Origin of the sequence: Pseudarcicella hirudinis (assembly GCF_900115665.1) — a bacterium.
Taxonomy (GTDB): Bacteria; Bacteroidota; Bacteroidia; order Cytophagales; family Spirosomataceae; genus Pseudarcicella; species Pseudarcicella hirudinis.
In genome coordinates, this window is the sequence record NZ_FOXH01000002.1 from 261,341 (window position 1) to 319,011 (window position 57,671).

The 57,671-nt window shown below is 37.8% G+C and carries 54 protein-coding genes (2 of these 54 running past the window's edge); 19 read left to right on the forward strand and 35 right to left on the reverse strand.

Going from position 1 to position 57,671, the window contains the following annotated elements; genetic code table 11:
* Positions 1 to 38, forward strand: the final stretch of a protein-coding gene (locus BM179_RS04180) for a hypothetical protein (protein ID WP_092012670.1). 3,157 nt of this gene lie to the left of the window's left edge; only the last 38 of its 3,195 coding nucleotides appear in the window; the start codon falls outside the window, past its left edge; the stop codon is at positions 36 to 38.
* 74 nt (positions 39 to 112) lie between these two features.
* Here BM179_RS04180 and BM179_RS04185 read toward each other — a convergent pair whose 3' ends face one another.
* On the reverse strand, positions 113 to 535 hold the full coding sequence (locus tag BM179_RS04185) for a (4Fe-4S)-binding protein (protein ID WP_092012673.1): 423 nt from the start codon (positions 533 to 535) through the stop codon (positions 113 to 115).
* Positions 536 to 799: 264 nt separating this feature from the next.
* On the opposite strand from BM179_RS04185, the gene BM179_RS04190 reads away from it, so the two are divergent.
* Both BM179_RS04190 and upp read left to right on the forward strand, forming a co-directional pair.
* Positions 800 to 2,050 carry a glutamate-5-semialdehyde dehydrogenase gene (locus tag BM179_RS04190; protein ID WP_374754569.1) on the forward strand — a complete coding sequence of 417 codons (1,251 nt, stop codon included), beginning with the start codon at positions 800 to 802 and terminating at the stop codon, positions 2,048 to 2,050.
* 173 nt (positions 2,051 to 2,223) lie between these two features.
* Entirely contained in the window at positions 2,224 to 2,868 is a 645-nt protein-coding gene (upp, locus tag BM179_RS04195) for a uracil phosphoribosyltransferase (RefSeq protein WP_092012676.1), read from the forward strand.
* Between the two features lie 53 nt (positions 2,869 to 2,921).
* On the opposite strand, the gene BM179_RS04200 is transcribed toward upp, so the two are convergent.
* Together BM179_RS04200 and BM179_RS04205 are read right to left on the reverse strand one after the other, a co-directional pair.
* Complete coding sequence (locus tag BM179_RS04200) at positions 2,922 to 4,640, reverse strand: DNA polymerase III subunit gamma/tau (RefSeq protein WP_092012678.1); 1,719 nt, start codon at positions 4,638 to 4,640, stop codon at positions 2,922 to 2,924.
* A 156-nt stretch (positions 4,641 to 4,796) separates the two neighbouring features.
* On the reverse strand, positions 4,797 to 5,336 hold the full coding sequence (locus BM179_RS04205) for an outer membrane beta-barrel protein (protein ID WP_092012681.1): 540 nt from the start codon (positions 5,334 to 5,336) through the stop codon (positions 4,797 to 4,799).
* Between the two features lie 376 nt (positions 5,337 to 5,712).
* Here BM179_RS04205 and BM179_RS04210 point away from each other — a divergent pair, with 376 nt between their 5' ends.
* Complete coding sequence (locus tag BM179_RS04210; RefSeq protein WP_092012684.1) at positions 5,713 to 7,977, forward strand: OmpA family protein; 2,265 nt, start codon at positions 5,713 to 5,715, stop codon at positions 7,975 to 7,977.
* A gap of 115 nt (positions 7,978 to 8,092) precedes the next feature.
* On the opposite strand, the gene coaE is transcribed toward BM179_RS04210, so the two are convergent.
* The 6 genes from coaE to nusB form a co-directional block, all read right to left on the reverse strand.
* The gene (gene coaE, locus BM179_RS04215; RefSeq protein WP_092012687.1) at positions 8,093 to 8,707 is read right to left on the reverse strand and encodes a dephospho-CoA kinase; all 615 of its coding nucleotides are present in this window, start codon (positions 8,705 to 8,707) and stop codon (positions 8,093 to 8,095) included.
* A 36-nt stretch (positions 8,708 to 8,743) separates the two neighbouring features.
* On the reverse strand, positions 8,744 to 9,421 hold the full coding sequence (locus BM179_RS04220; protein WP_092012690.1) for a YbbR-like domain-containing protein: 678 nt from the start codon (positions 9,419 to 9,421) through the stop codon (positions 8,744 to 8,746).
* Positions 9,422 to 9,547: 126 nt separating this feature from the next.
* Positions 9,548 to 9,862 (reverse strand): preprotein translocase subunit YajC, encoded by a 315-nt coding sequence (gene yajC / locus BM179_RS04225; RefSeq protein ID WP_092012692.1) that lies wholly within the window; start codon positions 9,860 to 9,862, stop codon positions 9,548 to 9,550.
* Positions 9,863 to 9,936: 74 nt separating this feature from the next.
* Positions 9,937 to 10,383, reverse strand: coding sequence for a DUF1573 domain-containing protein (locus tag BM179_RS04230; RefSeq protein ID WP_092012695.1), 447 nt, complete (start codon positions 10,381 to 10,383; stop codon positions 9,937 to 9,939).
* Between the two features lie 129 nt (positions 10,384 to 10,512).
* Positions 10,513 to 10,812, reverse strand: a complete 300-nt coding sequence (locus tag BM179_RS04235; RefSeq protein ID WP_092012698.1) for a YtxH domain-containing protein — start codon at positions 10,810 to 10,812, stop codon at positions 10,513 to 10,515.
* Between the two features lie 59 nt (positions 10,813 to 10,871).
* Entirely contained in the window at positions 10,872 to 11,948 is a 1,077-nt protein-coding gene (nusB, locus tag BM179_RS04240; protein WP_218159159.1) for a transcription antitermination factor NusB, read from the reverse strand.
* 387 nt (positions 11,949 to 12,335) lie between these two features.
* Between nusB and BM179_RS04245 the strand changes: the two genes are divergently transcribed.
* The gene (locus tag BM179_RS04245; RefSeq protein ID WP_092012704.1) at positions 12,336 to 14,117 is read left to right on the forward strand and encodes an ABC transporter ATP-binding protein; all 1,782 of its coding nucleotides are present in this window, start codon (positions 12,336 to 12,338) and stop codon (positions 14,115 to 14,117) included.
* Positions 14,118 to 14,159: 42 nt separating this feature from the next.
* On the opposite strand, the gene BM179_RS04250 is transcribed toward BM179_RS04245, so the two are convergent.
* The 4 genes from BM179_RS04250 to BM179_RS04265 form a co-directional block, all read right to left on the reverse strand.
* The gene (locus tag BM179_RS04250) at positions 14,160 to 14,561 is read right to left on the reverse strand and encodes a hypothetical protein (protein WP_092012707.1); all 402 of its coding nucleotides are present in this window, start codon (positions 14,559 to 14,561) and stop codon (positions 14,160 to 14,162) included.
* 126 nt (positions 14,562 to 14,687) lie between these two features.
* Positions 14,688 to 15,905: an alanine dehydrogenase gene (locus BM179_RS04255; protein ID WP_092012710.1), complete on the reverse strand. Its 1,218-nt coding sequence runs from the start codon at positions 15,903 to 15,905 to the stop codon at positions 14,688 to 14,690.
* 25 nt (positions 15,906 to 15,930) lie between these two features.
* Entirely contained in the window at positions 15,931 to 16,359 is a 429-nt protein-coding gene (tsaE, locus tag BM179_RS04260) for a tRNA (adenosine(37)-N6)-threonylcarbamoyltransferase complex ATPase subunit type 1 TsaE (RefSeq protein WP_092012713.1), read from the reverse strand.
* Positions 16,360 to 16,399: 40 nt separating this feature from the next.
* Positions 16,400 to 17,098, reverse strand: coding sequence for an SDR family NAD(P)-dependent oxidoreductase (locus BM179_RS04265; protein WP_092012716.1), 699 nt, complete (start codon positions 17,096 to 17,098; stop codon positions 16,400 to 16,402).
* 234 nt (positions 17,099 to 17,332) lie between these two features.
* Between BM179_RS04265 and BM179_RS04270 the strand changes: the two genes are divergently transcribed.
* On the forward strand, positions 17,333 to 18,067 hold the full coding sequence (locus tag BM179_RS04270; protein WP_092012719.1) for an MlaE family ABC transporter permease: 735 nt from the start codon (positions 17,333 to 17,335) through the stop codon (positions 18,065 to 18,067).
* Positions 18,068 to 18,133: 66 nt separating this feature from the next.
* Here the strand turns inward: BM179_RS04270 and BM179_RS04275 are convergent, their stop codons facing one another.
* From BM179_RS04275 to BM179_RS04300, 6 genes are all read right to left on the reverse strand, one after another.
* On the reverse strand, positions 18,134 to 18,988 hold the full coding sequence (locus BM179_RS04275) for a transglutaminase family protein (protein ID WP_092012722.1): 855 nt from the start codon (positions 18,986 to 18,988) through the stop codon (positions 18,134 to 18,136).
* Positions 18,989 to 19,057: 69 nt separating this feature from the next.
* Entirely contained in the window at positions 19,058 to 19,795 is a 738-nt protein-coding gene (locus BM179_RS04280) for a proteasome-type protease (protein WP_092012725.1), read from the reverse strand.
* Between the two features lie 127 nt (positions 19,796 to 19,922).
* Positions 19,923 to 20,894 (reverse strand): alpha-E domain-containing protein, encoded by a 972-nt coding sequence (locus BM179_RS04285; protein ID WP_092012728.1) that lies wholly within the window; start codon positions 20,892 to 20,894, stop codon positions 19,923 to 19,925.
* Between the two features lie 251 nt (positions 20,895 to 21,145).
* A complete protein-coding gene (locus BM179_RS04290) occupies positions 21,146 to 21,631 on the reverse strand; it encodes a YdcF family protein (RefSeq protein WP_092012731.1) in 486 nt (161 codons plus the stop codon).
* A complete protein-coding gene (locus tag BM179_RS04295; protein WP_092012734.1) occupies positions 21,628 to 22,800 on the reverse strand; it encodes an alpha/beta hydrolase family protein in 1,173 nt (390 codons plus the stop codon). Before BM179_RS04295 ends, BM179_RS04290 begins: the two co-directional genes overlap by 4 nt.
* 180 nt (positions 22,801 to 22,980) lie before the next feature.
* Positions 22,981 to 23,589, reverse strand: a complete 609-nt coding sequence (locus BM179_RS04300; protein ID WP_092012737.1) for a hypothetical protein — start codon at positions 23,587 to 23,589, stop codon at positions 22,981 to 22,983.
* A 646-nt stretch (positions 23,590 to 24,235) separates the two neighbouring features.
* Here BM179_RS04300 and BM179_RS04305 point away from each other — a divergent pair.
* The 3 genes from BM179_RS04305 to lolA1 all read left to right on the forward strand — a co-directional run bounded on the left by BM179_RS04305 (position 24,236) and on the right by lolA1 (position 28,711).
* Entirely contained in the window at positions 24,236 to 25,267 is a 1,032-nt protein-coding gene (locus BM179_RS04305) for a quinone-dependent dihydroorotate dehydrogenase (protein WP_092012740.1), read from the forward strand.
* Positions 25,268 to 25,446: 179 nt separating this feature from the next.
* Positions 25,447 to 27,972: an FtsK/SpoIIIE family DNA translocase gene (locus tag BM179_RS04310; RefSeq protein WP_092012743.1), complete on the forward strand. Its 2,526-nt coding sequence runs from the start codon at positions 25,447 to 25,449 to the stop codon at positions 27,970 to 27,972.
* Positions 27,973 to 28,081: 109 nt separating this feature from the next.
* Positions 28,082 to 28,711, forward strand: coding sequence for an outer membrane lipoprotein periplasmic chaperone LolA1 (lolA1, locus tag BM179_RS04315; RefSeq protein WP_092012746.1), 630 nt, complete (start codon positions 28,082 to 28,084; stop codon positions 28,709 to 28,711).
* Between the two features lie 298 nt (positions 28,712 to 29,009).
* Here lolA1 and purQ read toward each other — a convergent pair whose 3' ends face one another.
* From purQ to BM179_RS04345, 5 genes are all read right to left on the reverse strand, one after another.
* Positions 29,010 to 29,702: a phosphoribosylformylglycinamidine synthase I gene (purQ, locus tag BM179_RS04320; protein WP_092012749.1), complete on the reverse strand. Its 693-nt coding sequence runs from the start codon at positions 29,700 to 29,702 to the stop codon at positions 29,010 to 29,012.
* 256 nt (positions 29,703 to 29,958) lie between these two features.
* Entirely contained in the window at positions 29,959 to 31,620 is a 1,662-nt protein-coding gene (locus BM179_RS04325) for a M1 family metallopeptidase (RefSeq protein ID WP_092012752.1), read from the reverse strand.
* A 159-nt stretch (positions 31,621 to 31,779) separates the two neighbouring features.
* Positions 31,780 to 32,427: a response regulator transcription factor gene (locus BM179_RS04330; protein ID WP_092012755.1), complete on the reverse strand. Its 648-nt coding sequence runs from the start codon at positions 32,425 to 32,427 to the stop codon at positions 31,780 to 31,782.
* Positions 32,428 to 32,495: 68 nt separating this feature from the next.
* Positions 32,496 to 33,329, reverse strand: a complete 834-nt coding sequence (locus BM179_RS04335; RefSeq protein ID WP_092012758.1) for a sensor histidine kinase — start codon at positions 33,327 to 33,329, stop codon at positions 32,496 to 32,498.
* A gap of 623 nt (positions 33,330 to 33,952) precedes the next feature.
* Complete coding sequence (locus tag BM179_RS04345) at positions 33,953 to 34,531, reverse strand: hypothetical protein (protein ID WP_092012764.1); 579 nt, start codon at positions 34,529 to 34,531, stop codon at positions 33,953 to 33,955.
* 306 nt (positions 34,532 to 34,837) lie between these two features.
* Here BM179_RS04345 and BM179_RS04350 point away from each other — a divergent pair, with 306 nt between their 5' ends.
* The 4 genes from BM179_RS04350 to BM179_RS04365 are packed head-to-tail and all read left to right on the forward strand — an operon-like array spanning position 34,838 to position 37,478.
* The gene (locus BM179_RS04350) at positions 34,838 to 35,191 is read left to right on the forward strand and encodes a LytR/AlgR family response regulator transcription factor (protein ID WP_092012767.1); all 354 of its coding nucleotides are present in this window, start codon (positions 34,838 to 34,840) and stop codon (positions 35,189 to 35,191) included.
* Positions 35,192 to 35,233: 42 nt separating this feature from the next.
* Positions 35,234 to 35,617 carry a hypothetical protein gene (locus BM179_RS04355; protein WP_092012771.1) on the forward strand — a complete coding sequence of 128 codons (384 nt, stop codon included), beginning with the start codon at positions 35,234 to 35,236 and terminating at the stop codon, positions 35,615 to 35,617.
* Positions 35,618 to 35,674: 57 nt separating this feature from the next.
* Entirely contained in the window at positions 35,675 to 37,264 is a 1,590-nt protein-coding gene (locus tag BM179_RS04360; RefSeq protein ID WP_092012774.1) for a hypothetical protein, read from the forward strand.
* A gap of 13 nt (positions 37,265 to 37,277) precedes the next feature.
* Positions 37,278 to 37,478, forward strand: coding sequence for a hypothetical protein (locus BM179_RS04365; RefSeq protein WP_092012777.1), 201 nt, complete (start codon positions 37,278 to 37,280; stop codon positions 37,476 to 37,478).
* A 70-nt stretch (positions 37,479 to 37,548) separates the two neighbouring features.
* Here the strand turns inward: BM179_RS04365 and ahcY are convergent, their stop codons facing one another.
* Positions 37,549 to 38,865, reverse strand: a complete 1,317-nt coding sequence (gene ahcY / locus BM179_RS04370; protein ID WP_092013648.1) for an adenosylhomocysteinase — start codon at positions 38,863 to 38,865, stop codon at positions 37,549 to 37,551.
* Positions 38,866 to 39,274: 409 nt separating this feature from the next.
* On the opposite strand from ahcY, the gene BM179_RS04375 reads away from it, so the two are divergent.
* Together BM179_RS04375 and BM179_RS04380 are read left to right on the forward strand one after the other, a co-directional pair.
* Positions 39,275 to 40,600, forward strand: a complete 1,326-nt coding sequence (locus BM179_RS04375; RefSeq protein WP_092012780.1) for an NCS2 family permease — start codon at positions 39,275 to 39,277, stop codon at positions 40,598 to 40,600.
* A 239-nt stretch (positions 40,601 to 40,839) separates the two neighbouring features.
* The gene (locus BM179_RS04380) at positions 40,840 to 41,649 is read left to right on the forward strand and encodes a 5'-methylthioadenosine/adenosylhomocysteine nucleosidase (RefSeq protein ID WP_092012783.1); all 810 of its coding nucleotides are present in this window, start codon (positions 40,840 to 40,842) and stop codon (positions 41,647 to 41,649) included.
* Between the two features lie 60 nt (positions 41,650 to 41,709).
* Here BM179_RS04380 and treF read toward each other — a convergent pair whose 3' ends face one another.
* Positions 41,710 to 43,230 carry an alpha,alpha-trehalase TreF gene (gene treF, locus BM179_RS04385; RefSeq protein WP_092012785.1) on the reverse strand — a complete coding sequence of 507 codons (1,521 nt, stop codon included), beginning with the start codon at positions 43,228 to 43,230 and terminating at the stop codon, positions 41,710 to 41,712.
* A 206-nt stretch (positions 43,231 to 43,436) separates the two neighbouring features.
* A complete protein-coding gene (locus tag BM179_RS04390; protein WP_092012788.1) occupies positions 43,437 to 44,702 on the reverse strand; it encodes an MFS transporter in 1,266 nt (421 codons plus the stop codon).
* A gap of 456 nt (positions 44,703 to 45,158) precedes the next feature.
* Between BM179_RS04390 and BM179_RS04395 the strand changes: the two genes are divergently transcribed.
* Positions 45,159 to 46,034 carry an AraC family transcriptional regulator gene (locus BM179_RS04395; RefSeq protein WP_092012791.1) on the forward strand — a complete coding sequence of 292 codons (876 nt, stop codon included), beginning with the start codon at positions 45,159 to 45,161 and terminating at the stop codon, positions 46,032 to 46,034.
* A 36-nt stretch (positions 46,035 to 46,070) separates the two neighbouring features.
* On the opposite strand, the gene BM179_RS04400 is transcribed toward BM179_RS04395, so the two are convergent.
* The gene (locus tag BM179_RS04400) at positions 46,071 to 47,384 is read right to left on the reverse strand and encodes a UDP-N-acetylmuramoyl-tripeptide--D-alanyl-D-alanine ligase (protein ID WP_092012795.1); all 1,314 of its coding nucleotides are present in this window, start codon (positions 47,382 to 47,384) and stop codon (positions 46,071 to 46,073) included.
* 159 nt (positions 47,385 to 47,543) lie between these two features.
* Here BM179_RS04400 and BM179_RS04405 point away from each other — a divergent pair, with 159 nt between their 5' ends.
* Positions 47,544 to 49,793 (forward strand): T9SS type A sorting domain-containing protein, encoded by a 2,250-nt coding sequence (locus BM179_RS04405; RefSeq protein WP_092012798.1) that lies wholly within the window; start codon positions 47,544 to 47,546, stop codon positions 49,791 to 49,793.
* Positions 49,794 to 49,826: 33 nt separating this feature from the next.
* Here BM179_RS04405 and BM179_RS04410 read toward each other — a convergent pair whose 3' ends face one another.
* Both BM179_RS04410 and BM179_RS04415 read right to left on the reverse strand, forming a co-directional pair.
* Positions 49,827 to 50,525 carry a DUF1349 domain-containing protein gene (locus BM179_RS04410; protein ID WP_092012801.1) on the reverse strand — a complete coding sequence of 233 codons (699 nt, stop codon included), beginning with the start codon at positions 50,523 to 50,525 and terminating at the stop codon, positions 49,827 to 49,829.
* Positions 50,526 to 50,601: 76 nt separating this feature from the next.
* A complete protein-coding gene (locus tag BM179_RS04415) occupies positions 50,602 to 51,690 on the reverse strand; it encodes a glycoside hydrolase family 130 protein (RefSeq protein WP_092012804.1) in 1,089 nt (362 codons plus the stop codon).
* Between BM179_RS04415 and BM179_RS04420 the strand changes: the two genes are divergently transcribed.
* Positions 51,677 to 51,898 carry a hypothetical protein gene (locus BM179_RS04420; protein WP_092012807.1) on the forward strand — a complete coding sequence of 74 codons (222 nt, stop codon included), beginning with the start codon at positions 51,677 to 51,679 and terminating at the stop codon, positions 51,896 to 51,898. The two genes, BM179_RS04415 and BM179_RS04420, sit on opposite strands and share 14 nt — an antisense overlap.
* On the opposite strand, the gene BM179_RS04425 is transcribed toward BM179_RS04420, so the two are convergent.
* From BM179_RS04425 to BM179_RS04435, 3 genes are all read right to left on the reverse strand, one after another.
* Positions 51,875 to 52,465 carry a GNAT family N-acetyltransferase gene (locus BM179_RS04425; RefSeq protein ID WP_218159160.1) on the reverse strand — a complete coding sequence of 197 codons (591 nt, stop codon included), beginning with the start codon at positions 52,463 to 52,465 and terminating at the stop codon, positions 51,875 to 51,877. The genes BM179_RS04420 and BM179_RS04425 overlap by 24 nt on opposite strands.
* Positions 52,466 to 52,512: 47 nt before the next feature.
* Positions 52,513 to 52,872, reverse strand: coding sequence for a DUF7674 family protein (locus BM179_RS04430; protein WP_092012813.1), 360 nt, complete (start codon positions 52,870 to 52,872; stop codon positions 52,513 to 52,515).
* A gap of 218 nt (positions 52,873 to 53,090) precedes the next feature.
* Positions 53,091 to 55,004: an AAA domain-containing protein gene (locus BM179_RS04435; RefSeq protein ID WP_092012816.1), complete on the reverse strand. Its 1,914-nt coding sequence runs from the start codon at positions 55,002 to 55,004 to the stop codon at positions 53,091 to 53,093.
* A 253-nt stretch (positions 55,005 to 55,257) separates the two neighbouring features.
* On the opposite strand from BM179_RS04435, the gene BM179_RS04440 reads away from it, so the two are divergent.
* Entirely contained in the window at positions 55,258 to 55,671 is a 414-nt protein-coding gene (locus BM179_RS04440; protein ID WP_092012819.1) for a hypothetical protein, read from the forward strand.
* Positions 55,672 to 55,723: 52 nt separating this feature from the next.
* Here the strand turns inward: BM179_RS04440 and BM179_RS04445 are convergent, their stop codons facing one another.
* Positions 55,724 to 56,881: a hypothetical protein gene (locus tag BM179_RS04445; RefSeq protein WP_092012822.1), complete on the reverse strand. Its 1,158-nt coding sequence runs from the start codon at positions 56,879 to 56,881 to the stop codon at positions 55,724 to 55,726.
* Positions 56,868 to 57,671, reverse strand: the 3' end of a protein-coding gene (locus tag BM179_RS04450) for an AAA family ATPase (RefSeq protein ID WP_177219300.1). It continues 1,023 nt past the right edge of the window; 804 of the gene's 1,827 nt are visible here — the last part of the coding sequence; its start codon lies off the right edge, out of view — the gene reads right to left on this strand; it ends in the stop codon at positions 56,868 to 56,870. Before BM179_RS04450 ends, BM179_RS04445 begins: the two co-directional genes overlap by 14 nt.

Here is a 57,671-nt window from a genome sequence, read left to right on the forward strand (position 1 = left end):
CACCGATCAGTTACCTGACGCTTGGTTATGATTTCTAAAATCCAATGCTAAATTTTAGTGTTGTTGTAAAAAGGGTCATTTGAGTTCCAACTCAGATGACCCTTTTCCTTTGCTAACCTTCAAAAGCAATGCTGACATGAGTGCCATCACAATAAGGCTTATTTTCTGAATGCCCGCAGCGACAAAAAGCAGTAGTCTGGCTTTTTAATGTTTCATTTCCTTCTTTGTCTTTTACTTTCAGGTTTCCATAAACCAGCAAGGGGCCATTCGGCAGAACCTCAACTACCGTATTTATGGAAGTCATGCTCTCCGGATTATTTTCATCATTCATCTTATAGGCCAGCGCGCCTGATGGACAGGCCTTTATTTGCTGAATGATTTTCTCTGTAGAATCACCTTCAATGGTAACCCAGGGACGTTTTCTGGGGTCAAAAACAGTAGGTAATCCTTTAAAGCAGATGGCAGAGTGAATACATTTTTGAGGTTCCCAAAGAACGGTGACTTCACCATTTGTATATTTTTTCTTAATATCCATGTCAGATAATCAGCTTGTTAACGGGGTTAAAAGAGAAATCAGTTATTATCAGTTATACCCCCTGATCAATTTTCAGAGGATGACAGTGCTTTCGAACAATTTCAGTGGAAGAAATTTAAAAATCAATTGAATTTAAGGATTTTTCCCAAAACAGCATGCTGTTCCAAAGATTCTTTCCTTACTTTGTATGGATTTTTATATAGAGAATCATTTAATTAAACAGTAATCGGGAACATGGAATTAGAAACACAGGAGCTGGAAACAATCACTACGATTGTACCTATGCTGGCTAAAACACATGCTGCCTCTGCGGAAGTCAGGAGACTGACGGATGCGCGAAAAAAAGCTATTTTGGATCGCCTGGCGGAAGTTTTGTTGGAAAATAAAGCCCAGATCATTCTGGAAAATCAGAAAGATCTGTCCAGAATGTCCCCCGAAGACCCCAAGTATGATCGCCTGACACTTACTGAAAAACGAATTGCCGATCTTGCGTCGAGTTTAAATGATGTTGCTGATTTACCGGATCCGACCGGACAGATTTTACTGGAAAAATCGCTGGAAAACGGGTTGTCAATCAGAAAAATAGCGGTTCCTTTAGGAGTTGTGGGTGTCATTTATGAGTCTCGTCCTAATGTAACTATTGATGTGACATCTCTTTGTATCAGATCGGGAAATGCCGTTGTTCTGAGAGGAGGAAGCGATGCATATGAGACGAATATATGTCTTATTGGTTTGATTCATAAGGTTTTGAAGGAGTTTGATATTAACACTGACGCAATTACCTTACTTCCTGTAAACAGAGAATTTGTAAAAGAACTGCTTACTGCAACCAGATATGTGGATGTAATTATTCCAAGAGGTTCGGAGTCTTTGATAGAATTTGTGCGGAAAAATTCTCTGGTTCCAACCATTGAAACCGGAGCCGGTGTGTGTCATACTTATGTAGAAACAACTGCGAATCTTGAAAATGCCCGTAATATTGTTGTAAATGCTAAAGTTTCACGTCCGTCAGTCTGTAATTCACTTGATACGGTAGTGGTTGACAGAGCAATAGCCGCTCAGTTTTTACCGATGCTGAAAGAAGATTTTCTGAAATATAACGTTGAAGTTTTTGCAGATGAAACGGCTTTTGAAATACTTTCATCGGTGAATTACCCATATTTACAACAAGCTGATGAAGCAGATTTTGGCAGAGAATTTCTGGATTTCAAATGTTCGGTTAAAATAGTAGAGGGCTTTGACGAGGCATTGAAACATATCGGAAAATATTCGTCACGTCATTCAGAAGCAATTATTTCAGAAAATACTGAATATTGTCTGATCTTTCAGCAGGAGATTGATGCGGCGGCAGTTTATGCCAATGCTTCAACCCGGTTTACAGATGGCGGAGCATTTGGTTTAGGAGCTGAAATCGGAATTTCGACACAAAAGCTTCATGCCAGAGGGCCATTTGCTTTAGAGAAACTTGTTACTGAAAAATGGATAGTTACCGGAGAAGGACAGGTTCGCTGGTAAGATTCAGTTAAGATACATTGATAAAAGGTTGGTAAATGTTGTATTTATCAGCCTTTTTTTGCGGAAAGGAGCTCTATATAGGTCAAACGATCTTATTTAGTTTCATACATTTAACGTTTTTCTTTACCAACTAATCAGAAAATTGTATTTTGCAGAAAAAACCAGAAAATTTCATGTTCATTTTACAATCAAATGCCTCAATTGCCAATCATTTTATTGCAGAGTTAAGAGATGTCAGTATTCAGCATGACTCAATGCGTTTTCGGAGAAATATGGATAGGTTAGGAGAAATTCTGGCATATGAAATTTCCAAAACATTAATTTATAAACCTGTTGAAATACAGACTCCTCTGGCCATTGCTCATACGCAAATGCTTGAAGAACAACCTGTATTAGTGGCTATCCTGAGAGCAAGTCTGCCCTTTCATCATGGTTTTTTGAATATATTTGACCGTGCAGAGAATGCATTTATAGGAGCTTATCGTGGTAAGCACAGAGCTGACGAAACTTTTGATGTACAGATGGATTACCTGGCAAGTCCTGATTTAACGGATAAAACTATCATTTTGGTAGATCCGATGCTTGCTACCGGAAAATCGCTTTACAAATCTTACCAGGCATTGCAGGCATACGGAGTTCCCCGCAGGGTGATTATTGCAGCTGCTATTGCCGCTCCGGAAGGAGTAGATTATCTGAAAACTCAGATGCCGGAAGCAGAATTCTTTTTAGGTGCTCTGGATGATCATCTGAATGAGAAATTTTATATTATTCCGGGTTTGGGAGATGCAGGTGATCTGGCTTACGGAGGGAAATTATAATTTAGGCTATCTGAATAGCTTTACACGAAGCTATTCAGATAGAAAATAGCTGTTTAATAATCATAATCCAGACCGAGCGTATTCCTCAGGTCGTGCATTGCCGGATTTTTATCAGCAAGGAATCTGAACTTTTCTGCCTGGGTATAAATCATTTTAGTTGTTTCCTGTTCAGCAACTTTTACCTCAAGGTGAATAGTGGAATTCTGTAGTTCCTTGCGCAGGAAATGCAATAACTCCGATCTAAGTGCCTGTTGCAGTAAATCAATCTGAATGTCATTGTCAACGGCTAATTTAATGGTTGTCCCGTCTAATTTAAAATCCCGGTTCAGAATAACATATTCACTGAATTTCTGCCTTTTTTGCAGGTCTTCAATGAACAGATTCCAGTAAATTTTCAGGTTTTCCAATGTAAAAGCCCTGTTCATCTGAACAATAGGTTCATTTACAACATTTTCAGTCTGATTCTTAGGAGCAACCGGCGCTGTGGCTAATGAAGTACTTTTTAGTCTGGAATGTTTGGGAATAGCTGGTATTACCGGTTGAGAAGCCTGAACTGTTACCGGAACTGCAGGAATTGCCTGTGTCTTTTCCTCCTTCGCGACAACTGAAGGCTCAGGAGCATCAGACTTTTTTCCTTCGCTGCCCTCCACCGCAGGAAGATTTGCCAAATTTAAAACCTGCGGAATATGAGCGAGTTTTAGAAGACAGATTTCAACATGTAATTTCTGATTTTTAGCAGCTTTATAATTTAAATCGCAATTACTGCCGATACTTAATCCTGACATCAGAAAGGAGTAGGGAGCATGAGCAGACTGCAATACATATTTTTGCTGAACGGAGGCAGATACCTGCAAAAGTGTTACTGTAACAGGATCTTTGCAAACCATCAGATTCCGGAAATGCTCCAAAAGACCGACAATGAACTGGTGTCCGTCAAATCCTTTTTTTAGAATTTCATCGAACATAATTAATACTTCAGACTGATTCCCTGATAAAAGGGCATCTGTCATTCTGAAGTAATAATCATAATCCAGAATGTGTAAATTTTCAAGTACATTGGCATATTTCAGCACATTGTCTTTAGAAAAAGTAACATTCAGGTCAAACATCGAAAGGGCATCTCTTAAACCCCCGTCAGCTTTTTGAGCAATTAATTCGAGCGCATCTGCTTCGGCGGAAATACCTTCATTTCGGGCAATTTCTGACAAATGCTCTGCCATATCCTGAATTTGAATTCTATTGAAATCAAAAATCTGGCAGCGGGATAAAATGGTCGGAAGAATTTTATGCTTTTCAGTAGTTGCTAAAATAAAAATCGCATAAGAAGGGGGTTCTTCCAGGGTTTTAAGAAAAGCATTGAAGGCACTTGTTGAAAGCATGTGCACCTCATCGATAATATATATTTTAAATTTTCCGGACTGAGGAGGATATCTTACCTGGTCAATCAGGTTACGAATGTCATCTACCGAGTTGTTGGAAGCGGCATCCAGTTCATGGATATTAAAAGAAGCATTATTTTGAAAACTGATGCAGGATTCACATTCTCCACAGGCTTCTGCTTCGGCAGTAAGATTCTGACAGTTAATGGTTTTGGCTAAGATTCTCGCACAAGTAGTTTTTCCTACACCCCTGGGGCCACAAAATAAAAAAGCCTGAGCCAGATGATTGGTTCGGATCGCATTTTTCAAAGTAGTTGTAATATGCGATTGCCCTACCACAGAGTCGAACAACTGAGGACGATATTTTCGGGCCGAAACAACAAAATTTTCCATATTGCAAGTTACAAAAACCTAAAGCGTTTCACAAAATCATTGGACTATCTTTAACCCGTGATTTTCTTAATGGCAGCATTGAGCTTATGGAATCAGGCATAAAAACGGAAAGGCCTGAATAATTTTTCAAGCCTTTTACTATCATTCTGAAAGCGGTTATTTTCTTCCCCCACCGAAAGTAATCCCGGCTTTAATCGTGAAGAAATTCAAGTCTTTTACCAGATTATATTCTCCAACGAGTCGGAAATGCCCGATTTGGAAACCTCCTTTAGGAGCAAAACCAAAACTGGTTCCGCCAATTGTTGCAGAAGTAGCAGAACCACCTATTACTGTTACAGAGGATTGATTGTAAAAACCAACACCGGCTCCTAAAAACGGTCTGGCCAGACTTTCAAGGAAATAATATTCACCTGTAAGTAAATAAGAGCCTACTGCGGCACCTGAATAATAATCATTCCTGGTATCAGTTACGGTTGAGAGCCATGAGGATTCGAATTTTAATCCGATTGCAACCTGGTCATTGATATTGTACTTCGGTTCAAGAGAAAGAGAGGCTCCGCCTTTCACTCCGTTTCCGGAGGGTTGTGCATAACCTAAGGCAAGATCAACTTTGAATGTATGATAATTTTCTGATTGTGCTTTTGCAGAAAATGAAATAACAAAAACAACCGCTAATGTGTAGAGAATGTGTTTCATTTTTAAGAATATTTGGGTTAAGTAATGTTTGATATTAAAGAAATTAACTGATGCGAAGTTAGGTGCTTTTTTCCTCAAAAATGAAATTATGAGAGGAGTGGTAGATTGTAAGTGGTTGATTATCAGTGGTAGCAGTTATTTAACGGTCGAAAAAGAGCAGATTTAAATGACATATGATAAGAGGGAGTAAAGCGTTATTTCAGTACCTTTACAGCATGTGAAAATTTATGATAGTTTTCCATCCGCCCGGTTATCAAAAGACAATCTTCATATTCAGGTTAATCCCGTAATCAAACTGCCCTTTTTTGGCACATAATTTGTTAACAGTAGTATTAATTAAATACAATGCTGCCGCCTCAGCTGTAAAAGAAAGCGAATGAAGAGATTTTTTCAAATATCCATTATTTTAGTGTTGGCCATTTCAGGGACATTTACCTATGGGCAAGCTAAACTGAAAGCGGCAAATCGTCAATTTGAAGATTTTAGCTATTTAAATGCTATTCCTTTGTATGAGGGGTATCTGAAAGAGAAAAATGTTGAACAGCCTGCTCGTCAGGAAGCATTGAAAAAATTAGCATATTCATATCGTCGGATTCAGGATATCAGAAATGCAGAACGGGTTTATGCTGATTTAATTCGGGATTATCCTGATACTGAAAGTGAAAATTACCTCTATTATGCACAATCTCTGGCTGGAAACGGAAAATACAGAGAATCACAGAAAATTTATTCCAAATACGGAGAAAGGCAAGCCGCAGACTTAAGGGGAAAACGATTCACTGTTTCGTACATGGATATGAGTCGTTTTTATCGTGATTCATCTACTTATAAAATCACTTACTTACCGATTAATTCACGTCAGGCTGATTTTAGTCCTATGTACTATAAAGGCGGTCTGGTTTTCTGTTCTGCCCGTGAGGAAAGTGGTGCCATCAAGAAAGTATTCAGCTGGAATCAGACACCATTTCTCGATTTATATTTTGTAGCTGATACGGCCGAATTGCGTGTACAGAGAGGGGTTCCCGGAGCGAGTGCCCTGGGTGGAATGTCGGCCAGTAATTCAGATAATGCAGTGGCCAGTATTCAGCCTCTTACCAAAGTAGAGGAATTTAGCAGAATTTTGAATACCAAATATCATGAGGGACCTATGTCCTTTTTCAAAGGAGAGCAAAAAGTAATATTTACCAGAAATAATTACAACAAAGGAAAGACAAGAGAGTCGAAAGACGGGGTTAATAAATTAAAGCTTTTTTCCGGAGATCTGGTAAACAATGCATGGTCTAACATCAAAGAGCTGCCTTTTAATTCTGATGAATATTCTGTAGGTCATCCGGCCTTAAGCCCCGATAACACCAAACTTTATTTTGTTTCTGATATGCCGGGAGGTTATGGAGGTACAGATATTTACGTTGTTGAATACAATAACGGCACCTGGGGTTCTCCGGTGAATCTTGGAAAAGAGATTAATACAGAAGGAAATGAAATGTTCCCTTTTGCAGATGAAAACGGAAATTTATATTTTGCTTCAGACGGACATGAGGGTTTGGGAGGTTTAGATATATTTTATGCTGAAATGAAGGATGAGGTGGCGTACCGGGGTGTAGTGAATCTTGGAGCTCCGATCAATTCTGAAAAAGATGATTTCGGGCTTATTACAGATGGCAACAGAAATTCAGGATTTTTCTCTTCCAACCGGAAAATGGGGGTTCATGATGACAACATTTATAGTTTTGCGAAATCCTGTCGTGAAATGGAATTGATCGTGTATGATGCAGCCAGCAAAACACCTCTTGAGAATGTCGATGTAAGAACTATTGTTAACGGAGAAAACCGTGATCTGAGAGTAACAGGAATTGAAGGCTCAACAAAAATGTGTCTTCAGTCAGAATCAGAATATGAGTTTAAAGCAATTAAGGAAGGTTATCAGACTAACAGCGTGGTGTTTTCTACCAAAAGTAATTCCGCCCAGAAAACGCAACTGGCTTTATACCTTGATAAATCTACCGGAACATTATTAAGAGGGGTTGTAAAATCTGAAGTTAATCAGCAGCCGCTTTCAGGGGTACAGGTGACTTTACAAAATGAGAAAGATAATACCAAACAGACCGTAGTAACAGGAGCTGACGGTGCCTACGAATTTGATGTTAAACCAAACGCTAACCACAAACTTACTGCACAGAAAGATAAGTACGCTACAACGAAGGAGGCTTTTGACAAGTTTAAATCAGGAAAAAGTAATAAACAGTTTCAGGCAGATCTGGCGATGTACGGAGAAGGGGATATATTCAAGCTGAATAACATTTATTATGATTATGGTAAATTCTTCATTCGTACAGATGCCGCAAAAGAATTGGATAGTCGTCTGATTCCGCTTCTGAAAAAATACCCTGAAATGAAGATTGAGATTCGTTCACATACAGATGCACGTTCATCAGATACCTATAATATGCAATTGTCTGACAACAGAGCCAGAGCAGTGGTGGATTATCTGGTGGCAAGAGGGGTTGATCCTGCCAGACTGGTATCAAAAGGTTATGGAGAAACAGAACCTATTAATGAATGTGTTGACGGGGTACAATGTACAGAATTAGACTATAAACAGAACCGCAGAACTGAATTCAGGATTTTAGCGGTAAAATAAAGAGAGATATCAGAAGTCCTTCAAAACACCGGAATTGAGTTTCATTTTCAATTTGTTTTTTAGGTTAAGCGAATACTTTTAAAAAAGTCCGGATTTGCCGGGCTTTTTTGTTGGATTAAAGTGTAAGAAGTTTTTGGTGAAGTTCAAGAACCTGATCAATTACGGGAGATTTATCATCATTTTTAATCACAAAATCCGCAAAACCCAAACGCTCTTCTTCTGAAATTTGTCTTTTTATAATGTTTAAAATCTCTTCTTCCGGACGATTATCTCTTGATTTAACCCTTTTGATTCTAAGTTCAACCGGAGCGTTCACAACAATAACTTTCTGGAAAGAATTACCATTTCCGGCTGCTTTCATCAATGCCGCTTCATATAAAATGTAAGGGATACCATGCTGAGCCTCAATCCAGTCGCTGGCATCTTTTCGCACACGCGGATGTACCAATTGATTGAGTTCCTGTAATAAAACCGGATTGTTGAATACTTTAGAGGCTACCCAGGCTCTGTTGTACTCATCTTTTTGCAGAAGGGAAGAGAAGGAATATGCTTCAGGCCCGAGAAGTCCGATAATTTGCTCTTTCAGAACCAGGTCATTATTCATCAGGAGTTTAGCTCTCAGATCGGCTTCGAAAACGGGGATTCCGAGGGTGGAAAATATTTTACATACCAGGCTTTTTCCGGAACCTATTCCTCCGGTAATACCAATCAGATGTGCTTTTTCCTGCATCAGTACTTTTATTGGTAAAAGGTTTGGACTGAATGATTAGTTATGAAGGAGCTCTGCCACTTCAAAACTCACGTTCACCTTGTCTTTGCTGGCTTTGATCTGAGCGTTTTTGGGAAGATTTAGTTTGATTTCATCATCAAAGTTATCCTGAATTCTTCTGCCAGGTATTTTCACAGAGATGACGTCTCCGAATTCTTCCAGGGTGGATTTAGGCCCTACAAGGGTGATTTTTCTTGGATTGACATTGATGAGACTTGATACCACATAGTTTTCTTTCAATGGAATACCAAGACTGTCAACCCTGATTCTGATGGTTTTTGTCAGTTTTTTGTCAAATTCCAATTCCAGATTTTCGGCGACGATATAGTTGATTCTTACATCTTTGATATAATCAGAAACGAGGTCCTGAAGAGATGAAGTATTAAGAACTTTAGATTTCAGCGGTTTTTCAATCGGGTATTTGATAGGAGTAACGTCCAGAGAGAGTGATTTTCTCAGCAGATCCCATCCATTTCCGGAAACATTTACTGCAATCTTTTTAGGCAAAGCCTGAACTGGGATATAAAGTGAATCATCGTATTGGATTCTAAGCGGAAAAGAGATTTTCTCAGAATAGCCATCTTTATTCAAAGCATTCATCAGCCAGAATACCAGGGCAGCTAACAAGCTGACAACCATTGCGATGTAATCTTTTTTTATCGAGTTGGATTTCATATCAGTCAGATACAAATACGATGATAAGAATATATAAGTTTAATCTTTTTGTCTGATTAAAAAAAATAGAAACCGGGAATCGTTAAAAAGCTCAACGCTACTCGGTTTCTATCAGAAAATTTCTATTTATTCAGCACCTAAACGTGAAGAAGCATCTTTAGAGACAGCTGTTTTTTCGAACACTACTCTTACTCCTTTGCTTGAATCAATTTCAACAACGACTGTTTTTTCACGAACAGTGATTACAGTACCATGAACACCACCGATTGTAACAATTTTATCACCGGTTTTGATTGAATCTACAAACTGTTGTTGTTCTTTTTGTTTTTTCTGTTGCGGACGAATCATGAAAAAGTAAAAAACAACGAAAATTCCACCGAAAAGGACAATCTGCATGATGCCTGAATTGGCTCCGGCCTGAAGTAAAATAGAGTTAAACATTTTTTAGTAGTTTGATTTTACAATTTATTTGATAAAAATCCCTGAAATTGAATGAATGGTTATGCCCCTCCGAGCTATTGAACAGGTTTTTTCAGGACTTCAACTTTGAAAGATACCGTATTGTCGGGAGGGAGGGTATTGGCATAAGCCGTTACAGTTTTCTGTAGTTTCCCTTCTTTGTACTTACTGTTGAATTTCACCTTGATATAACCTGATTTTCCGGGTTCAACCGGTTCGTTGGTCCACTCCGGGGTTGTACATCCGCAAGAAGCATTTACTGCACTCAGAACAAGAGGAATATTCCCGGTATTAGTGAATTTAAAGGTATGAAAAACCGTATCTCCTTCCGTAATTTTACCAAAATCAACCACAGAGCGATCGAATTTCATAACCGGAAATTTATCAGCAGTAGGTCTTAATTCTTCCGCCAGTTCGTTTTCATCCTTATGTCCTTCCTTTTGTTTATTGTCGCAAGCGAACAATACTGTGAGAGAAAGCGCGATAAAAAGAATTTTTTTCATGATCGATGTATTAGTGCCATGTTGCAGGTCAAAGAGATAATTACGAATAAAAGAGCAAGACGCAAGGCCCGGAATAACAGGCTTCAGGCCCGTTTTCTTTAAACCTTATGTCTTGCTCAAAAGCCATTATTAAGCTTTGGCTTTGATCTGGCTCATCATATTTTCCACATCTTCCAAAAGACGTTCCGCTTTTTCACGGGCTTCTGTTACCACTTTCTTACCTTCAGTTTTAGCCATCGTTTCAGGAATTTCTTTTCCATCAATCAGGTCATTAATCAACTGACGTAACTGGTCACGATATTTATTCAACTGGAAATATAGTTTGTTACGAGTATTTTCCCCTTTATCCGGCGCATATAAGATTCCTAATGCTGCTCCGGTAATTGCTCCAGCTACAAATGCCCAAAGGGTTTTAGATGATTTGCTCATGATGATAGTAGGTTACAGATTTTAAAACAGTAAATGTTAGATTGTGATTTCGGATGTTCTTATTTGTTGTCAATCAATCCACGGCCCGATTTTCTGATAATTCCGTCATTTATTAATTTCGTTGACAACACATCAAGAATACCATTAATAAATTGTCCGGATTTTGGCGTCGAATAATTTTTTGCCAGTTCTATAAATTCGTTAATCGTAACTTTTACAGGAATACTCGGAAAATTAATCATTTCTGCCAGAGCCATCTTCAAAATAATCATATCCGTTGAGGCCAGACGATCAGCTTCCCAATTGGCTGTCTGCGACATAATTATTTTTTCGTATGCCTGATCGTTATCCAGGGTCTGATTGAAAAGGTCAACATAATAAATTTTATCATCTTCCCAATTCATTGCCAAAGGTTGTAGTTCAAGCTGCTGACCTTCTGTAACTTTAAAAGTTTTGGTCGTCATACTTTTCAATACATCCTTATTTTCGCCCCAATTTAAGTCTTTTTCTTCAAAATAGTCCGCAATGAGGTGATGTTTGAGAACGAAAGTTTTCAGGAGATATTGAACCAGTTTCAAATCTTCCTCGAAAGTATGCTTTGTAGTGCGAAGATACGCCTGAAACTCAGGGTCTGGTAAGATCGCATCACGAAATAATTTTCTGATAATATTTTGTTCTTCATCATCCCAGCGGATATCTTTTCTGATGGCTTCAACTTCGAGTGCAGGGAGTGATGAGAGAGCAGCTAATACCTGGTTATTGGCTAATCTGGAAGTTTTGATGTCAGTTTCAAGTAAACGACGTTGTTCATCCCAAACGGCTGTACTATTGATTTCTTTAAGCAGGAGGATAAGCTTCAGGTAGGTATTGTAAATGTTTTCGACCTCTTCAACCATCTGTTTGATGATTTGAGAACGGTCTCTTTTTAGAACATCGTGGTAATATTTCAGCGCTTTTTTAGCAGCAAGTTTGGAATCTGCCGGAATTTCTTCTTCTGAGTCCTTATTGTTGAAAAGTTCTTCAAAATAGATTTCTGATAATTTCCGCAACCCTTCAAGTTTTGGCATTTGCTCCTCTTTAGGGATCATTAAATCTAAATTTGGTAGGAAAGAATCTGCAATAAGATCAAGTGCCATTAAATAATTTGCGCGATCCGCCTGACGGTATGCATACAAATTTTGGAAGGCCTTGATTCGGAGAAGTCGTCTGTTAACCATCGAGAATAAAAAGAACGTTTTGCTTAATATTTGATATTTATGTGAGAAATAAAGTTCCTCACAAATGCGGGTGCAAAATTAGTACTTTTTTAAGAAAAATACTGTTTATGAAACAAAAAAATGAATAAATTTTAAACCTTCATAAAATGTCCGGACTGTTTTTTTCCCGGATTACCGGAAAAGTTAAGGTGTTTTGGACAATTGAATGAATCAAAATCAGAATTTCAGGAAAAGTACGTTAAATAAACTGTATGATAAAGCATAACTTTGTCGAAACTATTACTCAGACTGTTTGGTTAAATATTTATGAAATCACTAAGTCATCTCAATAAATACTTCGTTAAGTACAAATGGTATTTAATTTTAGGAGCTGTTTTTACTTTTATTTCTAACCTTTTCGGGGTTGTTCCAGCCCAGATTGTCAGGTATTCTCTGGATTTGGTGAGAGAGACCATTGATTTATATTTTCTCTATAAGGGTTTTTCTGTGCAGTCAGGTGTATATGAAATTTTCGCCTTTTCCATCTTGTTGTATGGTCTGATTATTCTTCTTCTGGCTTTGCTGAAAGGCGTTTTTCTGTTTTTGGTAAGGCAAACCCTCATTGTAATGTCACGTCATATTGAGTATGAATTGAAAAATGAAATTTATGCCCATTATCAAACCCTACCGCTAAGTTTCTTTAATAAAAATAATACCGGAGATTTGATGACCCGGATTACAGAAGATGTCAGTAAAGTCAGGATGTATGTAGGCCCAAGCCTGATGTATGGACTTAACCTGCTTTCTATTTTTATCCTCGTGATTACTTATATGGTTTCGGTGGATAAAAAGCTTACCTTTTTTGTTCTTTTGCCATTGCCGGTTCTTTCGGTCAGCATTTATTTTGTAAATACAATCATCATTAAAAAATCGGAAGAAATACAGGCAAATCTTTCTAAAATATCCACTTTTGTACAGGAAGCTTTTTCAGGAATCAGGGTGCTAAAAGCTTTTGTACAGGAGGAACCTTCAACAGTAGCTTTTACCAGACAATCGAATATTTACCGGGAAAAATCTTTGGATCTTGTTAAAATTGACTCATTGTTTTCACCGTTAATTGCCCTGCTGGTAGGCTTTAGTACGGTGCTGGTTGTTTACGTGGGAGGTCAGGAAGTAATTTCAGGAAAATTGACTCCCGGAAATATTACTGAATTTATTCTGTATGTGTACATGCTGACATGGCCCGTAACAGCTTTAGGCTGGACGACTTCACAGATTCAGCGGGCGGCAGCTTCGCAGGAACGGATCAATCAGTTTCTGAATATTAAGACAGATATTGTTTCAGAGAAAAACTTTTCTCCGGTTATCGAAGGTAGAATTGAAATTGAAAATATGAGTTTTACCTATGAGGGAGCTCAGGTTCAGGCGATTAAAAACTTTAATCTTTCCGTGGAAGCAGGAGAGTCTGTAGCAATTCTTGGTACAACCGGATCCGGGAAAAGCACAATAGCCAACCTTCTTTGCAGAATGTATGATGTCACTGAAGGAGTAATCAGGGTAGATGGTATTCCGATTACAGATCTTAATGTAAATAATCTCCGTAAACAAATCGGATATGTACCGCAGGATGTTTTCCTGTTTTCGGATTCTATCAGAAATAATATCCGTTTTGGTACCAGTGAGATGTCTGAGGAACAGATGATTAAGGCAGCAAAGGACGCAGATTTGTACAATAATGTAATTGATTTTCCGGAACAGTTTGATACAGTACTGGGGGAGAGGGGCGTAACGCTTTCCGGAGGGCAAAAGCAACGTTTGTCTATCGCAAGGGCCATTGCAAGAGAACCTAAAATTCTTATTCTGGATGACTGTCTTTCAGCGGTTGACACGAAAACAGAAAACCAGATTTTGAATAATCTGCAATCTATTATGCAGGGGCGGACTTCAATTATTATTTCTCACAGGGTTTCTTCGGCAAAACTGGCTGATAAAATTATTATGCTGGATGACGGGCATATTCTCGAAGAAGGAACGCATGAAGAACTGATGGCTTTGGATGGAGTGTATAAAGAACTTTACGAGAAGCAGTTACAGACCGAAGAGGTTTAAGGAAAAAGGCGAAATGTTTAAACATTTCGCCTTTTTTACGACCTATTCATCAGGGAAAGGAATGAATACAAAACTGGTAAATTGCCCGTCGAAAACAAACAGGCAGCAAAATTCTTCCGGGTCTTTATAACTGGTTTTAAATACCTCAATATTTTCTTCTGCAATAATTCCCCTCTGGATAAATTCCTCCATCATGGAAGCATGATAATTCCATTTGTTTCCATTGACTTCATTTACTCCGATGAGCTTTTGCCCGACCGGGAGAGCTGTCTGCGAAGTTACAAAAATAGGATAATCGGAGAAGCCTCTTTTTTTAATCTGGTAAGAAGCCTCTTTCAGAATGTCTGACACTAAAGCGAAGTCAGTAGAAATTAAGCCCAGGTATTTTCCGTTTAATTCAGGAGAATTCGGGGCATTTGATATAGCTTGATAATCTTCAATCATTGTATGAATATTTAAAGAATCGGATCTGATCCGGGAATATGTTCATGAAAAGTTTTTCAGGAAAAAGAACAATTCATTAAAATCCCTCGTCATGATAAAACGAACAGCATTCGTAAGAGATTTGTCTTAAAATCTGGCAGCAACCAGCAGGCTCAAATCCTTATAGACCATTCCGAATTTTTTAGCGATAAATGCATTGGTAATGGTTCCTTTGTAAGAATAAACCCCTTTCATAAATGCCTTGTTCTGAAAGATCATTTCCTCAATTCCTCCTGTTTTTCCTGTTTTCAGCAAAAAGGAAGTAAAAATGTTACTTAAGGCAGTACTGGCGGTATGAGCTACTCTTGAAGGAATATTGGGTACACAATAATGAATTACCTCATATTTTCTAAAAGTAGGCGTATCCAGTGTAGTCATTTCAGAGGTTTCAAAACAGCCACCCTGATCGATGCAGACATCTATGATAACCGAGTCGGGTTTCATGTGAGAAACCATATCTTCAGTAATAATGCAGGGCGTAAGCCCGTCTTCTGCCCGAAGTGCGCCAATTACCACATCTGCCTGCCTGATTTCCTCCGGAAGTACCTGTGAATCGATGATACAGGTGTAAACATTAGAGCCGATGGCATAACGCAGCCTTTGTAATTTATGGACATCTTTGTCAAAAATCTTAACATCCGCACCTAAACCAATGGCAGTTCTGGCTGCATATTCTGCTACTGTTCCGGCGCCCAGGATTACAACTTTGGTAGGAGGAACACCTGTAATACCTCCGAGAATAATACCCATTCCATGATTGGTACTGCTCAGGCATTCTGAAGCAACAAGCATCACGGTGCTTCCCGCAATTTCAGACATGGCTCTGATCACCGGAAGGCCGCCTCCTTTATCTTCGATATATTCAAAGCATAAAGCAGTAATCTTCTTTCGGTTAAGCTTTTCAAAATATTCTTTACTTAAGCTCGGCATATTTAAAGCCGAAATGAGGGTTGCTCCCTGCTTGACATATTCAAATTCTCTCTCGGTTAAAGGAGAGACTTTCAGAATCAGGTCTGCTTTGTAAACTTCTTCCGGAGAATAAGCAATCGAAGCTCCGGCTTCTGAATATTGACGATCTGTAAATTTTGCTCCTTCACCTGCACCGCTTTCTACCATTACCTCATGTCCGTTTCTCACTAAAAGACTTACGGCATCAGGTGTCAGGGAAATACGACGCTCCTGCATTGAAACTTCTTTGGGAAGTCCGATGAATAAGCTTTTGGCGTTTTTCTTCGTCCACAGAATTGCTTCCTGTGGTAACAAACCGCTTTGAGCCAGCACTTCTTTAAATCCGGATTGAGGCATTGCTTTTACTGAGATTTTAAAGTTTTTAGTCTTTTGTCAGGATAACCTGCCGTTGCCCGTCTTCTTTTGCCTTGATTTGCACAACAACGTAAGTCAAAGGTAATAGATTTTCAATTTTTGACGACCATTCTATGAAGCAAAAGTTGCCTGAGTCAAGATATTCCTCTACGCCCATATCCATTGCTTCTACCTCATTTTTGATCCGGTAAAAATCAAAATGATAGAGTGTTTCTGCTGAGCCGGTGAGATATTCATTGACTAATGAAAAGGTTGGACTTTGAACGTTGCCGATTACGCCCATTTCTGTTCCTATTGCCTTAATCATGGTTGTTTTGCCGGCTCCCATTGATCCTTCAAAAAGCCATACCGGAGTATCTTTGCCAAATGCTATAATCTGACGGGCTACATCCTGAATTTCTGACAGGGATTGATAAACGATTTCTTTGGTAATCATGATAAATATAAATACGTCGGATATTTGAGTGCCCGGATTATTATAAATCTCCGAGTTGTGGTCTGATTAATATTTCCTCTACAACCGATCCTTTGGAAAGAACATAAGTTGCCCAGATCATTTCGGCTACGTCTTCAGGTTTAATAAATCTTTCTGCGGGAATGTCAACTCCTGCCCAGGAATTGGTCAGTGTTGCTCCGGGAAGCACAGAGGTAACTCTTATCTCAAAAGGTTTTAATTCTTCACGCAGTACTTTGCTCATTCCAAGTAATGCAAACTTTGAAATACAATAGGATCCGCCATTTGTATAAGCGGTGATGCTTGCCACCGAACAGATGTTGAAAATATGTCCTGAACGTCTGGAAATCATGTCAGAAACAAGTGCTCTTGTCAGGTTGTAGGCACTGTAAACATTGGTTTCAATAGTGGCTTCCAGGGTTCCTTCCGGTTCGTTATGAATCTGACCCGGACTAAAAAAACCTGTATTATTTACCAGAATATCTACATCTGAAGATTGCTCTTTCACAAAAGCGGCAAAAGCAGAAACCTGATCTTTTTTTGATAAATCCGCCTGAAAAGTATGAATTCTGGCATTATCAGATGAGAGCATTCTGAGTTCTTCCAGGTCTTCTGCATTTCTGGCGCAGGTAAGTACATCAAAGCCCTCTTTGACGAATCTTTCGACTATTGCACGACCTATGCCTTTTGTTCCACCTGTTACAACTATCGTTTTGTTCATTATCTTTGGGAATAATTTATAAATTTTTGTTGTTGAAGAAGTATTGTTTTATATTAATCTCAACAAGTTCTGTCATCAAAGGTTCAATGGCTGATTGGTAAAATCTGATCTATTGTTTTAATTTGCAGGTTTTCCGGAAATTTCAATCAGATTGTTTCTGCTTTATTTAACATTAAATGACTGGTTTAACGTAAAGTTTACTAAACACTATTCATTTCAACATAAGAGAATATTATGTCAAAAGTAGGTAAATATTTAATTTTCATTGGAAGTCTTTTCCGAAATACTGAAAAATTCAGAGTTTATCTGAATCTTATTTTTGAAGAATCTGTGCTGATTGGCATAGATTCTGTCTTTATTGTAAGTATTGTTTCTACATTTATCGGTGCGGTAACCTGTCTGCAAACTGCGGCTAACCTTGTGAGTCCTTTTGTACCAAAATATATCATTTCTCTGATTGTCCGGGATATGACAGTGCTTGAACTGGCCCCGACTATCACCTGTGTTGTGCTTTCAGGAAAAGTGGGTTCGAGTATTGCGGGAAGTCTGGGTACGATGCGTGTAACAGAACAGATTGATGCCCTGGAAGTAATGGGGATTAATTCTACCTCATATCTTGTATTGCCTAAGATTATCGGCGCGATGATTACTTTTCCGCTTTTGGTAATTCTTTCCGCTTTTCTGGCAATTTACGGGGGATATCTGGCAGGAACGCTCACAGGAGCAGTAACACCGGAGGAATATACTTACGGACTTCGTTATGGATTTATCCCTTTCAACGTAACACTGGCAATAATTAAAGCAGTAGTTTTTGCGTTTCTGATTTCATCAATTTCTTCTTTTCAGGGATATTACACGCAGGGAGGGGCATTGGAAGTTGGTAAAGCCAGTACTAAAGCCGTAACAAATTCATGTATTGCAGTGTTAGTGGCTGATTATTTGCTGGCTCAGTTATTGATTTCGGGATAATCAGGAAAAATACCTTATAAATTAAAAATCCCGGAGATTTGGTCTGATAACAGCCTCCGGGATTTTTTATGCTTCTTCAATTTTTACTTTTGTTGCTAAAAATCCGTTTCCTGAACCCCGGTATGTTCCTGAAACCGGAGTAATGAGTTCGGGAACGACAGAAGATGCCAGTGGCACATGACTGCCTGAAACAACCTGGTTTTGGGTCGGGTCAAATCCACGCCAACCTCCGCCGGGCAGGTAAACTTCAACCCAGGCATGCAGGTACTGATCCTGAGAAGGTGCAAGTGGATCAACATTTGCCAGATAATAACCACTTACAAATCTGGAAGCAATGCCCATTGCACGACACATGGCGCAATATAAGACGGCATAATCTCTACAGGAACCGCTTCTGGATAAAAGTGTGGTTTCCGGGGAATAAGGAGCACCATCTTCTCTGATTTCATAAGCAAAACCTTTGAAAATGAAATTGCTGAGTTCTGTCAGGAATTTAGAAGTACTCCAGCCGGCACTGGCCGCAATCTGACGTGCCGTCTGATCTACCAACGTTGTTACTCCTTCCAGCGTAAGATAAAGTCCGAGTGATTTCTTAATGCTTTCCGGATAATTGACGGGAAGATTGTTGGAATCAAAAGGATAATAAACAAATTCAAACGGATTGAAATCCAGTGTCTCAACTTCTGTGAAAACTTTGATCAGAAGCCGTTCTGCAGGTTCCTTGAAAAAAGCTATTTTCTGTACATTTCCCTCTGCATCAAGGTTTTCACTTAAAACATTGGGTTTGGGGCTTATTTCCAGATCGTATTTCCGGATTTTCAATATTGAGCTTTCTCTGGGAGTCAGATATAAATAATGCGGCTCTAAATAAACCGCATCATTGTATTCATAACTTAACTCGTGATGTATTTGTATTTTCATAAGAAAGCATTTGCTTTAACCGGTATTCTTTTAGTGTGTTAACAGGAAAAACACCGGATTTTATCAGATTTAAGTCGTAACCGGTTTTGACTTTTCAAATATTTCACTCATCCACTCATCAGGAAGATCATCCATAGATTTTTTCAGGAGTTCTGTCCACTGCTGGGAAACTTTCAGCATATCTTCCTTATGAAGTCTGTGTTCTACCATGTGAAAACTATCTTTTTCATACACAATTACATCAATCGGATAATCCACATCGCTTGCACTTACCTGTGTAGCATCGAAAGAAAGAAATCCCATTTTCAGGGCGTCATTCAATTCAGTATCAAAAGTAAGGCTGCGGTTAATCAATGGTTTTCCATAATTGGAATTTCCGATGATCTGATAACGAAGCCCTTCATTAATTTCTATCCAGTTGCCTTCAGGGAAAACCAGAAACAACTTGTGTTCATCATCTTTTGGCATCTGGCCACCTACAATTGAATGCAGGTTAAAACTGTAACCTTCCTGTTTCAACAATTCTTTGTCTTCCTGGGCTACTTTTCTAACCATATTTCCAAACATGGTAGCGGCTTCATACATATAATCAAATTTTTCGCCTTCGTCCTCAATCAGTCTTTTAAAATAAGTGATGGACTTGTCACGAACCGAGCGTAAACCTGCGGTCATGATAAACATCGAATGATTATCAACTTCATGAATTGAGATTTTCTTGTTGGTGTAAACCTCTGTTCCTGCAGTGATACGTGTATCAGCAATGGCAATAAGTCCTCCCCGTACTTTTATTCCTAAGCAATAAGTCATTTTCTGTTTCAGTTATCAAATACCAGTTATTATGAAACTACAAAATTAAGAAATCCCTTCAAATCTAAGTAGTTTAATTTCATTTACTGAGAATTAATGAGTTAATACTTATGAGAAATACGATAAATCAGGCAATTTCCACAACAGGTTTTAAATCAAAATATGTTTTGAAGACTGCTTCTCCGACCTGATTGTTTTTCGTTTGGAAAGCATCCAGGTACATATGCAGACCTGTGCCTAAAATGTCTTCGATTTCTGTGAATTCTACCTCTGAACGCAGTTTACTAAGTCTTTTTTCTGCCAGATTTGAATAACCTCCGTCCAGAGGAATACCGGAAATAGCATACAGGGAGTTTTCAGCATCTTTCAGGCAATGCATTACCGAACGAGGGAACATTTTGTCCAGAATTAAAAATTCTACAATATTGGAAGGATTAACCAGTTTATATTGCTGACGGAACATATTATAGGCACTTACTGATTTTAAAACAGATGACCAGAGTAACAGGTCGAGCGGAGATCCGACAGCATCAATATCAGGGAGTAAAGTGAAATATTTCACATCCAGAAAACGGGTTGTTTTATCGGCACGCTCCAATAACCGCCCTAATTGCCCGAAATGCCATCCTTCGCCCCGTGTAATGGTGGAGTCAACGATGCCATAAAACAGCTGGCTTCCGGTTTTGATATCTTCAAGAAAACCCTGATACCTGTCTAATTCCCAGTTCCGGCTTTCAACAACTGCATTCTTTACTTTCCAGTAAACCTGATTAACATATTCCCACATTTCTCTTGAGATACTCTCTCGGATTGTTCTGGCATTTTCACGGGCACTGTAAAGACAGTACAGAATGGAGTTTGGGTTCCTTACGTCAAAAGTCATGAAATGAAGAATATTTTCACGACTTGGAGTATCATAGTGTTTGTAAAAAATATAATTATCTGCTGTTGCGATAATCAGGGGTTCCCATTGTTCAGGAACATTAGGAGGAAGATCAAGAGCCAGGTTAAAATTTACGGATACGAAACGGGCATAATTGTCAGCACGCTCGATGTAACGATTCATCCAATAGATAGAGTTTGCAACACGACTTAGCATAATGGATAGGGGTTTAATTGATTTTGGACAAACCTTATTAATCTTAAAAACTGCCTGTTGATATTTATTTTCTAAAGCTTTGAAGAAGCCGCCACATGAAAATAATCACAAATAAATATCAAGGTGTTTTTGTTAAATTTATAAAATTGTCGCAAAAGTCCAACCTATTTGAATGTATTTTCTGATAAAAAAGTCCCTTTTGCAGAAAAGTCCTTTAAAATATTTGAATAGTGGAAGGAATTTAAAATTTGTTAATTCATAAACATAAGCCTCTGTAAAGCCTCTTGTTCCTGACGGACCAGCCTTGCCAGGTCTTCTTCAAAAAGGCTTGATTTTGCTTCAATGAAAAACATATTGCTGAAAGGACAAAACTTCTGAAAAGTAAGTCTGGCTCTTTCGAGGTGAAAATCCGAACTGAGAACTGCAACCATAGCGGGATTATACCGGCTGATAATCTGCCTGCTGAGCTGAGCATCTTCAATGGTATTTTCACTTAAAGCAAATTCAGTAAACCGACGCGGGTCAATTTCTCTTTCGAGGAGAAAATGCTGTAAATACTGAGCATGAGGATAATCGGATGTATTAAAATGATTTCCGAAACCTCCGGTGCATAAAATGCTGAATTCGGGGTTGTTTTTCAGAAAATGATAAGCGCAAATAAGCCTGTCAATCGCCATCGGACTTAATTGTCCGTCATGAGAATTGGTTGCTCCCAGAAGAATAAGTAATCCTGTCATTTAAGCTGATCTGTTAAAATTGAAATTCTTTCATCTCCGACTACGGCATTGGATGGAAGAGAATGTAAATTATTGAAAACAGCTAATTCTTCCGGCTTCAGCAAAGTATTTCCGGCTTCATCAAATTGCCCGTTTTTCATGACATTTTCTGTAGAAAGATGAAGGTGTTTTGCCAGAAACTGATAAGCTGCGATTCTCTTGGAAAGTCCGTAGTCATGTTTTTCCTTGGCAAAATGAGCATTTTCCACCATATTTTTGGCATGATACAAATCATAAATTTTCTGAACATAGGGAAATTCAAAATCCGGTGTGTTTTTTGTCCAGTCATCTCCATCAGAAACCATCAGCATAGGTTTAGGAGCCATTAAGGCCGCTATTTCCAGATTGCTGGTCTGATGTGTCGGTCTTTTATGAATCGGCATGCCGCTTTCACAAACACAGCCACCAAAGAAATGTCCTGAAATCATTACCACAGGAACCGAAACTTTTACCCGGGGATCAACAGCAGCGAGGAGGAAAGTCTGTGTGCCACCTCCCGATTCACCGGTAACAGCTATATTGGCAGTATCAACTTCGCTGATGCCTGTCAGGAAATCAAGTGCTCTGATTCCATTCCAGAGTTGTAGTTTCAGGGCTTTGGGAATTTTATGGGAACATTGTTTGGAATCGGCATAACCCAGCATGTCATAAGCAAAAACGATTGCTCCCATGCGTGCAAGTGTGGCACAGCGCTGCTGCATTTGTTCCTGAAAACGGGAGTCTAACTTAGCAGCATGTCCGTGAGGACAAAGGATGCCAGGTCTTTTTCCATTCATATTTAAAGGGCGATAGAGGTTTCCAGTGAGATAGAAACCTTCAATTGTTTCGAAAGCTATATTTTCTACTGAATAGCCATTTAGGTTACGTTTGCTGTGACTAATAACTTTCGGAGTTACCGGAGAAGGAATTTTAGTGATTCCGGTCCCGTCAAGAATGCCCTGACGGATTAATTTTGCCCTTTTTTCCCAGTCCTGAACTTTCAGGTAATTTCTGGCATATTCCTGATGAATCTGAACAGCTTGAGCTTCAGTATAATAATTGCCCTGACACAGATCAGGTTTTTCAGGATTGGCCTGCGAAAAAGCCGTTTGCAAGCTTAGGCTAAGAATAATAAATGTCAGGATTTTCATGTGTTTCAGCTGTTTAGTATTTCCTGAATAAAAGAGAGATTTTAGTCTTTTCTACCTGTAAATCATAAGTGAAAGATTGAAAATAATTAAAAAAAATGACCGTCCGGAAAACCCAGACAGTCATTTCGTAATCAGGATTACGCACTGTAAATATAAAATTCTATTTCATTTCACATCAAATTACAAATCAGCCAGTTTTTTCAGGTCAAGCGAATTTGCCACATCTTTTACCAGATCAGTACTGGTTTGGTTTGAGGCCTCAACGGTTACGAGAAAACGCTCATTGATCGTCACTACTACGGAAGCTCTTTTCTCTTTTTTCTTAAAATCCTCCCAGCCTTTTCCTGCTTTAAGCTCAACACCGCCTAATTTTTCATCGGCATTGTCAACCGAAAATCCTGTCTGCATCATTGCTGTAGCCATTCCGAAGAGAGCATACGCGGCGTTGTAATCAACGATGGTTACTTTCAGGTCATCATCTCCTTTTTTGAATTTTTGAGAGGCAGTAGAATAAGAAGCTCCGGTCATATTCATGGATTCACCTTCCGGATCTCCGTCTTTGGTATACCCGCTTACTGAAGCAGGTAAATACTTTTGTAATTCAGCATATGGAAGGGCTATTGTATCACCTTTGCTGCGTCGATCCTCCATTTTCTTGGTACTGGCTTCCATATTTTGAGCATAGTTTTTGAGACCTTCTGCGGCGTTGGCAGCGTCTTTTACTTTTCCGCAGGAAAATAATAATACAATTGCAGATGCACAAATGGTGGTTAGTCCAACTAATTTCATGATAAAATACGGTTTAAGTTAAGGTATTGATTTTTAAAATGTTAAGATTGCTTTTTTTCTGTTAAAGCTATTTGCCGTTTACTAAATTAAAATCAGGAATATAGCATTTGCCTTACTGCCATTTTTGTAAAAACAGTTTGAAGGGGTTTGGAAATCCATTTTTAAAAAGGAGTGAAAGCCTCCATTTTTCATAATTTCAAAAAAATGAGATAGTTTTTTGAAATTAAGTAAAATTCACCTTTGTTAATTTGATTATTTTTTGTATATAAAATAGATTTCGCTGAAATCGGGGTTTTGATAGACTACTTTTACTCGTTTGTCTATTTTGTGTACTTTTCAACCCTAAAATTACCAATTTCAACCCATCAATCGGCGTTATGAAAAGGACACTTAGTCCGAAAAAATTTTGATTGAGAAGTTTAAAGAGGTTTCTCAAAAAGCCATCCTGATATTCGGGGTGGCTTTTTTGTATTTTATTTTCGGAGAAAAAGAAAGGAATGCAATTTCTTTTTCAGGATTTCAGGCATAGTTTATTGTGAGAAATCTTAATTGAATCGGAAGTATTTTTTGTATTTTTGCCAAAAATCATTTTAAAGCGAACAGGTACCCGTTCACTTCCTGATGAAAGTATCATTTAATAATACTCATGTATAAATTTTTTCTCCAGCCGATTCTTTTCCGGTTTGATGCCGAGAAGGTGCATCATTTTACTTTTAATCTCGTTAAAATTCTTTTTAAAATTCCTCTGGTTCCGCAAATATTCAGGGCATTTTATAATTATGAACATCCCGGACTGGAGAGAGAGGTGTTCGGACTGAAATTCAGGAATCCGGTAGGACTTGCTGCGGGATTTGATAAGAATGCGGTTCTGACTGATGAGCTGGCTTCAATGGGATTCGGGTTTATAGAAATCGGGACATTGACTCCGAAAGCACAACCGGGCAATGATAAGCCGAGATTATTCCGTTTAAAACCTGATCAGGCTCTGATTAACCGGATGGGTTTTAACAATGAAGGTGTTGAAGCGGCTGTAAAACGTTTGAGAGAAAGAAAAAGTGATATTTTAATAGGAGGGAATATCGGTAAAAATAAGGTTACACCCAATGAAGATGCGGTTAATGACTATTTAATCAGTTTTAATGCACTTTTTGAAGTTGTGGATTATTTTGTGGTAAATGTAAGTTCTCCCAATACCCCCAATCTCCGTGCTTTACAGGAAAAAGAACCATTGAAGCAATTATTACAGACGCTTCAGGAAAATAATGAGCAAAGGCCGAAGCAAAAGCCTGTTTTGTTAAAAATTGCTCCGGATTTGACGGACTCCCAATTGGATGATATTATTGAAATTGTACAGGAAACCCGTATCGCCGGAGTAATTGCCACCAATACCACAATTTCAAGAGCTGATTTAGTGTCAGATCAAAACCTGGTGAATGAAACAGGAGGCCTGAGCGGAAAACCTGTAACACAACGTTCAACAGAAGTAATTCGTTATTTGTCTGAGAAGTCCGGCAAAGCATTTCCTATTATCGGAGTAGGAGGGATTCATTCTCCGGAAGATGCGATAGAAAAATTAAAGGCAGGTGCGTCTTTAGTACAGATTTATACCGGATTTATTTATGAAGGTCCGGGACTTGCCGGAGAAATCAATAGAAAAATTGCCAATTCTGATATTTAATTTCAGATAATCGAAACCTTTCGGTTGGTTTTTTCGTCAAATCATTCCTTCCGGGAGGTCTTTGGATGAGGCCTGACTCAGATACATAGACAAGCGTATAGAAATTAGTATATTTGGGATAAGATAGATTTACTGAAAAATCTTAGCCCTGCAATCGAAATTAAGAGAATCTGACCTTTATGGCAAGAAATATTCCCCGTCAGAATAACGAAAAAAGAGAGAAGTCTCCCGTTTCCCGTCAGCTGAATTTCAGCTGGTCGGGTTTAAAGGCCAGTGAGCAAATGAAACTGGCTTTTGGAGTATTCTTTATGCTTTTCGCTATATTCATGTTCTTTGCCTTCGCTTCTCATCTTTTTACCGGGAACGCAGATCAAAGTGAGGTAGAAGCAGCTTTGAAAGTTCCTTTGGAGGAATCCGGGAAGAAAACCGTCAACTTTTTTGGCATTTTCGGGGCAATGCTCGCTGATCTGATGATGCTCCGGTTATTTGGCTGGGCCTCATTTTTATTGATCCCCATTATTTTTCTGGGAGGTTTTAAAATTACATTTCACCGGGAATTATTACCCCTGGAAAGAATAACCTGGCAGGCATTGTTTTACATGTTCTGGCTCAGTACTTTCTTTGGCTTTTTTGTATTCATGACAGATACCTCATCTTCTTTGAGCAGTTTCTGCGGAGGAATCGGTTATCATATCAATGAATTGCTTTATAATGCCATCGGCTGGGCTTCTATTCTGGTGATCTTATTTGTCTTGTTTCTGTTTGTGGTTTTCTACTATAAAGTCAATTCTCTTGATGCTATGGTGGAAATGTTTGACAGAAATATCAATGGTTCGGAGGATTCTGCTGATGAGACAATTGAGGAGGATCTGGAAAATACGCCTAATATGAAGAGAGCCAGGGAAGATCTGGAACAGGCAAAACAAAACCTGGATTCGGAATTTGAAGATGACCTGACCATTGAAAGAGAAGATAATGATGATCTGGCGAATATCAGACCTTTAATTCCTCCTGTTGTTCAGCATGAGCCGGAAACAGAAGAAAATCATAAGGCAGACCCGGTACCGAATAAAGGACCTGTTTCTCTTACAATTGAGCCGGTGATTTCTGATGATACAGTGGCTGATGGAAAGGATAATGAAATTTTCGGAGAGGATGACCAGGAAAATCTTAATGATGAAGTATTGAGAAAATTCGGGGCATATGACCCGAATATGGATTTGCCGCATTATAAATTTCCAACGCTTGACTTGCTGAAAAATTACGATGCCAATAAAGCACAGGTTTCGGAGGATGAATTAAAGGCAAATTCTGATAAAATTGTTGAAACACTCAGAAACTATAGTATCGGAATTGCGTCTATCAAAGCAACCATTGGCCCGACTGTTACGTTATATGAGATAATACCTGAAGCGGGAGTGAGGATTTCCAAGATTAAAAACCTTGAAGATGATATTGCGCTTTCACTGGCAGCTTTAGGAATCCGTATCATTGCTCCGATTCCCGGAAAAGGGACAATTGGTATTGAGGTTCCGAATAAAAACCGGGAAATGGTTCCGGTTAAAATGGTTATTGGTTCGGAGAAGTTTCAGAAATCAAATTATGATTTGCCTATTGTTTTAGGGAAAACGATTTCAAACGATATTTTCATGACTGATCTGGCTAAAATGCCACACCTGCTGATGGCAGGGGCTACAGGTCAGGGTAAGTCTGTCGGATTGAATATGATTCTTACTTCTTTGATTTACAGGAAACATCCGGCTACTTTAAAGTTTGTACTGGTTGATCCGAAGAAAGTTGAATTAACACTTTTCAATAAACTTGAGCGTCATTTTCTGGCGATGTTGCCTGATTCGGCGGAGGCTATTATTACCGATACCAAAAAGGTTGTTCATACTCTTAATTCCTTGTGTATAGAAATGGATAACCGTTATAACCTGCTGAAAGATGCGGGTTGCAGGAACCTGAAGGAATATAACGTCAAATTTGTCAACAGACGTCTGAACCCTGAGAAAGGCCATGCCTTTATGCCGTATATTGTTCTGGTGATTGATGAGCTGGCGGATTTGATGATGACGGCAGGAAAAGAGGTAGAGCAACCTATTGCACGTCTGGCTCAGCTGGCCCGGGCTATTGGAATACATTTGGTTGTTGCTACACAAAGACCCTCTGTGAACGTAATTACAGGTACGATAAAGGCAAACTTCCCGGCCCGGCTTTCGTTTAAAGTTACTTCTAAAATTGACTCAAGAACCATTCTTGATACAGGAGGAGCGGAGCAGCTGGTTGGTTTGGGAGATATGCTTCTTTCAAACGGTTCGGATATCATTCGTTTGCAATGTGCTTTTGTTGATACACCGGAAGTGGAGGATGTGTGTGAATTTATCGGAAATCAGCAGGGATATGATTCAGCATATCTGCTACCGGAATTTGAAGGAGACAGTGAGGGAGGAAATGAAAAATCTGATTTTGATCCAAGCAGCAGAGATGCCTTTTTTGATGAGGCTGCCCGTTTGATTGTAACCCATCAGCAAGGTTCTACTTCATTGATTCAGAGAAGGTTGAAGCTGGGTTATAACCGTGCCGGAAGGCTGATCGATCAGCTGGAAGCTGCCGGAATAGTGGGCCCTTTTGAAGGCTCTAAAGCCAGAGAAGTATTGGTAAAAGATATGGAATCACTTGAAATGAAGTTGAGGAATTTATAATTATTTAACAGTGCTTAACTTTTATTCAGGCATATTAAACTTAGAGCTTACTTATATTGTCTATAAATTTGTATTAAAACAAAATCATCACTAAATATTGAATTTCAAAATGAAAAGAATCCTGGTAATATTAAATTTATTGTTTTTCACCAATGCATTGACATTTGCGCAGGCAAATAAAGCCAGTGCAATTATTGATGCGATGCAAAAAAAGTATAAAACAATGAGTTCATTCAGTGCAGCTTTCGCTTATAGCATTGATGGAGGAGGGGCGAGTTATACAGGTAACATTACAGTAAAAGGTCAGAAATTCCGTTTGAAAACCGCCGGACAGGAGATTTTTAACAATGGAAAAGAAGTTTCAACTTATATCAAAGAAACCAACGAAGTAAATATTTCAGACTACGAACCATCTGAAAATGATCTGAATCCTGCAAAAGTTTATTCATTTGACAAAAAAGGCTATCGTTATGTGTTTGTAGAGGAAGTTAATGAAGCCGGGCAGGTATATGAAGTAATCGAACTTTCACCGGAGAAGAAAGGTACTCAGGTGGCAAAAGTGAAAATCAAATTAAATAAGAAAGACAAATCAGTTAAAAGCTGGGTAATTACCGATAAAAACGGAAAACGTCAGACTTTCAAAGTAAACAAGTTTACACCGAATGTTCCGGTTGATGATAAATTTTTCGTATTCGATAAAAGTAAGTATCCCGGTGTTGAGGTAAATGATCTGAGATAGATTGGCTTTCGGCAGTCGGTTATCAGCAGTCAGTACTAATCTTATTGTTTGTTCTTTCTTCAATTATTGAACGAAAAGGCAGGCTTTTAATTAGAAATCAGAACCCGAAAAATTTACTACAATTTCCTGAAAATTAAATAAATACGACACAAATGTAAAATTAATACCGACAGCCAAAAGCAGATAGCCGACTGCCGATTAAGTAATTTTCAAGAAAAGCTTTCATAAGATAAAACCCAAAAAAGGGGTAGTTTCTCAGAAACTACCCCTTTTTTGGGTTTATATAACTTATTCAGTGTTAAGCTAAAACTTCTGAAGAAATCAATTGTTTTAAAATTTCCAGGCCATCAGTATTGCTCAAAAGCGGATCAGCAGCACGCTCCGGGTGAGGCATTAATCCAAATACATTTCTGCCTGCATTACAGATACCTGCAATATTCTCAAGACTTCCGTTTGGATTTGACGCTTCAGTAATTTCAGCATTTTCATCACAATAACGGAAAAGAACCTGATTGTTATCGTTAAGTTGTTTCAATGTTGCTTCATCAGCAAAATATCTTCCTTCAGCATGAGCGATAGGTATTTTATAAGCCTTCTCAGTATCCAATCCGTTCGTTAGCAGAGAATTGGTAGATTGGGTTTTTAAATATATGTTTTTTGAGATAAACTTTTGTTTGTCATTTCTCAACAATACACCCGGTAATAAACCCGCTTCCACAAGCACCTGGAAACCGTTACAGATTCCCATCAGATATCCTCCGTTGCTGGCATGCTCAATAACTTTGTCCATGATTGGAGAGAAGCGCGCGATTGCTCCTGAACGAAGGTAATCACCATAAGAGAAACCTCCCGGAAGAATAAGAAAATCAGCACCCTGAAGGTCTGTATCTTTGTGCCAAAGTTTGATTGCCTCTTGTCCCATTGCTTCTAGAACGCCGATTGTGTCGTCATCACAATTAGAACCCGGAAAAACTACTACTCCAAATTTCATGTCAATTGTTAATAAAAGTTGTTGTTTTCAGCCAACCTGACTGGTTTCGAGACAAAGTTACGCCTAAATTTAAAAACTTCGGTATTTAATCAAATGATTTGTTTAATCCCTGAAAAGAATAAGCGTAACATTATCCTGAAATAATGTTACGCTTGAAGGATTTAAGTAGTTGAATATCAGTATTTTTTGAACGAAATGAAGGGTTTTTGACAAGATTTTATGAAAAGACGCAGTCCATTTCGTCAAGATTCATGAATCATCGTACTTTTTGAGCCTGAACCAGGAATAACTCTGTTGCAATTTTAAGCTCTTTTGCCCCGTCTTTTTTGAAGGTTTTGCTCTGCCATTCTTTTTTCGGAACAATTACTTCATAAGAATTTAAATCATATCCGGCTTTAATCGGGAAAGCGAAATCAGGACTTTCTCCTGTCCAGCGGTAACGAAGTTCTGTTTCTGAACCCTTGTCAATCAATTCATATTCAACATTCGGAATGATATTGGTTCTTAAATAAAGGTTAAAATACGGACTAAGATTAAGCCCTGTTTTTGAACTCAGGAAACTGATAATCTGTTCGGTAGTGACATTTGAACGTTTGTATTTTTCTGTCAGAGCTTTCAGGGCTTCGAACCAGATTTTGTCGTTATTGACAATATTTCTGATGGTATGCAGCATCCAGGTTCCTTTAAAATAAATATCAGAATCTGGATTTGAATAATTAACACCCATCGGTCCGATTAAAGGCACTTTATTCTTCATTAACTTTCTTTGTCCCAGTATATACTCGATGGATTTCTCATAACCTTGCAGACACTCCACATAAAGTGTTTCCATATAAGTGGTAAAAGACTCATGAATCCACATTTCAGCGTGGTCATTACAGCTTAATGAATTACCGAAATATTCATGTCCGGATTCATGGATAATGATGAAATCGAAGCCAAAAGCATTGTTTTTGTAATTGTTTCCATAAGCAACGGCACTTTGGTGTTCCATTCCCCAGTAAGGTGTTTCAACCAAAGCATAACCGTCATTCCAGAAAGGATATTTTCCGAAGTATTTCTCATAACAGGCTAACATGGGTTTTACCTGCTGGAATTGTTTTTGTGCTTTTTCAAGATTGGCCTTTAACACATAATAATCAAGATCAAGTTTACTACCGTCTGAGGCAATATATTCATCTTTAAAATTTGCGTAATCAGCAATGTTTAACGAAACATTGTAGTTGTTAATAGGATAACTTACAAACCATTCGAATTGCGTGAAATCTCTTTCTGTAGCCGTATCTTGGTTTTTTTTCTCTTTTGTTTCGGTGAAATCCTTTTGATGCCGCAGGTTTCCGTTGGCCACGCAAATCAGACCTTTCGGAACGGAACAGGTAATTTTCATAGAATCCGGTTCATCAGAAAGATGATCCTTGTTTGGCCACCAAAGACTTGCACCGATTCCTTCACAGGAAACAGTTACCCAATCTTTGTTATCACGATCTTTTCTCCAGGTAAAGCCACCATCCCAGGGTGGATTTTTAGCAATGGTTGGTTTTCCTCTGTAGTCAATTCTGATGGCATATTTTTTCCCGGAAATCTGTGGTTTTTCGAAATTGATAAATACCGCATCACCATCTCTGAAATAATTCAGTTGTTTACCATTTTGTGAAATTCGGGTAATCTCCATGCCAGCAAACAGGTCAACCTGCATTTTTCTGAAGGTCTGGGTTGCCGTAAAATGAATGGTATTAGATCCGCTGATACTTTGATTGCTGGGGGTAACTTTTAGATTCAAATCGTAAAAAGTTACATCGTAACAGCTCCGGAATGAAGAAAGTGTACCTCTCAGAGAGTCTGCATGGGTAAAGTTTTGTGCATAGAGGGCGTTTACAGTCAGAAAGACTATACAGGCAGTTTTTAAGAATAGCTTCATTTAGTTGATGTTGTAATTTTTACGAAGCTACAAAAAAGGTGTTATTTATTAATTAGATTCTGAAATTTTTAGGATTTTAATACCAAATTCAATTTGCTGAAAAGAGAAACGGGGGATATAAAATCCTGATTTCGTTTCATTTTTTAAAAGATCTATCCGCTAAAGAACAACAATCCCTAATTTGATGGCTTCAATGGCAACTCCCACTCTGGACTTTACATTTAATTTCTGGAAAACCTGCTCTCTGTAACCATCAATTGTTCTCGGACTTACACACATTTTCTCAGCGATTTCAGCGTAGGTAAGGTCTGTACAGGCCCAGCGAATAAATTCCTTTTCTCTTTCATTCAATCCTAATGCCTCGACAGGATCAATGAATTTTTCCGGATTCAGGCTTTTGATTAGTTTGTCGGTGACATGTTCGGTATAATAGAACCCTTTTTTTACGATAGAATCCAGCGCTTCTTTTAATTCTGCAGGTTTGCAGCCTTTCAACAGATAACCGCGGGCTCCGTTGCGAAGCATGCCGACAATAGCTTCTTCTTTATCGTACATGGAGAGTGCAAGAACTTTTACTTCAGGATAGTTATTTTTGAGCCAGAGTGCGGTTTCATAACCATCCATTTCCGGCATATTGATGTCAAGCAACACAATATCCGGAATCATTTTCATTTTGAAATGACGGATAAGTTCTTTTCCGTTTGCAACTTCGTACATTACTTCAAAGTCATCAAGTTTCTGAATAAGTCCTGAAATTGCTTTGGCTACAAGCTGATGGTCATCAGCGATTACGATTGAATGTTTCATAGGTTTATTGATGAAGGATACAAAGCAGGATATTAAGGCGGGTCAGCGGGTAAATTTAGTCAATGTAATCAGGAAATGGAATTTTGTTCCTTATTTTCTATTAATCGGTTAATATGCAGATTGATGGTGGTTCCTTTTCCGATTTTTGAAACAAGCTCGCAGTTCCCTCCGATTAACTCAATTCGTCTGGAAATGTTTCGTAATCCGGATCCGCTTTGGTCAAGATCGGCATTTTTAATGACAGAGATGTCGAAACCTATTCCGTCATCTGAAACCGTGACAGAGAAGTTTTCTGGAGAATATTCGAGGTGTACATTCAAATGCTGAGCCTGAGAATGTTTGAGGGCATTATTCAATATTTCCTGTATAATTCTGAAAAGAATAATCTCCCGTTCTCTTTCGAGCGTATATCTGTTTCCGTTAACCGTGATTTCTGTTTCAAACTTTTTGGTTTTTCGGATGCGTTGCAGTTCATGAGAAATGCTTTCTTCCAGTCCGAAATCCTGAACAATATTGCCGTCGAGGCTTTTACTCAAAGCACGCAAAGCATTGATAGACTGGTCAACCACTTCGTTGGTCTGAAGGATATAATTGAGAATTTCAGCATCTCCGACAGACTCTTCCAGCACATTCAGATTGATGCGGGCGACGGATAAAAGCTGTCCGATATTGTCGTGTAATTCCCTGCCGACATGCTGCAAAGTCTGATGCTGCATTTCCAGTTGGGATTTAAGAATTTCCTGCTCGTAGGAGGTTTGGAGGGATTGTTTTTCACGTAAAAAATCTGTTTTCTTTTTTTGAAATATAAGAGAATATATAACTATGAATGTTACCAGGAATAATAATACACCTGTAGCAACAAGAAAAGTTATTAGCAATTCATTTACATTGTCAGACTTCATCTAAACTTTTTTGAGAGCAAAGAAATGAAATAGTGAAAAATAAGTAAAGTGAGTAATTTGAAATAAATCTGATGCTTCTGAACAGAAATCCTACCTCTGGAAATTTAAGGGCAATTAAGTTATAGGTACCAAGTATAAACAGATTTATGATATTGAAAAACATAAATCCAACACTTATCCAAAATAAAGGATAATTTGTGAAGTTGTAATGCGTTTTTTCCAATATCAGTAAATAAAGATACCATAGCGAAAATATAATGGTAAGAAGTCCACTTATTACAAATGAGATTGAGTTGAAATCTGTATTGAAATATTGAATATTAATACTATTGAAACAGGCAAATGAGATAAATATAATCATCAGCACTAGAATAATTTTATTCTTAATTTCATTATAATAAAGAGCACTTATTAATGCAAATTCTATGGGGCTGAAGATATGATATACAATTATATTGTTTCTGGCTGAAAATTTTAGATACGTAGCAACGCTCTCGCTTAAAATTGTCAAAGCTAATAGAAGCAACAGAATTCTGCTGCTTCTATTTAGACTTTTAATTCGGGTAAATCCTATTATTAATCCAATGATTAAAATAGAAAAATATATATAGTAGTATGTCATCTTAAAAGGAGTTTTGTGCGCAAGTTGGCAGACAAGGATCTACGTACTCATAAATTTCATCATTTGCAGCAGAACCAGCGGTACTTCTAAGAACATGGTTGCTTTTTCCAAAAATTAAACTACTCCATTTCCCGTTAAAAGCAGAACCTAGAAAAATTAGAGTTGGGTGGTTAGTTTTGGGTTGTATTCCTATATATATTCTTATTGTATCACATGTAGCGTACGGTTGAGTAATAATACGTTTTATTTGGGATACAGGTATTGCCCATCCTTTTAAATTTTTATTCCAGCTGACTAAATGGTTACCGGATCCTGGGGCAGTCTCCGGGGACATTATTAATGTTTTCATAAATTCATTATGCATATTCGCTGCCTGTGAAGAATCAATGTTTAAACCTAGATCACCTAGAGTTCCTTCTTTCCTTTTAAAAGAAACATTATAGACCCGATTTTTCAGGTATTTCTGAGAAATCTTTAAAGAGTCCTCTGAAGATAGAGCTTTTGACCAAGGGTTCCAAATGTTACAGCTCCATAAGCATAGTAACAAAAGCAGGGGAAGTAATAAAAGTATTTTTTTCATGATATTGATAGTTTAAATAGTGAAACGGAAAAATTATCGGGTTGAAACTAGTGTTCTGCCAACTCACATCATATAGGCGCTACCGTAATTTTATTTTACGGTTCAGAATCGGCTTTTCAGGGATTTTTTATGGGATTTGTACGATTTGAAAAGGGGAAAAATACGGTATGAAATACGGGTATTTTCACCTTGAAGCGTATATGTTTTTTTTGTGAAATTTGTCATGAAAAATATGGAGTATTAGTTTATTTTTCTATAAATTACTCCGTATTTCTACTTCCTTTATAACCCTAAACAGTTGATTATATGATAGCTAACACCCTACCAATCTCTAAAGAAATTTTACAGAACAGAGCGTTTTTCAGGATTAAAAAAAGGAAAATTCCACTGGAAGACATTGTTTTACTGGAAGCCGACATCAACTACACACATGTGCACCTTATTAACGGAGGACGAATCATCGTCACGCAAACGCTAAAGAACTTCGAAACACTATTATGTGACCAGCAATTCATCAGAGTACACAAGGGGTATATTATCAACCGTCAGCATGTAAGCACATATGATCTGAGGAAAAAATGTGTTTTCCTGACCAATAACCTCATGGCCTGTGTGTCGAGAAGAAAACGGGCTGAGTTTGTGGGGAGATTAATCAGATAATTCTTATTTATAAATTTTAAAAACATCTAAACATTTACCACTATGATTAATTTGGAAATACTTATTTCAACACCGGATGTAATTAATAACATTGTAGCCGGAGGACTTCTTGGAATTTTAGGTCAGGGAATCAGAGTAATTGTAGGACTGAAAAAGGCAAATGATGCCGCACAAAGTACTGCACAGGCTCAAAGCCTGGCCGGAGATAAAACAGCCTCAAGCAGACAGGTTTTCAACGATAATTTTGATACAAAGCGGTTTGTACTGTCTCTTTTCATTGGTTTTGTGGCAGGGGCTCTGGCCATTATGTTTTCTGTTACAGGTTCTCAGTTAAACCAGCAGGCAATACTTACCACTTTAGCTGCAGGTTATGCCGGAACTGACTTTATAGAAGGGCTTTTGAATAAGTATGTGAATGGGAAATAGCTGTTTACAGATTCTTTCTTTAACAACCTACCGATCAAGTTTTAAACAATAATTATTATGAAAAGATATGTACTTTTTTCTGTAGTGCTGCACTGCGGGTACTTAGGTTTTGGGCAAAATCTTAAAAAAGATGGTAGTTTCCTTTCTCGACAATTACATAATCTATGTTATTGCGATACAACAAATACGTGCAAAGATGAATCCTTCAAGGATACAACTTTAAATCTATTTACAAGGGGTAAATTTATCTCACTTTCTTCTTTTAATAAGCTCATTAGGAGAGATTTAACCTTAATAACGTTAAACGAAGAAGGGCTGCCCTCACTAGGGAATTATGCAAGTGTAAAATATTCAGAAAATGACTCAAGACTTGCTTTAAGTACTTCATTCTTTAATATTTTCAAGAAAAGACCTTCAGAAAACTTGACTCGAAATGTTTTAACTATTGGTATTAATGCAAGTGTTCAAGATAATATTTCTTCTTTATTTTCTAATTCTAGAATTAATAATAAAACAGAACTTACACTGAAGTTTTCTTTGATAAATAAGAGTACACGCTACAAATACTTGTTGAAGGATTGTGGATACTTAGCTTTCAAAAGACAATACCTTGCAATGGCCTATGATACAGAAACAGATCTGAGAAAAAATGATACTATTGCTTTTAAAAGTCAGATTCGACTCTTAGGAGAAGAGCGAAAAAAAATAGAAGATAAAATTAATGAATACGAATTACTATTGAAAGTTAAAGAATTACATTCCTTGCCTAAGGATTCTGAAAAAATACGAGGAAAGATTGATAGTTTAAAAATCGAGGAATTAATACTTGTAAAGAAGATAATTGAAAAGAGATTGAAAGGACCGGATATTATTCCGGATCAGAAATTTATGGAAGCTTATGAAAAGAGATTGTATGAATTGGAGACTAAAGACATTAAGTGGGATAAATTTAGAATTAGTTGGCTAGATTTAATTATGAACTTCTCGGGAGAAACTTATCAAATTTATGATAAGAAGTTACCTCTTGTTCCAAAAGACAGCCAAATTGTTTCAACTCCTTTTCAACGATTTTCAATTGGTATTTCTTATAATAATTTCTTTTCAAAGCCATCAAGTCTTTTTTTGAAAAATGGCTTTTTATTGAAAATTGGATATAAGATAGAAAACGACAATAATTTATCTCAAGCTAAAACTAAAGAAATCGTAACTACCGAAACTCAAAGATTAGGGACATTACCATATGATACATTAAAAAGAGAGATAATCAGTAGATCTAATGTTTTTACAAAAGCACTTGAAAAAAATTATGCTCATGTATTAAATGTTCAAGCTACCAGGTATTTTAATGAGAGTAAAAAAAATGCCTTATCGATCTATTATGAATCGAGATTCCAATTCAATAATTTATCGTTTGATGGGTTTTATAAAATTGAAGGAAAGCCTGTAATGAATTTTGGATTAGGATATTTTTTCGCTATCCAAAAGAAAGAGGACCTGTCAAGCTTAATAAATCTTGAGTTATATCTTAAGTTCAACGATATTCTAAACTCGCAATTAGATAAAATTAACCGGAATTTCTACCAAAGAAATGAAATAGGTTTGAAAATAGGATTACCGTTTAACAGTTTATTCATTAATCAACAATAAAAATAAAACCAGCATGAAAAACTTAGTAGAAGCATTTAAAGGGCTAAAGGCAATTACCAGAGGTGCCGCCTGTTTTTTTGATCCAGCCTTGCAATCATTCCATTGTATAAATGGACTAACAAAAGATGAGGCTGAGCAATTAGCTGCAGCACAAGATGTAGAATTAAAAGGATGGCAGGCTGGAGAAGTTTGTAGCCGAATAAAATGTACATAGTACAGTAATCAACCAATAAAAAACGCCCTCTCAAATCAATGAGAGGGCGTTTCTATGAAACCGGAAAATCTTAGTAACGATAAGTCTCAGCCTTGTATGGTCCCTCAACTGTTACGCCGATGTATTCTGCCTGCTCCTGATCCAAAACATCAAGTTTGGCACCGATATGAGCAAGGTGTAATTTCGCTACTTTCTCGTCCAGATGTTTTGGAAGTACATATACTTTTTTCTCGTAATTAGCAGTGTTAGTCCACAACTCCAACTGAGCCAAAGTCTGGTTACAGAATGAGTTAGACATTACGAATGAAGGGTGACCCATCGCACAACCTAAGTTCACCAAACGTCCTTCTGCCAATACGATTACTTCTTTTCCTTCAATTTCATACAAATCAACCTGTGGTTTGATCTGTTGTTTTGTTGAACCATAAGCTCCGTTCAACCAGGCCATATCGATTTCATTATCGAAGTGACCGATGTTACAAACGATAGCTTTATCTTTCATGGTTCTGAAATGACGCTCACGAATGATGTTTACGTTTCCTGTAGCAGTAACAAAGATATTTGCACGGGTAGCAGCTTCATCCATTGGCACTACTTCATAACCGTCCATTGCAGCTTGTAATGCACAGATAGGGTCGATTTCAGTTACTAAAACACGACATCCTGCACCTCTTAAAGAATCAGCAGATCCTTTTCCTACATCACCATAACCTGCAACTACTGCTACTTTTCCGGCAAGCATTAAGTCTGTAGCACGACGGATCGCATCTACCAATGACTCTTTACAACCGTATTTGTTATCGAATTTAGATTTAGTTACAGAATCGTTAACGTTGATAGCCGGAAGATACAAAGTACCGTTTTTCAAACGCTCATACAAACGGTGAACACCCGTAGTAGTTTCTTCAGAAAGTCCTTTGATACCATCGATCAATTCAGGATATACATCAAAAACCATATTTGTCAAATCACCGCCGTCATCAAGAATCATGTTCAATGGCTGACGCTCTTCACCGAAGAAAAGAGTTTGTTCGATACACCAGTTAAATTCTTCTTCGTTCATTCCTTTCCAGGCATAAACCGGAATACCTGCTGCTGCAATAGCTGCTGCTGCATGATCCTGTGTAGAGAAGATATTACAGGAAGACCAGGTAACATCAGCACCCAAAGCCACCAATGTTTCGATCAGCACAGCCGTTTGGATAGTCATGTGTAAACAACCTGCAATACGTGAACCTGCCAAAGGCTGGCTCGCTCCGTATTCTGCACGAATTGCCATTAAACCAGGCATTTCGGCCTCAGCCAAACGAATTTCTTTACGACCCCATTCTGCAAGGGCGATGTCTTTAACTTTGTACGGGATGTACGACTTGGTTTCAGTTGACATGTATTTTTTTATTTTAAAATTTCGAATTGATTGATAATAAGTCGGATAAGAACTTATTTCTGCTTCCGGGAAAACCATAGGGATTCCAGGGAAATCAGCTAAGACTTTCTAAGAATAAGACAAAATTAATGTGTTTTCCGGGGAATATGAAAGTAATACAATAAATTATTTGCTATTCCTTTTAAATTCAGATAATTAATAAATTAAATTGTTAGATACAGGATTATTTATCTTTTCAGGGTATGCTTGTAAGATAATTTTTATTTTTTTTGATTTTTCGCAATTCCGGAGATAAATGACTCATTTACAAAAGATACTCTATTAATTCACCGGTTAAAAACGATAAAGAGCTTAGGTTAATTTTGTGAATAAAGTCTAATTCAGTAAATTAGAGAATAACCGAATTTTTATGAATAAATTTTTCCAGTTCGAAAAGTATAATACTTCTTCCCGTACAGAAATTATTGCAGGATTTTCTTCATTTCTGGCAACCATGTATATCATCGTGGTTAATCCCGCTATACTCAGTCAATCAGGAATGCCATTTAATGCAGTGCTGACTGCCACTGTAAGTCTGGCGTTTATCTGCACGCTTGTAATGGGTTTGTATGCCAAAAACCCGATTCTGGTAGCACCTGGAATGGGTATGAATGCCTTTTTTACTTTTAGCGTTGTCCTGGGAATGGGTGTAAAATGGCAGACGGCTTTGGGAGCGGTTTTCTGGTCAGGGATTATTTTTATTTTACTTTCTGTTTTTAATATCCGTAATCATATAGTCAACGCAATTCCTAAGCAGCTGAGGTATGCTATTTCTGCCGGAATCGGGCTTTTTATTACACTGATAGGTTTTATCAATGCAAAATTTGTTATTTCCAATCCGGCAACTGTTATCGGAATTGCCCCTTTTTCACCAATTCTTATTACTTTTTTGCTGGGTTTGTTTCTGACAACAATTCTGATCGTAAAAAGGGTAAAAGCCGGAATAATTCTCGGAATAGCTATTACTACTTTACTGTCAATTCCTATTGGCAGGATTTGGGGAGATGCTTCCGCAGTTAATTTCGGTAAATCCACTCTGGTAAACTGGCAGGGAATGTGGGCTTCGCCAGACTTTAGTCTGTTTTTTCAGGCCGACTTCGCAGGGGCACTTAGATTCTCACTTTTGCCTGTTATGTTTGCTTTTGTGTTTACGGATATGTTCGACAGTCTTTCCACATTTGTAGGCGTTGCCGAAGCAGCAGAATTACATGATGAAAACGGTGAACCCAGAAATCTGAAGAAATCCCTTCTGACAGATGCCATTGCTACTACTTTGGCTGGATTGTTCGGAACCAGCCCTGGAACGGCTTATATTGAATCAGCAGTTGGCATAGAGCAGGGGGGAAGAACTGGCTTAACGGCCGTAGTTGCTGCCTTTTTATTTCTTCCCTTTATGTTTTTATCGCCATTGTTATCTATTATTCCTGCTATTGCCACAGCTCCTGCCTTGATTCTTGTCGGTGTATTTATGATGAAACCTGTTATCAAAATTAACTGGTCGGAAATGGATGATGCTATTCCTGCTTTTTTAGCAATGGTTTTGATCCCTTTCAGCTATTCAATTACACAGGGTATTATCTGGGGGTTTTTGAGCTGGACAATTGTTAAAACAATTTTGGGGAAATCTGAGGAAGTGCCTGTTTCTCTTTGGGTTGTGGACGTTTTTATCTTGATTTCTTTGTTTTTGGGGCATTAGTTGTAACCACATAGGTTTATAGGGAACATAGTTGTAAGTTGTAACCACATAGGGATATAGGGAACATAGTTGTAAGTTGTAACCACTTAGGCTTATAGGGAACATGTTGTAAGTTGTAACCACATAGGCATATAGGGAACATAGGGAAAATGATTGTTAGTGTTTTTTAGTTTAATGAGTTAGATTGATTACTCAGATTTCGAGTGGATTTATTTTTATTTTCATCAAAACATAACTTTATGAAGAACAGATTTTTATTATTTTTTTGCCTTTTTCTATTCAGATTGCATGATACTCCGGCACAGATTAAAGAACCCGGAATTGCTATTGTCGGGGCTTTCAGAGATGAGGTTGAACTTCTGATTTCCAAAATTGAGGATAAACAGGTTTATAACATCAGGGGGATTAGTTTCTTTACCGGAAAACTCGGAGGAAAATCAGTGGTTTTGGTAAAGTCAGGCGTTGGGAAGGTAAATGCAGCGATGACAATGACTTTATTACTTGAAAAATTTAATCCGCAACAGGTGATTTTTTCAGGGGTTGCCGGCGGGTTGAACCCCGGACTTGCTCCTGCTGATATTGTGATTGCAGAGAAAACAGCATTGTATGATTTCGGCAAGTTGAGCAACGATACTTTTACTTATTGGAGCACTTCTCACCCGGAAACCAGGGTAGAAAACCCTTTATTTTTTCCCGCAGATTCTGTTCTTTTGAAATACGCAAAAATTGCTGCCACAAAAGTGGCTTTGAAAGGAATTGAAACAAATCTTAAACCTAAAATTATAGGCGGAATTGTTGTAACGGGAGATATGTTTGTCGCTTCTTCTGCCAAAAAACACATACTTGTAAAGGATTTAAAAGCCGATGCAACAGAAATGGAAGGTGCGGCGATTGCCCAGGTTTGTTATGAAATGAAGATAGCTTGTCTGATTATCAGGAGTTTGAGTGATTCTGCCGATGAAAATGCACATCTGGATTTCAATAAATTTAAAGCGATTGCTGCTGAAAATTCTGCAAACCTGATTATTGAAACGCTCAGGTTATTATGAAACGCTGAATTGGAATCAGGAAGAACTGATAAATGAGGTCTTCCTGATTTCCGGCAATTCTCAGAACTGATTCAGGAATTTAAGCAATACCCCGTTTGTCCAGCCAAAGCCATCCTGATTAGGATATTCCCCGCCTCCGGCTTCCGTCCCCTTTTCAACAATGTTGTACTTTTCGGTCAGTTTTCCGGTTTTTTTGTAAAAATTGATATTTGCCTCTACCCAGTTTTTTCGGATATTTTCAGCTAATTCATCAAGTCCGTAGCTTTTTAATCCTGCATAGGCCACCCAATGCAAGGGCGCCCATCCGTTGGGAGCATCCCATTGCTGCCCTGAATAATTCAAAGTTGTTAAAAGCCCGCCTTTCTGTAAGAATTGATTTTTCAGTATTTCAGCCACATCAGAAGCCTGTTCCGGCCGGGCAATCTGAAAAAATAATGGGAAAGCAGCCGCAAGGGAATAAACAGCACATTGTTCATTTATGCTGAAATCATAGTCAAAGTAAAACCCTTTTTCCTGATTCCAGCAATATGTCTGAATCGCTTCAGTTCTTTGGTTAATTTTTGTTTCAAATGACTTAACCGCTTTAGAATCATTTAAGAGGCTGTAGCCTTTCTGCAAAGCCCTTTCCAGATTAAGCAGGAGACAATTCAGATCGACAGGGATAATATCTGTAGTATGTATGGTTTTCATGTGCCGGCCATCCTTAAACCATCTGCTGCTAAAATCCCAACCTGATTCTGCGGCAGCACGGATATGCCTGTATATCTCAGCGGGAATCTGGTCACTTTCTTCTGCTAACTCAATATCTTCCCGGTAAGACTCTTTTCGTGGAGTATCATTGGCGTCCCAGTACCGGTTTAGAATTGTACCGTTTGGCATTTTAACAACCCTGTTGTTTTCCCGTACCGCCTCATTCAGATTTTCAGCACCATACATCCAGAAATGATATTCTTTCTCCAGAAAGGGTAAATATTGCAGTAAAATCTCATCCCCTTTTTCATCCTGAAGCAGTTGTACCATTAAGGAAAAAAACGGAGGTTGTGATCTGCCCAGAAAATAAGTCCGATTCCCGTTTGGAATATATCCTAAGGTATTGATGAGGTAAGAAAAATTATCAAGAATGCTCTCAATCAGGTCGAATCGGTTACTTACCTGTAAACCCAGCATCGAAAAATAGCTGTCCCAGTAATAGATCTCCTGAAATCTTCCACCCGGAACGATATACGAATGTGGTAACGGAATCAGAGAACCTGCATCTTTCCCTTTCACCTGATCGGGCTGCCTAGTCAGGATTTCCCATAAATCATCAATATGATTGGCGACCGGCTTACTGAGATCGCTCTTATATTCTACAGATTTATTACGGGGTAAGTGAAAATTAGAGGAGACAAATTCTTTCAGATTAAAGTTTGAAGAGGTTTTTTCTTTCAGATATTTTTCCAGAATTTCTTCATTCTTAAACTTTGGAGTACAGTCATTGAATGTTTTCGAATCCGGAAAAACGTCATTTAATTGAACGTTTTCAAAAAGCTCTCCATAATCAAAGGACGTATCCTGATTGTTTTGGGGATAAGTATTCATATGTTATCAAAAATGGTTAATGGTTGAATCGAAGTGTAATTCAGTCCGGCAATGAGGATTTCAGGTCTTACAAACGCATCTTGGATAAGGTTTTGTCTGAACAACAGATAATAAACACCTTATTTTAACGTGAGCATATTTATCTGTCTGTTAAAGATTTGATATTGAATATCCTGAATAGGCAAAGTTCTGATTTTCTGGCTCTTTTAATGTCCGCCGCCTGCGCTGAGTTTAACGCTTAAATGATTTTTCCCCTGAAGTTTTTTGAAATAAATCAGGCAGAAAACAAGCAAAGTCATAGGAACCAGCGAGAAGTAAAAAGCTGTTTGTCCACCGAAAGTCTGAAAGATATTTCCGGTAATAATTGAACCGGTTGTACCTCCCAATGCTGAGAAAATGATGATCAATCCTGACATCATTCCGTGCTGGTTTTTAGGTAAAGTGCTCAGAATGATTGAATTAATAGCTGGGTAGATTGGTGCAATAAGCAAACCGATTAATGGGAATATGAATGCGACCAACGGAGCGTCTGTCCACCCGGTAATCGCTGCACCCTCTACATTTTGTGCCAATGGTAGTGCTAATAATACTAAGCTTCCGGCCCCGAGCAGGCAGGTAATGAGTACAAGAATCCAGGATACTTTTTGCAGGACTATCCCTGCAATGAAACGGCCTGCAGCAGTTGATGCGGCCAGGATGCTGGCCATCTGGATACTAAGTGTATTTGGTAAATGCAGGACTTTATTGTTGAATGTCGGCAGCCAGCTGAAGATACTTTGCTCAATCAATACATAGATGAAAGCACTTGCTAAAAAAACCAGTACGATAGGAATGTACAATAATTGAAACATTTTGAAAAAACCGACATAATTACTGTCGATCTCAACGGCGCTTTGTCCTTTTTCTTTGTCAATTGTAGTAGAATAAAGAAGTAAGAATGCCAGAACGGCCAGGCCTGACAAAACATAATACACATTAGTCCATCCGCTGGATTTTACGTTTGTGTCGTCAATGAAAAAACTGAATATAAAGTAGCCTGTCAGAATACCGATCATGAAAAAAGATTCGATAAAGTTCATCAGACTGATGTGTTCATTTTCATCTTTGGTAATGATTCCGATGGTAGCATATACCGATACTTTTATCAGGGCAAAACTGGCACCGGTTACAGCAAAAAGAACTTTTGTCATCCAGAAGCTATTTAATGAAGGCATAGCCAGACAGGCGATTGCTACGGCTGCCAGTGCGATCAGCATAGCATTTTTGTAGCCTATTTTATTCAGATAGGAAGCAACGATAAATGAAGTGACAGCAATACTCAGATCTTTAAAAGCTTCGAGGATGGCAGCGGAGGACTGGTTAATGCCATAGGTTGACTGGACCTGAAGGATTACTGTTCCTACGCTGTTTAACAAAATAGCAAACAGAAAGTAGTTGATGAAAATAGAAACCTTGATTTTCCACTGATTCATGATTTTGCTTGTCGGTTTGTTGTATTTAAAGTTCTAAAAAATCAATATTTTATCCAAAAAAATGCCGTATACTGAATAAAAAAGCGGACGATAAGCCCGCTTTATGTATAAATCTTCCAAAACAATATTCTCTCTTTATGAATATTAATTTACGCTTAAATGTTTAAAAATGGTTAATGGGTGATTGTGTTACAAATTTCGTCGGATAAGGGCTAAAAAACTACTCTTATATTATTATGTTTTAGTACTGTGTTAAGATATTTGTACTAATTATTATATAAAGAATCGTAATATCGTTCTATCTTTGGGTTAATATAGAATTTTTATAATATTATCTATGTAATTTCGAAGATGCTCAAATGCTAAATCTGAAGCAGGGGTCAGCGCGTAAAAGAAGTAATAATTTACCGAATTTAACATTTTTTTCGTAAAGAAAAAAGTGATACACGATTAATTATGAGAACAGAATTTGAGCGGATAATTCCTGATGAAGGAAGCTCTTTCAGACTATTGCATGAAAATCTCTCAGTTCAGGAATTTACCTGGGACTATCATTATCATCCGGAATATGAAATAGTCTGTGTTTTAGGAGCAACAGGAAGGCGCCATGTCGGGAATCATCTTAGCTATTATGAAAGCGGAGACCTGGTTCTGATCGGACCTAATTTACCCCATGCAGGTTTTGGTTACGGGGCCGTAGGACATTATGAGCAGGTTGTTCTTCAGTTTCTGGATAATTTTTTGGGAGATTCTTTTTTCAACAGCCCTGAAGTTTCAGGAGTAAGAGAGATGTTTGAACGCTCAAAGCAGGGACTGGCTTTTCATGGAGAAACAAAAAGAATTGTAAGTGAACGCCTGAAGAAACTCAGTCAGTTTTCCCACTTTGAGAAATTAATCGAACTTCTGGAGCTTTTTCATATCCTTGCTGGATCAGAGGAATATACTTTACTGAATGATACGGAAAAAAGATATGATTTTAACCAGAAAGATCAGCTAAGGCTTAGTAAAGTTTACCAGTTTGTAGAACAAAATTATCAGAAAGCTATTGAAATACAGGATGTGGCAAGTGTAGCAAGTCTGACGGTTCCCGCTTTTTGTAATTACTTCAAAAAAGTTACAAACCAGACTTTTACGGATTTTGTGAATGAATACAGAATTAACAAGGCAACCAATATGTTAACCCAGGGCGAGACGGTCGCTGATGCCTGCTTTAAATCCGGTTTTAACAATGTATCTTATTTTGGAAGGGTTTTTAGAAATATGAAAGGAAGAAGCCCTTCAGAATTTGGGAAAATGATTGGGAAAAGACAGGATTTGAGAAATAAGATTTGAGATGAATCTTTCATCTCAAATCTTAACTTTTCCCTTCTAAAACTTCCCATCCAGAAAAGGCAGTACACTTTCCAATCCCATTCCGCGGGAGCCTTTTACCAGAATATGTGTATTTTTTATTTCATGGTCCTGCAGCCAGACGTGCAGCCCGAATTTATCCGGGAAATAGTTTACTTTCATAAGCGGGAGAGGCTTTACAGCAGCTTGCATGAGCGTTCCGGCTAAAAGAATATAATCAAAATTACAGGTCGACAGTAGTTTACCGATTGCTTCATGCTCCTGAGGGGAGTCCGGACCTAACTCAAACATATCCCCCAAAATCACCATTTTCTTGTCTGCTTTCAGGTTGTTGAAGTTAGTAATGGCTGCTGACATTGAAGATGGATTGGCATTGTAAGCATCCATCAGAACAAGATTTGAGCCTTTTTGTACAAACTGAGAACGGTTATTATCAGGATTATACTCCGAAATCCCCTTATTAGCTTTTTCTGCCGAAACACCAAAATACTTCCCGATAGCCAGGGCATTTACGATATTTTCAAAATTATAACTCCCTGTCAGATGCGAATGTACCTGCTCGCCATTTTCTGCCTCATATATCACAAAAGGGATTTCTTCCAGCAATTTTGCAGAGAGAAAAGAACCTTTTTGCCCATATTCAATTTTTTCCTGAAAAGACCTGGCATTCACCATATCCATCAGAATTTCATTCAGCTGATTGACAAAAACAGTTCCTCCGCTGGCTGATAGGAAATCCAGTAATTCTCCTTTGCCTTTTTTGACCCCTTCCATTCCTCCGAAGCCTTCCAGATGGGCTTTCCCGATGTTTGTAATGAAACCATGAGTAGGTTCGCAGATCTCAACCAATTCCTGAATATCTCCCTGTTTGTTGGCTCCCATCTCAATAATGGCAATTTCAACAGAAGAATCAATAGCCAGTACAGTAAGCGGAACACCGATATGGTTATTCAGATTGCCTTTTGTGGCATAAGTTCTGAATTTTTGAGACAGAACACTGTTTGTAAGTTCCTTTGAAGTGGTTTTTCCATTCGATCCGGTAAGTCCTACAAAAGGTATTTTCAAGGTTTTGCGATGAAAATTGGCCAATTGCTGCAAGGCTTTCAGTCCATCCTCAACTAAAAGAATATTTTCATCCGTAACATATTGCTCCTCATCCACTACTGCAAAGGCAGCACCTTTTTCCAACGCCTGCCGGGCAAAGTTATTGGCATTGAAATTTGGCCCTTTCAATGCAAAAAACATCACATCTTTTTCTATTTTTCGGGTATCAGTTGAAACACCTGAGCAGGTTAAATATTTTTGATATAAGTCAGAAATGGATATTATCATTGTAATTTTATCGTTATTTATTGAGTAATAAACGAGGAATGACACTTTGACGACAGGAAAAGGATGAAGATTCAGAAATCTGAAAGACTATCTAAATCTTATTCTCTTTGCTTATGCGTATCGCTTCCGGCAAAATTACTTTAACAAAATTATATTCAGATGAAAAAAGTTATATTCTCCCTTTTTTTTGTTCTCCCTTTTGCCGCAATCGCTCAGGATTTCTCATTTCTTCCGGATACAACCACTAAAGTAATTGTTGATAACCGTCTGCTAAGCAATGCCTGGGCAGGCGGATTGAATGCTCCGCAGTTTTCTACCTGCAAACTAAATAATGACGGATTTGAAGACCTTGTCATTTTTGACAGAACTAATAACAAGTTATCCACATTTCTGGCCGTGCAGGATTCAAACGGTAAGTTTTCCTGGAAATATGCACCTGAATATGAATCTCAATTTCCGGATATTCAGTTTTGGATTTTGTTGGTGGACTACGATCAGGATGGAAAGAAAGATATTTTTACCTATGCTCCCGCCGGTATTCAGGTTTTCAGAAATGTGTCGGACGGAGGGAAATTACTTTGGCAACAGGTTGAAAACCCTTTACATACAATCGGACATTCCGGCCCGGATCCGATTAATCTTTACGTAGCTGCTTCCGATGTCCCGGCAATAGTGGATGTAGATAACGATGGAGATGTAGATATCCTGGCTTTTGATACCAGTGGTAATTTCATAGAATTTCATCAGAATTTCAGCCAGGAACAATATAAGGATAATAAACATTTTGCTTTTAAAAAGATTGGTAACTGCTGGGGTAATTTTGTCAAGGAACACTGTAAAGACTTTGTGTTTGATGTTGATTGTCAGAGCACTGTGGCTGGCATAACTCCTCCCGCAACCAATCCTTCTCCGGATAAAGTTTTGCACTCAGGTAATTCTATTCTGATTTTTGATATGAATGGAGATAATAAAAAAGACATGCTTTTTGGTCATGTTTCCTGTACCAATATTGCGCAGCTCCATAACGAAGGATCTGAAAAACAGGCGATATTTAAAACAGCGCAATATGTTTACCCATTGAGTAATCCGATTGATTTTAACATTTTTCCGGCGGTTTATAATGAGGATTTCGATTTTGACGGAATAAAAGATATCATTGCGGCCCCGAATGGTTATGATAACGCTCAATACACGGTTGATTACCAGAAATCTGTGAGATTTTATAAGAATTTCGGTACAAACGACAATGTTCAGCTAGTCTTTCAGACCTCTGATTTTCTTCAGAATACGATGATTGATGTGGGGGAAAATGCTTCTCCGGTTTTTGCGGACATAGACGGCGACGGTGACCAGGATTTACTGGTAGGAATAGGAGGGATTCGTACCGATGATCTTGGTGTAAGAGGAAGTATCTATTTGTTTGAAAATACAGGAACAGCTACGAGTCCGGCTTTTCAGCTTAAAACCCGGGACTATCTCAATTTATCACAGAGTTTACAGCTTTTTGACATCAAACCTTTTGTAACAGATATGAATGGTGACGGAATCCCTGATTTCGGATTTGCCGGAACTTCTTTTAAAGGAATGGAACTCCGGTATATTGTCAATAAAGGAGAGAAAAATAAAGCATTCAGTCTGAACCTCGCAGAAGCAGTTGTTGTTAACGGTGTTTCTGATATTCAGCCGGGAGACAGCCCGTTGTTTGTTGATGTGGATCGTGATGGTAAAAAAGACCTGTTACTGGGAAAAGCCAGAGGGACAATTCAATATTATAAAAACAAGGGTACCAGCCAAAGTCCGGTTTACAACAAGGAGATTGAGGAATTCGGCGGATTGAAATTTGACTATGTAACCGGGAATGTATCACTGGCCGCTTTGGATTTGAACGGAGACGGTAAACCTGAATTAATAGCTGCTAACAGAGAAGGGCATATGAAGGTATATAAATCATTTCAGGATCAGGATTTTACCTTGTTTAAGGCTGATACAAACCTCATTTCAAACTCACTTACTCAGAAAGCCGAATATATGAAACTGGGAGGAATGCTATCGGTAAGCGGAGCGGATTTAAACGGGGATTTATTACCCGAAATTGTTTTGGGAACTAACTCAGGGGGATTAAGATTTCTGAAAAATACTTCTAAATTAATCGTTACAGGGGTAGAAGAAGAAATAGATCCGATTTCGGTGTTTCCTAATCCGGCCAATAAAAACCTGACTGTTAAAGTACCTTTCAAAGCAGAAATAGAGTTGGTCAATTTGCAGGGGAAATCAATGATATCAAAGAAACCGGTTGCTGCCAATCAGGAAAATTTATTGGATTTGTCCATGCTTACAGAAGGAGTTTATCTGTTGAAAATTGACAATGGAACACAAATAAGAAGCAAAAAAATTGTGGTAAAAAAATAAAGCAGAGACCTTAGTCCCTGCTTTGTCTGAAAATTAATTTCCGGTCCAGAAATCCTTGAAAGCTTTCGGAACATATTTAATGTCGTCAAACACCGTAGTACATTGTGCACCGATGGGCGATTGAGCGCAGAATCCAATTTTAAAATCTCCCGAACCCGGAAGGGCAAAAAGCCTTAACATTTTCCAGTTTTTCCCATCTGCTGAGTAGTAAAAGCCAAATAATTTTCCGGATTTTCCAATTCTGAAGAAAACCTTTTTCGTATTTACCTCGAAGTGATTGTTATCATCTGTGACGATATTGGTGAGACCTGAGCAAACCTGGAATTTCCCGAAATGATTTTTTTCGAATAATAATTTTCCGTAATACTTATTATTGCGATAGATCATCAGACTTCCTCCGTCGTATTCATTCCTGAAATCTACATTTACTGAAGCGGTAAAGACAAAATTGTCAGCAGGTTTGAATAAAAGCAAAGGAGCAGTAGCAATATTGAAATCACCTGCCGCAGAATGGTAAATGTCAGTGCCTTTCTGAGCGGTAATAGTGATGGCATTGTCTTTGGTAACCTTGAAACTTTTAGGGGCATTGATCCAGGATAAAGCATTTGGAATCGCTTTTATTTTAACGGAATCTGCTTTTTCCTTAATGGTAACTGATTTTGAATTATTTCCTGAAACACTCAGAAAGCTTAGGCTTAAAAGAAAGAGAGCAGAAAAAAAGAATTGTTTCATAGTGTGATTTTTTAATTGAGGATGTTTGAATTTTAGGAAAATAATTGATTTTTAATCAGGTAATATCAGTATATATTTAATTTTTGATGGCAACGCCAACCATGCTGTCAGCAGTTCCATAATACAGGAACCATTTGTTTTTGAAATAGACCAATCCTTCAATAAAAGTTGTTCCGGCAGTATATTGGCCTTTTATTTCATGTGAAAGTGTAGGCTTAATGAAATAGTCCTCTGCCCTTGCCAGTACGTGAGTCGGGTCATTCAGATCGAAAAGTACCTGACCTCCGGAATAGGTATCCGCAGGAAGATTTTTATCTGTTTTAGCGCCTTTGGCATTTTTGCCATTGTATAACAAAACGATTCCTTTTTCAGTCACTAAAGCAGGAGGGCCGGGTTCAGTGAGATCGCTGTCATATTTTCCGTTTCTCGGAGCAATAATCGGTTTAAGATTATGGTCTTTATCAGTAAGCGGAGTCCAGTTTATCAGGTCATCAGAAGTCGCAAGGTAAACAGGATTTTCTCCCCAGTACATCCAGTATTTTCCTTTGATTTTAGCGGCAACAATTTTACCATTTTGCATTTTTGTAACAATTGAGCCGGATTTTGACCAGGTATTCAGGAATTTTCCCTGCAAAGCTTTTGCGAAAGCCGGGCCTTGTTTTTTCCAGTGAATCAGGTCTTTGGAAGTGGCAATACTTAAGCGGGCTATTTTTCTGTCCCAGCTTGTATAAGCCAAAACGTAAGAACCGTTTTCTGCTTCCACAATGCGGGGATCTTCGCAGCCACCCGGAGAATCATAGATTGAAAATTTATCTTTTTGAGGAAATAAGACAGGATTTTTCATTTTCTGAAAATGTAAACCATCTTCACTAACCGCCAGGCCTATTCTGGAAGTACGATAGCCAATCCCGACTCCCGGCGTATCTTCAGCCCTGAAAAGCAGATAAACTTTGCCATTTCTGACAATAGCAGCCGGGTTAAATACATCTGCTTTTTGCCATTTTACTTTGAGATTGCTCATCGGGCAGTCAAAGATGTAGGAAGAATCTGCCTTCATAATCGGATTGAATGCAGGTTTGGCAAAGGGAATAAGCTGCCAGTCCTGAACCTGTGCAAAGCTGATCTGACATATTAAAATAAGGCTTATAAAAATGGCTTTTTTCATGTTTTCGGATTTACAGGAATTTCATCCAAATGTACTCCTTTTTCAGGAAAGTGAAAGCGGATTTGTGAGGAGGGTTGGACAGATGAAAACTAAAGAAACGGAACCCGTAAGACTTTCTGGTCTGACAGGTTCCGTCGAGAAACTGATGCGTCGTGGTAGTTATCTGATTGAAAATCAGAAGGGATTATTGCAAGGTTTGACTTTCTGACTGTAAAGATTGACAGGGATGATGATTTTTCCGGTGAGGCGGAACGAACATCATTGCGGTACATAAGCAGTTTTTAAAATCCTTGCCTTGCAGAATTTTGTAATTTATGCAGCTCTTGCAGCCTTCCCAAAATTCCTTTTCCTTCGTAATTTCATTGAAAGTAACCGGGCTGAAACCTAATCTCGAATTCATTTTCATGATGGCAAGTCCTGTTGTAATACTGAATATTTTTGCTTCAGGATATAAGGTTCTGGATAACTCAAAAATTTTATGTTTTATTGCTCTGGCAACCCCTTTTCCTCTGAATTGCGGAGAAACAATCAGGCCTGAATTGGAAACAAATTCGCCATTTGCCCAAACTTCAACATAGGAGAATCCTGCCCAGACTCCGTTGGTTGTAAGAGCAATGACGGCTTTACCTTCTCTGATTTTTTTTAGAATTGAAGCGGGAGAACGTTTCGAAATGCCTGAACCTCTGATGATTGCGGAGGACTCCATTTCATCCGTAATCATTTTTGCAAATTTACCGTCTTCCTCTGTGGCAAGACGGACGATTATATTTTTCACGATGATTATTCTTTAGATAAGCTAAAAAAATCAATAACAGAAGTTGATTAGCAGCCGCTTTGCATCACTTGTTTCAGATAAATCGCATAAAAAGCAGTAGGAATGATTGATTTTATCAGTATTATGTCTGATTTGCTACCCGACATGTAGGAAGAGAAAGTATAGATAAAATTATTCTCAATGACTGATTTAAGAATTAAATCTCCGTTATTATAAAGTTTTTCTGCGAGTTTGAAGCATTTTTTAGAGAGGCTGAAGTTATGTTCTTTTACTGCTTCTTTAGTAAATCCAGCAAAACACTGTACCGATTTATACACATCAAGTGCAGTTTTACTGGTATGTAATTGACTGGTCAACTGCGGGAACTCATCCTGAATGAGACCCGGAACTTCATATTGCGAAATCATAATGTTTGGTATTAACTGGTTCTCAGAGATATTTTAAACTGATAAACCAGTCATGCCAAAACCTATGCCGTTATAATAAAGTATTTTTTAAGTGTCTGATTAGTAATAATTTGTGATATTATTTGTTGTTTTTTAAACCACCGGAACCCTTTCATTTTGACAGGGTATTTTCAAATCGGGGTATTATGTTCCTGAAAAACCGGACTGTTCTGACTTCTCTAAACAAATTCCCAGGCACTTTGGTAACTGTCTGCATTTTCAGCATAAGAGATAAAATCTGCATAAAATGGAAATTGGGCGAGCGTAGCACTATCCCCGATAATGATCAGTTTTTTTCTGGCTCTGGTCATTGCGACATTCATTCTTCGTATGTCTGACAGGAAACCGATTTCGCCATCATTATTACTTCTGGCCATGCTGATGTACACAATATCTCTTTCCTGTCCCTGAAAACTATCAATCGTGTTTACAGAAATACGTGACGCAAAAGGCTGTAATTCAGGAGTATGAGCCAATAGGTCGTTCAGGATATTTACCTGTTGTTTGTATGGAGAAATAATGGCAATATCCGGAAAATTTTCTTTGGCATACTCCAGGCTGATCTGCTCCGCAAGTTGAGTCAGATGTCTGATTAATAATGCTGCTTCTTCCGGATTGGTCGTACTTGTTCCGTTGATTTTTTCGGTAAAACCACAACCTGCAGTATCCAGGAAAACAAGAGGGGCATTGTCCCCCTTAAGTAAATGATTGGCTACAGATTCATGAGCCTTTAATTTATGGCCATAAAATACCTGAGAAGAATAACCCATAATCAGCTTATTCATACGATATTGCTCGTCGAGCAAAGTAACAGCTTCCGGATGCAGGGCTACGCATTTTTCCAGAAGGGTAGTGTTCAGCCCGTTTTTTGCAGCATCGTTCGACTTAATCGTAGGAGGAAGCTGGCAGTGATCTCCTGCCAGTACCACCTTTTCTGCTTTAAGGATCGGAATCCAGCAGGCAGGTTCAAGGGCTTGTCCGGCTTCGTCGATGATGACCGTATGAAATTTAAGATCTCTGATGGTGTAATGATTTGCTCCTACAAGAGTGGCCGTAATAATCTGTGCTTTTCCGACAAGATCGTCAATGATATATTGTTCAGAATTGCCTACTTCTTTCAGAATTTTATGCGCTTCCTCAAAGAGTAATTTTCGCTGATCTCTTTCAGACTTACCAAAGCTCCTTTTGTATTTATGAGCCATGTTTTTATATTCCTGAGCCTGTTTTTTCAGCTTTTTAGTCTCTTTGATCAACGAGTGACCAGCCATTTTATGGTCAAGTGTGAGAGATATCATTTTCTCATTCACTCTGGCCGGATTGCCTATTCTTAAAACATTCAGTCCTTCATTATGCAGTTTTTCACTAAGTAAATCAACAGCGGTATTACTTGGTGCCACTACCAGAACTTGTTTATGATCCTGATTGATTAAAGCCTTGATTGCCTGAACAAGTGTAGTTGTTTTTCCCGTTCCCGGAGGGCCGTGTACGATAGCAAGCTCATTGGCTTTTAAGATATTATCAACGGCGTTAAGCTGTGAGGCATTGAGTTTCGGAATATAAAGCGGGGTGTTTTCCTGCCTGAAAGTTGGCTTTTTTTCTCCTGTTAAAATAGCAGTAAGACGTCTGGAAGGGGCATTTTCTTCCATTTTTTCAGAAATAGAAGTGGCAAGTTTGATAGCACTTTCCATTTCATCATAGCTGTTTTCATCAAAAAGCACGTCAATTCCCAGTTTGCCATCTCTCGACCATTCGGGTAATTCATCAGTACGAAGGGTAAGTCTGAGTTTATTCCCGCTTTGATGCGAAATAGTCCCTTCTACACGATCATTTTGTGCATCATGATTACTGAATAAGACTGCCGGCATGCCAAATCTGAGTTGATGAGGTATATCCTGATTGGTAGTACGTTCTACTTCAACCGTCAGATAATCTCCCCTTCCGATTTCAGTTCCTCTTATGGCAACAGGATACCAGGTAAGTCCGTTGGCTCTTCTGTCAGAAACAGAAGATTGTTCGGTTAATTTACGGTATTGATTGCGATCCTCTTCACGCTCGGTATGCAATAAGCTGAGCAGTTGTTTAAAATAAGCCATTTACAAATTTACGGTTTTGCAGGGAAATACCTTCTGCTCCTGCATTTGGGTTGGCATTAAATGAGGAGAGAAAGTGCTGTCTCAGCAGATATTTCAAGCAAAAGCAAAACGATATTCGGCTCGGGTATTTGTGCAAAAGGTATCAGGTGTGCTACAGAGCATCTGAAAAAGCTAATGAGGTATATTGATACGATAGAATGACAAATAATATCAATATATTGGTTATATTTACACTAAGTTTAAGATTTATAAAATGGAAAAAAGAATTGTTTTGATTTATTGGAAACACAAACAAAGTAATCCCTTTGAGGTGTTTTCCAATCTTAAAAACTTGTGCTTAAGCTATCCTCAATATAATTATAATACACTGAATAATTATTTGAGTAAAAGAAAGACAGCATATGAAAATGATAATGTAAGGATAGAGAGAGTATTGGTTAATACTCAACCTCTTATACCTGCACCTGTGAGTCAACGCAGTATTGTTCCGGTGGTTGTCAGAAAACCATTGAAAGAAATAAATGAAAAGCAGGATGATTTGGAATATTGGTTGGAACAACCCGCTAAGGAAAGATTGAGTGCTGTAACATTTATCATTTCGCAATCCTTGAAAAAAGGACAGCGAATGAATAAATCTATTATGCATAAAAAGCAATTGGGAGTATGATATAATCTGTAGCTGCTTTCTCAGCTAACATTTCATCAAACATGGATATGAATTAAATGCCGGGTCGATTTGCAAAGTAAGGTAATTCTTTTACCACAATATCTCGTGTTAATTTTGCAAGAGGCCTTTTATTGAAATTTTTTGGATCAAGATAATTTCCAAAATAAAATTGATAAAATTCATATTTCTCATCTTTTAAAATAGGAAATGTATTAGAAATGGATTTTCTGTATTCATCACTATATCTTTCACATTTAAATAGTAGTTCATTTACAATATCTTGATGGCAGGCATTATATATTTCTTCTAATTTAAACAGATTAATATTTCCTGTTTTACATGAATTCTTCTCATCTTTTTTTAAACGCTTCTTCCCAAATATCCTTTTATCCTTGCTTCCAATTGTAGATTCGAAATAAATTCTATATTTATTAATTTCTGTAATTTTACTTTTAAAAACTGCTTTATCTTCAAAACCTTCCACATAAGGACTTAAATGAGATTTTGATGTAATCTGTACATTACCTTTGAGGTTTGAGTTACAGTAACTACAACTAGGAATTAAGTTATAAAAACTTAATGCAAGTAACGGGTACTTAGATTGAGGATAGAAATGATCAAGGGCTGGACGAATAATTTTATTCTTCCCCCAAACGGTATTAATTGGAACTCTATTACAATATGGACATGTATTTACGTTTATAGAGGAAGTTAACCAATATGCATACTCGTTAACCTGATTGAAATCAATTGCGTTCTCAATAAATGAACGTATATTCTTATTTTCTTTATCAATTTTTAATTTGCGATAGAAATATCTATGCTTTTTATAAAGTTCATTAGGACTGGTTAAAATTAAATCTTTAAGATTCTTTTCGGAGGAGAGAAACGAACAAATTTTTTTTAATACATCATTATTTTGTCTTACCCATAGATGACAATTGGCTACAGTTACTTTTGTGTAACTTCTAACATTTTTTAATTTATTGTTGGGTAATAAAAAAAAATTTATATAACTATTAAAGGTTTTATAATTTAGTGAGGTGCTATTATTTTTTAATAGGGCATCTAAATCTGTTGTTGGATAATTATCAAATAGAACTTTTAAAGTCAAATGAAGTATTGTTATCCTTAGTAAACACTTCTCTTTTATCTTATCCAAATATTCATTCGCAATTTGTTCGAGATTCGGAGTATCAATTTTTATCATTTTCTTTTCGTAGCCTCTCTAAAAGTTCAATGTCTTTTTTTCGATCTTCAATGAGTTCATCAATTGCATTATTCTCCAATTTTGGGGCAATTAATTCATCTATTTTTTTTCTCAGAAATCTTTCACCAATGATATTAATCCGCTTTCTATATTTTTCATTGTAGGTTTTTTCTGAAATTATATTGTGAACATTTTCAATATCGCTAATTAATTCGTTGATTTTTTTCTTAGCAAACGTCCCCATTAATCCATCGTTTAAAAAGAAAGATTCAGTAAATAATTCATGAATATTGGCACCGAATGTTTCCTTATGATTGATTAAGCTATCTTCTATTACCGTTTTATTTTCACTAGTTTTGTCTAAGAAAATTAAACAATGTGGGGGTAAATCGGAAATAATGAAAGGTGAATGTGAGGTAAGTATGATTTGAACTTTCCTATGCTTAAATTTAATTTGTATAAATTTTGTTAAATAATAAATAAACTGTTTTTGCCATTGAGGATGTAGGGCTAATTCTGCTTCATCGATCAATATGAGAATAGGTTTCTTATCCTCATCCCATTTCAATTCCTGAAGCCTTCCGAAAAAAGATAAAAGAGTGTACTCTCCCGAACTTATTGTAGATTCACCAAAATATTCATGACTGAAATAGAGTTGGAGATAATCACCAATTTTTTTTAAATCAAAATATTTTTGAAGCATTGGGAATAACTCTATATGTACTGCATCTACAAGCTTGATGCTAAGAGCTTGATCGACATATTTAATGATGACATCGTTATCCAAAGA

Excerpts from the sequence above, each read along its gene's own strand:
- BM179_RS04245 (WP_092012704.1), top strand. The coding sequence starts at position 12,336 with ATGAAATCACTAAGTCATCTCAATAAATACTTCGTTAAGTACAAATGG.
- BM179_RS04250 (WP_092012707.1), bottom strand. The coding sequence starts at position 14,561 with ATGATTGAAGATTATCAAGCTATATCAAATGCCCCGAATTCTCCTGAA.
- lolA1 (WP_092012746.1), top strand. The coding sequence starts at position 28,082 with ATGAAAAGAATCCTGGTAATATTAAATTTATTGTTTTTCACCAATGCA.
- BM179_RS04360 (WP_092012774.1), top strand. The coding sequence starts at position 35,675 with ATGAAAAGATATGTACTTTTTTCTGTAGTGCTGCACTGCGGGTACTTA.
- coaE (WP_092012687.1), bottom strand. The coding sequence starts at position 8,707 with ATGCAGGAAAAAGCACATCTGATTGGTATTACCGGAGGAATAGGTTCC.
- BM179_RS04270 (WP_092012719.1), top strand. The coding sequence starts at position 17,333 with ATGTCAAAAGTAGGTAAATATTTAATTTTCATTGGAAGTCTTTTCCGA.
- BM179_RS04365 (WP_092012777.1), top strand. The coding sequence starts at position 37,278 with ATGAAAAACTTAGTAGAAGCATTTAAAGGGCTAAAGGCAATTACCAGA.
- BM179_RS04300 (WP_092012737.1), bottom strand. The coding sequence starts at position 23,589 with ATGAAATTAGTTGGACTAACCACCATTTGTGCATCTGCAATTGTATTA.
- BM179_RS04295 (WP_092012734.1), bottom strand. The coding sequence starts at position 22,800 with ATGAAAATCCTGACATTTATTATTCTTAGCCTAAGCTTGCAAACGGCT.
- BM179_RS04435 (WP_092012816.1), bottom strand. The coding sequence starts at position 55,004 with ATGGCTTATTTTAAACAACTGCTCAGCTTATTGCATACCGAGCGTGAA.
- BM179_RS04350 (WP_092012767.1), top strand. The coding sequence starts at position 34,838 with ATGATAGCTAACACCCTACCAATCTCTAAAGAAATTTTACAGAACAGA.
- yajC (WP_092012692.1), bottom strand. The coding sequence starts at position 9,862 with ATGTTTAACTCTATTTTACTTCAGGCCGGAGCCAATTCAGGCATCATG.
- BM179_RS04380 (WP_092012783.1), top strand. The coding sequence starts at position 40,840 with ATGAAGAACAGATTTTTATTATTTTTTTGCCTTTTTCTATTCAGATTG.
- BM179_RS04355 (WP_092012771.1), top strand. The coding sequence starts at position 35,234 with ATGATTAATTTGGAAATACTTATTTCAACACCGGATGTAATTAATAAC.
- BM179_RS04330 (WP_092012755.1), bottom strand. The coding sequence starts at position 32,427 with ATGAAACATTCAATCGTAATCGCTGATGACCATCAGCTTGTAGCCAAA.
- BM179_RS04420 (WP_092012807.1), top strand. The coding sequence starts at position 51,677 with ATGGCTTTTTTCATGTTTTCGGATTTACAGGAATTTCATCCAAATGTA.
- BM179_RS04185 (WP_092012673.1), bottom strand. The coding sequence starts at position 535 with ATGGATATTAAGAAAAAATATACAAATGGTGAAGTCACCGTTCTTTGG.
- tsaE (WP_092012713.1), bottom strand. The coding sequence starts at position 16,359 with ATGATTACCAAAGAAATCGTTTATCAATCCCTGTCAGAAATTCAGGAT.
- BM179_RS04275 (WP_092012722.1), bottom strand. The coding sequence starts at position 18,988 with ATGAAAATACAAATACATCACGAGTTAAGTTATGAATACAATGATGCG.
- BM179_RS04390 (WP_092012788.1), bottom strand. The coding sequence starts at position 44,702 with ATGAATCAGTGGAAAATCAAGGTTTCTATTTTCATCAACTACTTTCTG.
- BM179_RS04415 (WP_092012804.1), bottom strand. The coding sequence starts at position 51,690 with ATGAAAAAAGCCATTTTTATAAGCCTTATTTTAATATGTCAGATCAGC.
- BM179_RS04345 (WP_092012764.1), bottom strand. The coding sequence starts at position 34,531 with ATGAAAAAAATACTTTTATTACTTCCCCTGCTTTTGTTACTATGCTTA.
- ahcY (WP_092013648.1), bottom strand. The coding sequence starts at position 38,865 with ATGTCAACTGAAACCAAGTCGTACATCCCGTACAAAGTTAAAGACATC.
- upp (WP_092012676.1), top strand. The coding sequence starts at position 2,224 with ATGTTCATTTTACAATCAAATGCCTCAATTGCCAATCATTTTATTGCA.
- BM179_RS04440 (WP_092012819.1), top strand. The coding sequence starts at position 55,258 with ATGGAAAAAAGAATTGTTTTGATTTATTGGAAACACAAACAAAGTAAT.
- BM179_RS04400 (WP_092012795.1), bottom strand. The coding sequence starts at position 47,384 with ATGATAATATCCATTTCTGACTTATATCAAAAATATTTAACCTGCTCA.
- BM179_RS04305 (WP_092012740.1), top strand. The coding sequence starts at position 24,236 with ATGTATAAATTTTTTCTCCAGCCGATTCTTTTCCGGTTTGATGCCGAG.
- BM179_RS04285 (WP_092012728.1), bottom strand. The coding sequence starts at position 20,894 with ATGCTAAGTCGTGTTGCAAACTCTATCTATTGGATGAATCGTTACATC.
- purQ (WP_092012749.1), bottom strand. The coding sequence starts at position 29,702 with ATGAAATTTGGAGTAGTAGTTTTTCCGGGTTCTAATTGTGATGACGAC.
- BM179_RS04280 (WP_092012725.1), bottom strand. The coding sequence starts at position 19,795 with ATGACTTATTGCTTAGGAATAAAAGTACGGGGAGGACTTATTGCCATT.
- BM179_RS04395 (WP_092012791.1), top strand. The coding sequence starts at position 45,159 with ATGAGAACAGAATTTGAGCGGATAATTCCTGATGAAGGAAGCTCTTTC.
- BM179_RS04235 (WP_092012698.1), bottom strand. The coding sequence starts at position 10,812 with ATGAGCAAATCATCTAAAACCCTTTGGGCATTTGTAGCTGGAGCAATT.
- BM179_RS04265 (WP_092012716.1), bottom strand. The coding sequence starts at position 17,098 with ATGAACAAAACGATAGTTGTAACAGGTGGAACAAAAGGCATAGGTCGT.
- BM179_RS04255 (WP_092012710.1), bottom strand. The coding sequence starts at position 15,905 with ATGCCTCAATCCGGATTTAAAGAAGTGCTGGCTCAAAGCGGTTTGTTA.
- BM179_RS04210 (WP_092012684.1), top strand. The coding sequence starts at position 5,713 with ATGAAGAGATTTTTTCAAATATCCATTATTTTAGTGTTGGCCATTTCA.
- BM179_RS04325 (WP_092012752.1), bottom strand. The coding sequence starts at position 31,620 with ATGAAGCTATTCTTAAAAACTGCCTGTATAGTCTTTCTGACTGTAAAC.
- BM179_RS04405 (WP_092012798.1), top strand. The coding sequence starts at position 47,544 with ATGAAAAAAGTTATATTCTCCCTTTTTTTTGTTCTCCCTTTTGCCGCA.
- BM179_RS04445 (WP_092012822.1), bottom strand. The coding sequence starts at position 56,881 with ATGATAAAAATTGATACTCCGAATCTCGAACAAATTGCGAATGAATAT.
- treF (WP_092012785.1), bottom strand. The coding sequence starts at position 43,230 with ATGAATACTTATCCCCAAAACAATCAGGATACGTCCTTTGATTATGGA.
- BM179_RS04430 (WP_092012813.1), bottom strand. The coding sequence starts at position 52,872 with ATGATTTCGCAATATGAAGTTCCGGGTCTCATTCAGGATGAGTTCCCG.
- BM179_RS04220 (WP_092012690.1), bottom strand. The coding sequence starts at position 9,421 with ATGAAATCCAACTCGATAAAAAAAGATTACATCGCAATGGTTGTCAGC.
- nusB (WP_218159159.1), bottom strand. The coding sequence starts at position 11,948 with ATGGCACTTGATCTTATTGCAGATTCTTTCCTACCAAATTTAGATTTA.
- BM179_RS04375 (WP_092012780.1), top strand. The coding sequence starts at position 39,275 with ATGAATAAATTTTTCCAGTTCGAAAAGTATAATACTTCTTCCCGTACA.
- BM179_RS04290 (WP_092012731.1), bottom strand. The coding sequence starts at position 21,631 with ATGACAGGATTACTTATTCTTCTGGGAGCAACCAATTCTCATGACGGA.
- BM179_RS04410 (WP_092012801.1), bottom strand. The coding sequence starts at position 50,525 with ATGAAACAATTCTTTTTTTCTGCTCTCTTTCTTTTAAGCCTAAGCTTT.
- BM179_RS04310 (WP_092012743.1), top strand. The coding sequence starts at position 25,447 with ATGGCAAGAAATATTCCCCGTCAGAATAACGAAAAAAGAGAGAAGTCT.
- BM179_RS04230 (WP_092012695.1), bottom strand. The coding sequence starts at position 10,383 with ATGAAAAAAATTCTTTTTATCGCGCTTTCTCTCACAGTATTGTTCGCT.
- BM179_RS04205 (WP_092012681.1), bottom strand. The coding sequence starts at position 5,336 with ATGAAACACATTCTCTACACATTAGCGGTTGTTTTTGTTATTTCATTT.
- BM179_RS04335 (WP_092012758.1), bottom strand. The coding sequence starts at position 33,329 with ATGAAGTCTGACAATGTAAATGAATTGCTAATAACTTTTCTTGTTGCT.
- BM179_RS04200 (WP_092012678.1), bottom strand. The coding sequence starts at position 4,640 with ATGGAAAATTTTGTTGTTTCGGCCCGAAAATATCGTCCTCAGTTGTTC.